Annotated in this window: 58 protein-coding genes, 1 tRNA gene and 1 pseudogene (1 of these 60 cut by a window edge); 40 read left to right on the top strand and 20 right to left on the bottom strand. The window is 66.0% G+C overall.

The window, feature by feature from the left end:
• Nucleotides 1–768, top strand: partial view of a dihydrolipoamide acetyltransferase family protein gene (locus tag ACTICP_RS07305; protein ID WP_441890955.1) — the 3' portion only. The gene continues 615 nt to the left of window position 1, outside the view; 768 of the gene's 1383 nt are visible here — the last part of the coding sequence; its start codon lies beyond the left edge, outside the window; it ends in the stop codon at nucleotides 766–768.
• A gap of 13 nt (nucleotides 769–781) precedes the next feature.
• On the opposite strand, the gene ACTICP_RS07300 is transcribed toward ACTICP_RS07305, so the two are convergent.
• Nucleotides 782–1369, bottom strand: a complete 588-nt coding sequence (locus tag ACTICP_RS07300) for a TetR/AcrR family transcriptional regulator (protein WP_441890953.1) — start codon at nucleotides 1367–1369, stop codon at nucleotides 782–784.
• Between the two features lie 96 nt (nucleotides 1370–1465).
• On the opposite strand from ACTICP_RS07300, the gene ACTICP_RS07295 reads away from it, so the two are divergent.
• Genes ACTICP_RS07295 through ACTICP_RS07285 form a run of 3 tightly spaced genes read left to right on the top strand, consistent with a single transcriptional unit; the run spans nucleotide 1466 to nucleotide 3890 of the window.
• Nucleotides 1466–2614, top strand: coding sequence for an acyl-CoA dehydrogenase family protein (locus tag ACTICP_RS07295; RefSeq protein WP_441890976.1), 1149 nt, complete (start codon nucleotides 1466–1468; stop codon nucleotides 2612–2614).
• A complete protein-coding gene (locus ACTICP_RS07290; protein WP_441890951.1) occupies nucleotides 2611–3084 on the top strand; it encodes a MaoC family dehydratase in 474 nt (157 codons plus the stop codon). Before ACTICP_RS07295 ends, ACTICP_RS07290 begins: the two co-directional genes overlap by 4 nt.
• Complete coding sequence (locus tag ACTICP_RS07285) at nucleotides 3084–3890, top strand: HpcH/HpaI aldolase/citrate lyase family protein (RefSeq protein WP_441890949.1); 807 nt, start codon at nucleotides 3084–3086, stop codon at nucleotides 3888–3890. Before ACTICP_RS07290 ends, ACTICP_RS07285 begins: the two co-directional genes overlap by 1 nt.
• Here the strand turns inward: ACTICP_RS07285 and ACTICP_RS07280 are convergent.
• The gene (locus ACTICP_RS07280) at nucleotides 3887–4471 is read right to left on the bottom strand and encodes a histidine phosphatase family protein (RefSeq protein ID WP_441890947.1); all 585 of its coding nucleotides are present in this window, start codon (nucleotides 4469–4471) and stop codon (nucleotides 3887–3889) included. The two genes, ACTICP_RS07285 and ACTICP_RS07280, sit on opposite strands and share 4 nt — an antisense overlap.
• Complete coding sequence (locus ACTICP_RS07275; protein ID WP_441890945.1) at nucleotides 4471–5307, bottom strand: Sir2 family NAD-dependent protein deacetylase; 837 nt, start codon at nucleotides 5305–5307, stop codon at nucleotides 4471–4473. Before ACTICP_RS07275 ends, ACTICP_RS07280 begins: the two co-directional genes overlap by 1 nt.
• Before the next feature lie 65 nt (nucleotides 5308–5372).
• On the opposite strand from ACTICP_RS07275, the gene ACTICP_RS07270 reads away from it, so the two are divergent.
• A complete protein-coding gene (locus ACTICP_RS07270) occupies nucleotides 5373–6173 on the top strand; it encodes a TrmH family RNA methyltransferase (protein WP_441890943.1) in 801 nt (266 codons plus the stop codon).
• A gap of 10 nt (nucleotides 6174–6183) precedes the next feature.
• Here the strand turns inward: ACTICP_RS07270 and ACTICP_RS07265 are convergent, their stop codons facing one another.
• Nucleotides 6184–7014: an SGNH/GDSL hydrolase family protein gene (locus ACTICP_RS07265; protein ID WP_441890941.1), complete on the bottom strand. Its 831-nt coding sequence runs from the start codon at nucleotides 7012–7014 to the stop codon at nucleotides 6184–6186.
• Nucleotides 7015–7070: 56 nt separating this feature from the next.
• On the opposite strand from ACTICP_RS07265, the gene ACTICP_RS07260 reads away from it, so the two are divergent.
• The 6 genes from ACTICP_RS07260 (at nucleotide 7071) to ACTICP_RS07235 (ending at nucleotide 16916) form a co-directional block, all read left to right on the top strand.
• Nucleotides 7071–8813, top strand: coding sequence for a DEAD/DEAH box helicase (locus tag ACTICP_RS07260; protein WP_441890939.1), 1743 nt, complete (start codon nucleotides 7071–7073; stop codon nucleotides 8811–8813).
• Nucleotides 8814–8947: 134 nt separating this feature from the next.
• Nucleotides 8948–10048, top strand: a complete 1101-nt coding sequence (locus tag ACTICP_RS07255; protein ID WP_441890937.1) for a VIT1/CCC1 transporter family protein — start codon at nucleotides 8948–8950, stop codon at nucleotides 10046–10048.
• Nucleotides 10049–10399: 351 nt separating this feature from the next.
• Nucleotides 10400–11440 carry a hypothetical protein gene (locus tag ACTICP_RS07250; RefSeq protein WP_441881803.1) on the top strand — a complete coding sequence of 347 codons (1041 nt, stop codon included), beginning with the start codon at nucleotides 10400–10402 and terminating at the stop codon, nucleotides 11438–11440.
• A 46-nt stretch (nucleotides 11441–11486) separates the two neighbouring features.
• Nucleotides 11487–11870, top strand: coding sequence for a hypothetical protein (locus ACTICP_RS07245; RefSeq protein WP_441890935.1), 384 nt, complete (start codon nucleotides 11487–11489; stop codon nucleotides 11868–11870).
• Between the two features lie 470 nt (nucleotides 11871–12340).
• The gene (mobF, locus tag ACTICP_RS07240; RefSeq protein ID WP_441890974.1) at nucleotides 12341–15799 is read left to right on the top strand and encodes a MobF family relaxase; all 3459 of its coding nucleotides are present in this window, start codon (nucleotides 12341–12343) and stop codon (nucleotides 15797–15799) included.
• Nucleotides 15800–15920: 121 nt separating this feature from the next.
• On the top strand, nucleotides 15921–16916 hold the full coding sequence (locus ACTICP_RS07235) for an endonuclease/exonuclease/phosphatase family protein (protein ID WP_441881797.1): 996 nt from the start codon (nucleotides 15921–15923) through the stop codon (nucleotides 16914–16916).
• 10 nt (nucleotides 16917–16926) lie between these two features.
• On the opposite strand, the gene ACTICP_RS07230 is transcribed toward ACTICP_RS07235, so the two are convergent.
• Nucleotides 16927–17322, bottom strand: a complete 396-nt coding sequence (locus ACTICP_RS07230) for a hypothetical protein (RefSeq protein ID WP_441890933.1) — start codon at nucleotides 17320–17322, stop codon at nucleotides 16927–16929.
• Nucleotides 17323–17548: 226 nt separating this feature from the next.
• Between ACTICP_RS07230 and ACTICP_RS07225 the strand changes: the two genes are divergently transcribed.
• The 5 genes from ACTICP_RS07225 (at nucleotide 17549) to ACTICP_RS07205 (ending at nucleotide 22358) form a co-directional block, all read left to right on the top strand.
• On the top strand, nucleotides 17549–18652 hold the full coding sequence (locus ACTICP_RS07225) for a tyrosine-type recombinase/integrase (protein WP_259607666.1): 1104 nt from the start codon (nucleotides 17549–17551) through the stop codon (nucleotides 18650–18652).
• Nucleotides 18652–18981, top strand: a complete 330-nt coding sequence (locus tag ACTICP_RS07220; protein WP_441890930.1) for a helix-turn-helix domain-containing protein — start codon at nucleotides 18652–18654, stop codon at nucleotides 18979–18981. The genes ACTICP_RS07225 and ACTICP_RS07220 overlap by 1 nt, the downstream gene beginning before the upstream one ends.
• Nucleotides 18978–20939: a hypothetical protein gene (locus ACTICP_RS07215; RefSeq protein ID WP_441890928.1), complete on the top strand. Its 1962-nt coding sequence runs from the start codon at nucleotides 18978–18980 to the stop codon at nucleotides 20937–20939. Before ACTICP_RS07220 ends, ACTICP_RS07215 begins: the two co-directional genes overlap by 4 nt.
• Before the next feature lie 118 nt (nucleotides 20940–21057).
• The gene (locus ACTICP_RS07210; RefSeq protein WP_394279187.1) at nucleotides 21058–21864 is read left to right on the top strand and encodes a hypothetical protein; all 807 of its coding nucleotides are present in this window, start codon (nucleotides 21058–21060) and stop codon (nucleotides 21862–21864) included.
• Entirely contained in the window at nucleotides 21861–22358 is a 498-nt protein-coding gene (locus ACTICP_RS07205; RefSeq protein ID WP_394279188.1) for a hypothetical protein, read from the top strand. Before ACTICP_RS07210 ends, ACTICP_RS07205 begins: the two co-directional genes overlap by 4 nt.
• 123 nt (nucleotides 22359–22481) lie before the next feature.
• Here ACTICP_RS07205 and ACTICP_RS07200 read toward each other — a convergent pair whose 3' ends face one another.
• The 3 genes from ACTICP_RS07200 to ACTICP_RS07190 all read right to left on the bottom strand — a co-directional run bounded on the left by ACTICP_RS07200 (nucleotide 22482) and on the right by ACTICP_RS07190 (nucleotide 23449).
• Nucleotides 22482–22895 carry a Fic/DOC family protein gene (locus tag ACTICP_RS07200; RefSeq protein WP_441890926.1) on the bottom strand — a complete coding sequence of 138 codons (414 nt, stop codon included), beginning with the start codon at nucleotides 22893–22895 and terminating at the stop codon, nucleotides 22482–22484.
• 21 nt (nucleotides 22896–22916) lie between these two features.
• Nucleotides 22917–23117 (bottom strand): hypothetical protein, encoded by a 201-nt coding sequence (locus ACTICP_RS07195; RefSeq protein WP_441890924.1) that lies wholly within the window; start codon nucleotides 23115–23117, stop codon nucleotides 22917–22919.
• Between the two features lie 104 nt (nucleotides 23118–23221).
• On the bottom strand, nucleotides 23222–23449 hold the full coding sequence (locus ACTICP_RS07190; protein WP_441881791.1) for a helix-turn-helix domain-containing protein: 228 nt from the start codon (nucleotides 23447–23449) through the stop codon (nucleotides 23222–23224).
• Between the two features lie 47 nt (nucleotides 23450–23496).
• Here ACTICP_RS07190 and ACTICP_RS07185 point away from each other — a divergent pair, with 47 nt between their 5' ends.
• Complete coding sequence (locus tag ACTICP_RS07185; protein ID WP_441890922.1) at nucleotides 23497–24102, top strand: helix-turn-helix domain-containing protein; 606 nt, start codon at nucleotides 23497–23499, stop codon at nucleotides 24100–24102.
• A gap of 32 nt (nucleotides 24103–24134) precedes the next feature.
• On the top strand, nucleotides 24135–25409 hold the full coding sequence (locus tag ACTICP_RS07180) for a tyrosine-type recombinase/integrase (protein WP_441890920.1): 1275 nt from the start codon (nucleotides 24135–24137) through the stop codon (nucleotides 25407–25409).
• A 79-nt stretch (nucleotides 25410–25488) separates the two neighbouring features.
• On the opposite strand, the gene ACTICP_RS07175 is transcribed toward ACTICP_RS07180, so the two are convergent.
• Nucleotides 25489–25571, bottom strand: a tRNA-Leu gene (locus ACTICP_RS07175).
• Nucleotides 25572–25682: 111 nt separating this feature from the next.
• On the opposite strand from ACTICP_RS07175, the gene ACTICP_RS07170 reads away from it, so the two are divergent.
• Both ACTICP_RS07170 and ACTICP_RS07165 read left to right on the top strand, forming a co-directional pair.
• Nucleotides 25683–26978, top strand: coding sequence for a M20/M25/M40 family metallo-hydrolase (locus ACTICP_RS07170; RefSeq protein WP_441890918.1), 1296 nt, complete (start codon nucleotides 25683–25685; stop codon nucleotides 26976–26978).
• Nucleotides 26979–27009: 31 nt separating this feature from the next.
• Nucleotides 27010–27837 carry an undecaprenyl-diphosphate phosphatase gene (locus ACTICP_RS07165; RefSeq protein ID WP_441890916.1) on the top strand — a complete coding sequence of 276 codons (828 nt, stop codon included), beginning with the start codon at nucleotides 27010–27012 and terminating at the stop codon, nucleotides 27835–27837.
• Here ACTICP_RS07165 and ACTICP_RS07160 read toward each other — a convergent pair.
• Entirely contained in the window at nucleotides 27834–28688 is an 855-nt protein-coding gene (locus tag ACTICP_RS07160; RefSeq protein WP_441890914.1) for a PAC2 family protein, read from the bottom strand. The genes ACTICP_RS07165 and ACTICP_RS07160 overlap by 4 nt on opposite strands.
• 87 nt (nucleotides 28689–28775) lie before the next feature.
• Between ACTICP_RS07160 and ACTICP_RS07155 the strand changes: the two genes are divergently transcribed.
• The 9 genes from ACTICP_RS07155 (at nucleotide 28776) to lnt (ending at nucleotide 38580) form a co-directional block, all read left to right on the top strand.
• Complete coding sequence (locus ACTICP_RS07155; RefSeq protein WP_441890972.1) at nucleotides 28776–29462, top strand: HAD family hydrolase; 687 nt, start codon at nucleotides 28776–28778, stop codon at nucleotides 29460–29462.
• On the top strand, nucleotides 29459–30475 hold the full coding sequence (locus tag ACTICP_RS07150; protein WP_441890913.1) for a tRNA (adenine-N1)-methyltransferase: 1017 nt from the start codon (nucleotides 29459–29461) through the stop codon (nucleotides 30473–30475). The genes ACTICP_RS07155 and ACTICP_RS07150 overlap by 4 nt, the downstream gene beginning before the upstream one ends.
• 10 nt (nucleotides 30476–30485) lie before the next feature.
• Entirely contained in the window at nucleotides 30486–31460 is a 975-nt protein-coding gene (locus ACTICP_RS07145) for an FKBP-type peptidyl-prolyl cis-trans isomerase (RefSeq protein WP_441890911.1), read from the top strand.
• Nucleotides 31460–32458 (top strand): helix-turn-helix transcriptional regulator, encoded by a 999-nt coding sequence (locus ACTICP_RS07140; RefSeq protein ID WP_441890909.1) that lies wholly within the window; start codon nucleotides 31460–31462, stop codon nucleotides 32456–32458. Before ACTICP_RS07145 ends, ACTICP_RS07140 begins: the two co-directional genes overlap by 1 nt.
• Nucleotides 32458–33429 (top strand): helix-turn-helix transcriptional regulator, encoded by a 972-nt coding sequence (locus tag ACTICP_RS07135; RefSeq protein WP_441890907.1) that lies wholly within the window; start codon nucleotides 32458–32460, stop codon nucleotides 33427–33429. Before ACTICP_RS07140 ends, ACTICP_RS07135 begins: the two co-directional genes overlap by 1 nt.
• A 48-nt stretch (nucleotides 33430–33477) precedes the next feature.
• On the top strand, nucleotides 33478–33738 hold the full coding sequence (gene tatA, locus ACTICP_RS07130) for a Sec-independent protein translocase subunit TatA (RefSeq protein WP_441890970.1): 261 nt from the start codon (nucleotides 33478–33480) through the stop codon (nucleotides 33736–33738).
• A gap of 62 nt (nucleotides 33739–33800) precedes the next feature.
• Complete coding sequence (tatC, locus tag ACTICP_RS07125; protein ID WP_441890969.1) at nucleotides 33801–34562, top strand: twin-arginine translocase subunit TatC; 762 nt, start codon at nucleotides 33801–33803, stop codon at nucleotides 34560–34562.
• Entirely contained in the window at nucleotides 34559–37030 is a 2472-nt protein-coding gene (locus ACTICP_RS07120; protein ID WP_441890905.1) for a DEAD/DEAH box helicase, read from the top strand. The genes tatC and ACTICP_RS07120 overlap by 4 nt, the downstream gene beginning before the upstream one ends.
• Nucleotides 37031–37041: 11 nt before the next feature.
• Nucleotides 37042–38580 (top strand): apolipoprotein N-acyltransferase, encoded by a 1539-nt coding sequence (gene lnt / locus ACTICP_RS07115; protein WP_441890903.1) that lies wholly within the window; start codon nucleotides 37042–37044, stop codon nucleotides 38578–38580.
• On the opposite strand, the gene ACTICP_RS07110 is transcribed toward lnt, so the two are convergent.
• The 4 genes from ACTICP_RS07110 to ACTICP_RS07095 form a co-directional block, all read right to left on the bottom strand.
• Nucleotides 38577–38960 carry an RNA polymerase-binding protein RbpA gene (locus ACTICP_RS07110; protein ID WP_441890901.1) on the bottom strand — a complete coding sequence of 128 codons (384 nt, stop codon included), beginning with the start codon at nucleotides 38958–38960 and terminating at the stop codon, nucleotides 38577–38579. The genes lnt and ACTICP_RS07110 overlap by 4 nt on opposite strands.
• 111 nt (nucleotides 38961–39071) lie before the next feature.
• Complete coding sequence (locus ACTICP_RS07105; RefSeq protein WP_441890899.1) at nucleotides 39072–39842, bottom strand: glycerophosphodiester phosphodiesterase family protein; 771 nt, start codon at nucleotides 39840–39842, stop codon at nucleotides 39072–39074.
• Nucleotides 39839–40768 carry an SPFH domain-containing protein gene (locus ACTICP_RS07100; RefSeq protein WP_441890897.1) on the bottom strand — a complete coding sequence of 310 codons (930 nt, stop codon included), beginning with the start codon at nucleotides 40766–40768 and terminating at the stop codon, nucleotides 39839–39841. Before ACTICP_RS07100 ends, ACTICP_RS07105 begins: the two co-directional genes overlap by 4 nt.
• Before the next feature lie 51 nt (nucleotides 40769–40819).
• A complete protein-coding gene (locus ACTICP_RS07095; protein WP_441890896.1) occupies nucleotides 40820–41293 on the bottom strand; it encodes an NfeD family protein in 474 nt (157 codons plus the stop codon).
• 121 nt (nucleotides 41294–41414) lie between these two features.
• Between ACTICP_RS07095 and ACTICP_RS07090 the strand changes: the two genes are divergently transcribed.
• A complete protein-coding gene (locus tag ACTICP_RS07090) occupies nucleotides 41415–42179 on the top strand; it encodes an SDR family oxidoreductase (RefSeq protein ID WP_441890894.1) in 765 nt (254 codons plus the stop codon).
• 22 nt (nucleotides 42180–42201) lie between these two features.
• Here the strand turns inward: ACTICP_RS07090 and ACTICP_RS07085 are convergent, their stop codons facing one another.
• Nucleotides 42202–42822: an HdeD family acid-resistance protein gene (locus tag ACTICP_RS07085; RefSeq protein ID WP_441890892.1), complete on the bottom strand. Its 621-nt coding sequence runs from the start codon at nucleotides 42820–42822 to the stop codon at nucleotides 42202–42204.
• A gap of 93 nt (nucleotides 42823–42915) precedes the next feature.
• On the opposite strand from ACTICP_RS07085, the gene ACTICP_RS07080 reads away from it, so the two are divergent.
• The 5 genes from ACTICP_RS07080 to ACTICP_RS07060 all read left to right on the top strand — a co-directional run bounded on the left by ACTICP_RS07080 (nucleotide 42916) and on the right by ACTICP_RS07060 (nucleotide 47683).
• Nucleotides 42916–45273, top strand: coding sequence for an ATP-binding cassette domain-containing protein (locus ACTICP_RS07080; RefSeq protein ID WP_441890890.1), 2358 nt, complete (start codon nucleotides 42916–42918; stop codon nucleotides 45271–45273).
• Between the two features lie 68 nt (nucleotides 45274–45341).
• A complete protein-coding gene (locus tag ACTICP_RS07075) occupies nucleotides 45342–45608 on the top strand; it encodes a type II toxin-antitoxin system Phd/YefM family antitoxin (protein ID WP_441890888.1) in 267 nt (88 codons plus the stop codon).
• Nucleotides 45605–46054 (top strand): type II toxin-antitoxin system VapC family toxin, encoded by a 450-nt coding sequence (locus ACTICP_RS07070; RefSeq protein WP_441890886.1) that lies wholly within the window; start codon nucleotides 45605–45607, stop codon nucleotides 46052–46054. The genes ACTICP_RS07075 and ACTICP_RS07070 overlap by 4 nt, the downstream gene beginning before the upstream one ends.
• On the top strand, nucleotides 46051–46506 hold the full coding sequence (locus tag ACTICP_RS07065) for an NUDIX domain-containing protein (protein WP_441890885.1): 456 nt from the start codon (nucleotides 46051–46053) through the stop codon (nucleotides 46504–46506). The genes ACTICP_RS07070 and ACTICP_RS07065 overlap by 4 nt, the downstream gene beginning before the upstream one ends.
• Before the next feature lie 274 nt (nucleotides 46507–46780).
• The gene (locus tag ACTICP_RS07060) at nucleotides 46781–47683 is read left to right on the top strand and encodes a site-specific integrase (protein ID WP_441890883.1); all 903 of its coding nucleotides are present in this window, start codon (nucleotides 46781–46783) and stop codon (nucleotides 47681–47683) included.
• Here the strand turns inward: ACTICP_RS07060 and ACTICP_RS07055 are convergent.
• Nucleotides 47594–48744, bottom strand: a protein-coding gene (locus tag ACTICP_RS07055) for an IS3 family transposase (protein WP_441890881.1) whose coding sequence is annotated in 2 segments (ribosomal slippage) — nucleotides 47594–48474 and nucleotides 48474–48744 — 1152 coding nt in all. Because the reading frame shifts where the segments join, the coding sequence is not laid out codon by codon here. The two genes, ACTICP_RS07060 and ACTICP_RS07055, sit on opposite strands and share 90 nt — an antisense overlap.
• 16 nt (nucleotides 48745–48760) lie before the next feature.
• Here ACTICP_RS07055 and ACTICP_RS07050 point away from each other — a divergent pair.
• From ACTICP_RS07050 to ACTICP_RS07040, 3 genes are all read left to right on the top strand, one after another.
• Entirely contained in the window at nucleotides 48761–49138 is a 378-nt protein-coding gene (locus ACTICP_RS07050) for a tyrosine-type recombinase/integrase (protein ID WP_441890967.1), read from the top strand.
• Between the two features lie 5 nt (nucleotides 49139–49143).
• Nucleotides 49144–49479, top strand: coding sequence for a helix-turn-helix domain-containing protein (locus ACTICP_RS07045; RefSeq protein ID WP_441890879.1), 336 nt, complete (start codon nucleotides 49144–49146; stop codon nucleotides 49477–49479).
• Between the two features lie 191 nt (nucleotides 49480–49670).
• Nucleotides 49671–50942 (top strand): hypothetical protein, encoded by a 1272-nt coding sequence (locus ACTICP_RS07040; protein ID WP_441890877.1) that lies wholly within the window; start codon nucleotides 49671–49673, stop codon nucleotides 50940–50942.
• Nucleotides 50943–51314: 372 nt separating this feature from the next.
• Here the strand turns inward: ACTICP_RS07040 and ACTICP_RS07035 are convergent, their stop codons facing one another.
• From ACTICP_RS07035 to ACTICP_RS07025, 3 genes are all read right to left on the bottom strand, one after another.
• Nucleotides 51315–51974 carry a class I SAM-dependent methyltransferase gene (locus tag ACTICP_RS07035; RefSeq protein WP_441890965.1) on the bottom strand — a complete coding sequence of 220 codons (660 nt, stop codon included), beginning with the start codon at nucleotides 51972–51974 and terminating at the stop codon, nucleotides 51315–51317.
• Nucleotides 51975–52256: 282 nt separating this feature from the next.
• The gene (locus ACTICP_RS07030; RefSeq protein ID WP_441890875.1) at nucleotides 52257–53372 is read right to left on the bottom strand and encodes a hypothetical protein; all 1116 of its coding nucleotides are present in this window, start codon (nucleotides 53370–53372) and stop codon (nucleotides 52257–52259) included.
• A gap of 218 nt (nucleotides 53373–53590) precedes the next feature.
• Complete coding sequence (locus ACTICP_RS07025) at nucleotides 53591–53938, bottom strand: PadR family transcriptional regulator (RefSeq protein ID WP_441890873.1); 348 nt, start codon at nucleotides 53936–53938, stop codon at nucleotides 53591–53593.
• Nucleotides 53939–54267: 329 nt separating this feature from the next.
• Here ACTICP_RS07025 and ACTICP_RS07020 point away from each other — a divergent pair, with 329 nt between their 5' ends.
• Nucleotides 54268–54792, top strand: coding sequence for a helix-turn-helix domain-containing protein (locus ACTICP_RS07020; protein WP_441890871.1), 525 nt, complete (start codon nucleotides 54268–54270; stop codon nucleotides 54790–54792).
• Nucleotides 54789–55016, top strand: a complete 228-nt coding sequence (locus ACTICP_RS07015; RefSeq protein ID WP_282846356.1) for a hypothetical protein — start codon at nucleotides 54789–54791, stop codon at nucleotides 55014–55016. Before ACTICP_RS07020 ends, ACTICP_RS07015 begins: the two co-directional genes overlap by 4 nt.
• 270 nt (nucleotides 55017–55286) lie before the next feature.
• On the opposite strand, the pseudogene ACTICP_RS07010 reads toward ACTICP_RS07015, so the two are convergent.
• Nucleotides 55287–55784 (bottom strand): annotated as a pseudogene (locus ACTICP_RS07010) (transposase); the annotation flags it as partial.
• Between the last annotated feature and the right edge of the window lie 53 nt (nucleotides 55785–55837).

Below are 55837 nucleotides of genomic sequence, written 5' to 3'. Positions count from 1 at the left end.
ACCGAGTCCGCCTCGGCGCCCCGGCGGCCGAAGCCGCTGCAGCCGGGAATCTTCGATGACACTCCCGAGCGAGAGACCCGCATCCCGATCCGGGGGGTGCGCAAGCACACGGCGGCCGCTATGGTGCAGAGTGCCTTCACGGCGCCGCACGTGACGACATTCCACACCGTCGACGTCACCGCGACCATGGACCTCATCGAGAGCCTGCGTGCGGATCGCTCGCTCGCCGATCACCGGATCGGGCCGCTCGTCATCGTCGCGAAGGCTGTCTGCCTGGCACTGAGTCGTACGCCGGGTCTGAACTCCCGATGGGACGAGGAAGCCGGCGAGATCGTCCAGCCGCACTACGTCGACCTCGGCATCGCCGCGGCGACCGAGCGGGGCCTCATCGTGCCGAACATCCGGGACGCGGAGCGGATGACGGTACCGCAGCTCGCGGATGCTGTAACCGCCCTCACGCAGACGGCTCGGTCAGGCAAAACCTCGCCGGCCGAGCTCGCCGGCGGCACGTTCTCGATCACCAACATCGGCGTCTTCGGCATCGATGCCGGTACCCCGATACTGCCGCCCGGGCAATCGGGCATCCTCGCTGTCGGTGCCGTTCGATCGATGCCGTGGGAGCACCGCGGTGAGATCGCGCTGCGCCAGGTGATGACGCTGAGCCTGTCATTCGACCATCGGATCGTCGACGGTGCCGAAGGGGCCCGGTTCGTGAAAGACGTCGCCGACATCCTGGAGGAGCCGGGGAGAGCGATGCTTCTGGGCTGACCGCTGACGACCCTCAGGCGATGAGCGCTGCGTGGGCCATCGCCGTGAGGATCTCGGCGGTGGCTCGCTTCGATCGCGACGCGCTGCGCGTGCTGTGCGGGGTGGAGTTGATGAGGCCGAAGCAGGCTTGCACGCGCAGTCGGAGTTCATCGGCCGGGGCATCGTGCAGCGGTGTGAGCGCGGAGATCCACAGGTCGATGTACGTGCGCTGCAGGTGACGCACCTCGGCGCGGTCCGCATCGGACAGGTGCGCAAGGTCGCGGTCGTGCACGCGGATGACGTCGGCGTTGCCGAGGGCGAAATCCACGTGGAAAGCGATCAGGGCTGCCATCCGCTCGTCCGCGCCGTCGGATTCCCCCGAGACACGTGTGCCGCCGTCGACGAGGTCTTCGCTGACCTTGACGAGCACGGCACCGAGCAGCGCCTGCTTGCCGGCGAAGTGCCGATACACGGCCGGGCCGGAGACCCCGACCGCCGCGCCGATCTCCTCCAGGCTCACACCCGGGTATCCACGCTCCGCGAACAGTCTAGCGGCCTCAGCGAGGAGGGCGTCCGCGCGCTCAGCCTTGGCGCGATCCCGCGCGGTGAGGGGGCTTGTCATTTCAGTTAACGCTCGCTAACCTAAATTGTCGGGTTAGTGAACAGTAACCGAAAACATGCGCTGGGTGCCACCGCGTGGATCGAGGAGGACGACGTCATGGCCGCAGAACTCACCGAAGAGGAACTCGAACTCAGCGCCATGGTGCGCGACTTCGCCGACACGGTCGTGGCCCCGCAGGCCTACGAGGCCGACCGGACGCACACGCTATCGATGGATGTCGTCGCTCGGATGGGGGAACTCGGACTGTTCGGCCTGCCCTTCCCGGAGCAGTACGGCGGACAGGGCGGCGACTACATGGCGCTCGGCCTCGCGATCGAAGCTCTGGGCCGCGTCGACCAATCGATCGCCATCACCCTCGAGGCGGGCGTGAGTCTGGGAGCCATGCCGATCTTCCGGTTCGGAAACGATGCGCAGCGCGAGGAGCTCCTGCCGGATCTCCTCTCCGGGCGCGCCCTGGCCGGATTCGGCCTCACTGAGCCGGAGGCCGGTAGCGACGCCGGTGCGACACGTACGAACGCGCGCCTCGACGGCGACGAATGGGTGATCGACGGCGCCAAACAGTTCATCACGAACTCCGGGACGCCGATCACCCGTTTCATCACGGTCACCGCTGTCACTGGGGAGAGCGAGGGCCGCAAGGAGATCTCGACGATCATCGTGCCGAACGGAACACCGGGCTTCACCGTTGAGGCGCCGTATGACAAGGTCGGGTGGCGCGCGTCGGACACGCACCCGCTCACCTTCGACGGCGTGCGCGTGCCGGCGGCCAACCTGCTCGGAGAGCGCGGAACGGGCTTCCGGAGCTTCCTCAGCATCCTCGATGAGGGGCGCATCGCGATCGCTGCGCTCGCAACCGGTGCCGCGGAGGGATGCCTCGAAGAGGCTGTGCAGTACGCGAAGAGCCGCACGGTTTTCGGGGCGGCCCTGAGCACCCGGCAGAACGCGCAGTTCACGCTTGCTCGCATGCGCGCCCGCGTGCACACCGCCCGACTCGCCTGGCACCATGCCGCCCGGCTGCGTGATGCGGGCAAACCGTTCGCCGAGGCCGCGGCGATCGCCAAACTCGTCGCCGGAGATGCGGCGATGGACAACGCCCGCGACGCCACCCAAATCTTCGGGGGCAACGGATTCATGAACGAGTTCGCGGTGGGACGGCACTATCGTGATTCGAAGATCCTCGAGATCGGCGAAGGCACGACCGAGGTGCAGTTGCTGGTGATCGCTCGTGGATTGGGACTGATGTGACGGATATCGTGCAGCGGGGGCTGTACTTCGAAGAGTTCGAGATCGGCGACCGATACCTGCATCGCCCCGGGCGCACGGCGACAGAGGCCGACAACGTGCTCTTCACGGCCCTCACCATGAACACGCAGGCTCTCCACCTGGATGCCGCATTCGCGCAGACCCAGGAATTCGGCCAGCGGCTGATGAACTCGATGTGGACTCTGTCGACGCTGGTGGGCGCCTCGGTCGCGCAGCTCACACAGGGCACGCTCGTCGCGCAGCTCGGCCTCAGCGACATCGCATTCCCGCATCCGCTTTTCGCCGGTGACACGCTCTACAGCGAGAGCGTGGTGACCGAGAAGCGCCTGTCGCACTCGCGCCCGGGTCAGGGTATTTGCACGGTTTCGCACACGGGGCGCAATCAGGATGACGTCGTCGTCGCGACGGCGACCCGCACAGTTCTCGTCCACTGCGCACCGAAGGAGAGCTGATGGTGTTCGACCTCGGTCCCGCGTTGCTGTTCTGCCCCGGCGACCGCCCGGAGCGCTTCGCCAAGGCGGCTGAGCGGGCCGATGCCGTGATCCTCGATCTCGAGGATGCGGTCGCCCCTGATGCGAAATCCGCCGCGCGGGCGCACGTCGCGGCATCCGACCTCGACCCGGCCCGCGTGATCGTTCGCGTCAATGCGCCGGACACGGCCGATTTCGCAGATGACCTCGCCATGCTCGCCGAATCGCCGTTCCGCACCGTGATGGTCGCGAAGGCGGAGGACACCGCTGCCCTCGACCGCTTCGACGAGTCCTACTCGCTGATCGCCCTGTGCGAGACGGCCCGCGGCGTGAGCGAAGCGGCCCGGATCGCCGCGCACGACCGTGTCGTCGCGCTGATGTGGGGTGCAGAGGACCTCGTCGCATCCCTCGGCGGCACCGCCAGCCGCCATGCCGACGGTCGCTATCGCGACGTGGCCCGTCTTGCGCGCTCGCGGGTGCTGCTCGAAGCGGCAGCGCACGGCAAGGCCGCCATCGATGCCGTCCACATCGACATCGAAGACACTTTGGGGCTCGCTGCGGAGGCCGAGGATGCTGCGGCATCCGGGTTCCGTGCGACGGCGTGCATTCATCCGGGACAGGTGGCGACGATCCGCGCGGCTTACGCACCGGACGCCGAGACGCTGGCCTGGGCTCGTGACGTGCTGGCCGCAGCAGAGGGGGAGCGGGGCGTTTTCCGGTTCTGCGGACAAATGGTCGATGAGCCGGTGCTGCGGCACGCGCGAGCGGTGGCGGAGCGCGGCGCTTAGGGGGCCACGGGCTCCAGAAGCCGGAGCAAGCCAGGTCCGGCCTCGAACCGGTGCAGGGAGCCGTTGCGCAGCACGTCGCCCTCACGGGGCAGCGAGCCGCTGGAGGCGTGGTGCAGCAGAGAGCGGATGACGCCGCCGTGCGTGACGACGATCACGGACTCGGCGGCCGGGGCTGAGCGGCGCCGCGACTCCCGGGCGATCTGGTCGAGCGCGCTCAGCGCGCGGTCGCGGACGACGTCGAGCGATTCCGCGCCGGTCGGGGCCGCATGCCAGTTCTCGAACTGCTGGAGATAGTCCTCGACCAGCATCCCCTCGCCCTCGCCGAACTCGCGCTCGCGCATGTCAGGGGCTGTCGCCGGGGCCGCGAGTCCGAGTCGGTCAGCGATGATTCGCGCCGTCTCGTGCGCGCGGACCAACGGGCTGGCGTAGATCGCGTGATGCGATCCTCCGCTGAGGAGCTCGCCTGCGGCCAGCGCATCCGCGCGTCCGGTCTCGTTCAGCGGAATGTCGGTGGAGCCCTGGATGCGGCGATCGAGGTTCCAGTCGGTTTGGCCGTGACGGACGAGGGTGATGAGGGGCACTACAGCAGCTCCTTGAGGGTCGGGAGCACATCGCCGGTGCCGCCGGTGAGCACGGCATGCGCCCACGGGTCGGCGCGCGTCGGCTCGCGATTGACGATGATCAGGGGGATGCCGCGGCGCCGGGCTCGCTCGACGAGGCGAACGCCCGAGTTCACGACAAGAGAAGAGCCGGCGACGATGAGAGCGTCGCTGCCGCGCAGCATCGACTCCGCCGCGCGGAAGCGGTCGGCCGGGACGAATTCGCCGAAGAAGACGACGTCGGGCTTGAGCATGCCCCCGCAGATCGTGCACGTGGGGACGATGAAGCCGTCGCTGCTTTCCGGGGCGACGTCGCCGTCCGGGTTCAGAACGATGTTCTCGGGGACAGTGATCCACGGATTGAGCTCTTCGATCTGCACGGCGATGTCACGACGGTCGAATACCTGACCGCAGTTCAAGCACAGCACGCGGCGCATGGTGCCGTGCACCTCGACGACGCGGGCGCTGCCGGCTCGCAGGTGCAGTCCATCCACGTTCTGGGTGATGACGCCGGAAACGACCCCGTCGCGTTCCATCTCGGCCAGCGCGAGGTGCGCAGAGTTCGGCTGGGCGGAGGCGAAGGCGCGCCAACCGAGGTGTCCGCCGATCCAATAGCGGCGCCGCGCCGTCTCATCGGCCAGGTATCGCTGACCGGTCATCGGGTCGGCGCGGGTCCGTGCCCCCTCGCCGCGGTAAGCGGGGATGCCGGAATCCGTCGAGATGCCGGCACCGGTGAGGACGGCGATGCTGCGGCCGCGGAGGAGATCTGCGGATCTCTCGATGCCAGCAGCCAGCTCGGCATTGATCGTCACGCTCACGGAACCTCCCCGACGAGTCTACGGTGCGTCGTGGCAGCGCGGGGTGTGGTGGCAGAGTTGTCGGCATGCACATCGAGCACGTCGACGACGCATCGGACCCGCGGCTCGCGGACTATCGGAACCTGACCGACACGGCGCTCCGCCGCGTGCAGGAGCCGCGGGGCGGGCTCTACATAGCCGAATCCTCGAAGGTGATCGAGCGTGCCGTCGCGGCGGGGCACGTACCGCGGTCGGTGCTCGCGCAGGAACGATGGGTACCCGGCCTCGAGAGAGTTCTCGAAGATCGCGACGCACCGATCTACGTCGTGTCCGACAGCGTTGCCGAACAGGTGACAGGCTACGCCGTGCATCGCGGAGCGCTGGCGTCGATGCACCGGCCGGAGCTTCCGGTGCTGGGCGCGGTGCTGCGTGAGGCACGGCTGGTGCTCGTGCTGGAAGATCTCATCGAGCACACGAATGTGGGCGCAGCGTTCCGCGCGGCGGCGGGACTCGGCGCCGATGCCGTGCTGGTCACCTCACGGTGCGCCGATCCGCTGTACCGCCGCAGCGTGAAGGTCAGTATGGGCACGGTCTTTCAGGTGCCCTGGACACGCATCGACAACTGGGGAACGGGTGTCGAAGAGGTGCGGGCCGCGGGATTCGAACTGACGGCGCTGGCACTGAGCGACGACGCCGTCCCGCTCGACGTATACGCAGCGGCGCGGCCGGAGAAGGTCGCGCTCCTGCTCGGCACAGAGGGCGGAGGGCTCTCCGACACAGCGCTGGATGCTGCGGATGCCGTCGTCACGATCCCGATGCGCGGGGGAGTGGACTCCCTCAATGTCGCCTCCGCGGCGGCCGTGGCGCTCTGGGCGCTGTCGACCTGACGATCCGCCGTCAGTCGTCGTCGGAGACGAGGATCACCGGTGCGGCGTCGGGACGTTTGGCTGAGACGAGGTCACCCGACGACTGGTGTCGCAGCCGCCGCAGCACCCAGGGCACGAGATGCTCACGGGCCCACCCGAGGTCTTCGGATCGCGCTTCGCGCCAACTGCGTACCGGCAACGGATCCGGCTGCATGGCCTGCAGATCATTCGGCACGTTGAGGGCGCGCAGCACCATACGTGCGACCTCGTGGTGGCCCAGAGCGTTGTAGTGCAGCCGGTCATCATCGAAGAAGCGAGGATCCTGGACGGTCTTCAGAGCCCACTGGTCAGCCACGATGCAGTCGTGACGGTCGGCGATGGCCCGCACGTTCTCGTTGTAGATGGCGACTTTGCCGCGGAACGGGCGGAACACGGGCGTGAACCCCGTATCGATGCCGGTGAACAGGATGATCGCGGCACCCGTGGACGCCAGGCGCGACACGGCGTCTTCGAGCATCGCCGCAATGGCGTCGGGGTCGGTCCCCGGCCGGATCACATCGTTGCCGCCGGCACAGAGTGAGATCAGATCGGGGCGCAGCGCGACGGCGGGCTCGATCTGATCAGCGACGATCTGCGCGATGAGTTTGCCGCGCACCGCGAGGTTCGCGTAGGCGAACTCGTCGACCTGTGAGGCGAGGACCTCTGCCACGCGGTCTGCCCACCCGCGGTGCCCGCCCGGCGCTTCGGGATCCGGGTCGCCGATGCCCTCCGTGAAGGAATCGCCGACGGTCACGAAACGATGCCACGGGTGCGGGCCCTCGTTGGATACGTACGGCGTTCGGGAGGATTCCGGATCGGTCATCGTGCTCTCCTTCGACAGGGATCGAGCTTACATCCGCAGCTATTACCCTGGAGTCGATGCTCTCTCCGTCCTTCCCTCAGCGCGCCCCATGGGGGACGGCGGACAAGCTGCGCGCCTGGCAGCACGAGGCACTCGACCTGTATTTCGCGCGTGATCAGCGGGACTTCCTCGTCGCTGCGACCCCCGGAGCCGGAAAGACCACGTTCGCGCTGACCCTCGCCGTCGAACTGCTGCGCATGGGCGAGGTGAATCGGGTCATCGTCGTCGCCCCGACGGAGCACTTGAAGACGCAGTGGGCGGATGCCGCGGCCCGGGTGAGCGTCCGGCTCGATCCGCGATTCCGCAACAGCCACTGGGCACCGTCCCGGCAGTACCACGGGGTCGTCGTCACGTACGCCCAGGTGGCCGCCAGGCCCTCTCTGCACCGCCACCTCACCGCGGATGCCGACACCCTGGTGATCCTCGACGAGGTGCACCACGGTGGTGACGCGCTCAGCTGGGGCGACGGCATCCGCGACGCGTACGAGCCCGCGAAGCGCAGACTCTCGCTCTCTGGCACCCCGTTCCGCAGCGACACCGCGCCGATCCCGTTCGTCACCTACGCGCCCGACGAATCCGGGGCGCGCATCTCGACCACCGACTACGCCTACGGCTACGGCCGTGCCCTCGCCGACGGCGTCGTGCGACCGGTGCTGTTCCACATGTACTCGGGCAAGATGCGATGGCGCACCAGCGCCGGTGACGAGCTCGAGGCCCACCTCGGGCAGGACAACACCAAGGACGTCACTTCCCAGGCATGGCGCACGGCACTCGACCCGGAGGGCGAGTGGATCCCGGCGGTGCTGTCGGCCGCCGACCGGCGGCTCACCGAGATCCGCCATCATCTGCCGGATGCCGGCGGTCTGGTGCTCGCGACCGATCAGACCGTCGCCAGGGCGTACGCCAAGATCTTGCACAGCATCACCGGGCAGCGACCGACGCTCGTGCTCTCCGACGACGCCACGGCATCCGAGCGGATCGAGCGGTTCAGCGCCGACGGCAGCCGCTGGATGGTCGCAGTGCGCATGGTGTCCGAGGGGGTCGACGTCCCACGGCTCGCCGTCGGCGTGTACGCAACGTCGTCGTCGACGCCGCTGTTCTTCGCTCAGGCAGTAGGCCGATTCGTGCGCGCGCGTCGCCGCGGTGAGGCAGCCAGCATCTTCCTGCCCAACGTCCCGGTGCTGATGGGGCTCGCGAACGAGCTCGAGAAGCAGCGCGACCATGCGTTGGATCGGCAGAGCGCGGATGACGACGGGCTCGACGACTCGCTGCTGGACAGCGCGAATCGCGAAGAGGAAGCATCGGATGCCCTGACGCAGGAGTTCACCTATCAGGCGATCTCCTCGCTCGCCCACTTCGATCGGGTCGTCTTCGAAGGCAGTGAGTTCGGTCAGCTCGCCGAACCCGGCAGCCCGGAGGAGGAGGAGTTCATCGGCATTCCCGGGCTCCTCGAACCCGAGCACGTGCACGAGCTGCTCATGCAGCGTCAGACCCGCCAATCGAAGCTACGCGCTGCGCGCGAGGCCAACGAGGGGCCGGAACCCACCACGACACTGCCGCCGCCGCTGCACCGCACGCTTCGAGAGCAGCGACAGCTGCTGAACAGTCTCGTCGGCCTCTACGCCCGACAGGCCGGTGAGCCGCACGGCGCCGTGCACGCAGAGCTCCGCCGGCTCTGCGGTGGTCCGGCCGTGGCACAGGCCACTGTGGCGCAGCTGCAGCAGCGGATCGATCTGCTCCGCAAGCGCGTTCGTTCGTAGCATCCTGCCCGCGCCGCGGCCCCTTAGGAGCCCCGAAATGCTGGCAATCCGGGCTTTTCGGGACTGCCGCCGCTGGCGCGCCGATAGCGTTGAGGACGCCCGAACGCATCCCGCCGCCCCGATCCGGAGGACATATGAGCGCGCCCTCAGCCGCAGAGCCGACCGAGGCCGACCGTCGCCGGTGGGCGCGGTATCTCGTCGAGGAGCGCGCGGAGGGGCTCGTCTATCAGAAGCTTGCAGATCGCAAGACCGGTGAAGAGCGCGAGATCCTGCAGAGCCTCGCGGACGCGGAACGCCGTCATGAGGAGCACTGGCTGGATCTGCTCGGTGGAGAGCCCGATCGGCTTCCACGCGCAGGCCTGCGGTCTCGGCTGCTCGGGTGGGCGGCCGGGCGATTCGGATCGATCTTCGTGCTCGTGCTCGCGCAGAGTGCAGAGGCGCGATCGCCCTACGACACGGAGTTGTACGCCACTCCGGCGATGCGTGCTGACGAGAAGATCCACTACGAGGTGGTCCGCGGCCTCGCCGCACGCGGCAGGCGCCGGCTCTCGGGCTCCTTCCGGGCGGCTGTCTTCGGCGCCAACGACGGACTCGTCAGCAACCTCGCGCTGGTGCTCGGGATCGGAGCGACGGGGGTGGCCCCGAGCTTCGTGCTGTTCAGCGGGATCGCCGGACTCCTTGCCGGTGCCCTCTCAATGGGGGCGGGGGAGTTCGTGTCTGTCCGTTCGCAGCGCGAGCTGCTCGCCTCGACCGAGGCCAATGAAGATGCCGCGCAGTCGGCGGGCGACCTCGACATAGACGAGAACGAACTCGCCCTCGTCTATCGCGCGCGCGGCATCGACCAGTCCGAAGCCCTCGCACGCTCCCGCCGCATCATCGCCGCCGCGCAGGAGGGCGTGCGGCGATCCGCCACGGGGCCGATCCACGCCCATGGTGCATCGAGCGACCACGACATCGTCGGCAGCGACTGGACCGCGGCGATCTCGAGCTTCCTGCTGTTCGCCTCCGGTGCGATCATCCCCGTCCTGCCGTGGATCTTCGGATTGCAGGGCTTGAGCGCCATCCTCGTCGCCCTGCTGCTGGTGGGCGTCGCGCTTCTTGCGACGGGGGCGACTGTCGGCATCCTCTCGGGAGGGCCGCCGCTGCGCCGGGCTCTCCGCCAGCTTGCGATCGGGTTCGGCGCCGCCGCTGTGACGTACGCGCTCGGGCTCGTGTTCGGCGTCGGCGCGGTCTGATCCGGAAATGAGAAAAGCCCCCATGACGGGGGCTTTTCTTGCTGTGCGCGGAGGGGGACTTGAACTGACCAGTTCCCCCTCGCGTGCAGGATCGTGGATCGGCGTTCTGCCGCATGATTCCGCGGTTGTAGCGAGACCCACCTGTGGATTACTCCACCGCGATACGCATGCCTACGCGGTCGGTAGCACATGAGTTAGCACATGGCAGAGGTCAATGCTGCCCAGCTACTGCGACCTTCAGTTCCTCTATCGGAGTGATCATGCGACGCGAACTCGCCCTTTCGAAATCCATCAGACCGGGGCATGATGAGAGCGAGAATCATTCTCATTACATTGATCGGAGGAAGAACAGTGAAGACGACAACCGGAGGCAGAAGAAAGGTCACGGTAGCGGCGGCGACGCTCGCCGCCGTGCTGGCGGCCGTCATGGTTCCCGCAGGTGCGCATGCCGAGGAAGGAGAGCCTGATCCGCTACAGGCGTTGGAGACGGTTACGGTTCAAGATCACGCTCAGATAGGAGAAGCGTCGGACGTTCTGGAAAACGTCAGTTCGGCGACGCGTCTGACCAGCGATGGCGCTGTCCAGGCCACGGAAGGCGATGTTCAGGTAACCGTTCCCGCCGAGTCGGGGACGCCGCTGCAGATCGGTGGCGCAGACGTGCTGTTGCCCTTCTCTGATGTCAAAGCAAAGGCAGAAGTGCTTGAGCCTGGGGTTGTGGCGTTTAACAATGGCAACGGCACGACCACAGTGCCGGTCGTCAAGAACGATGGCAGCGTGCAGGTGACCACCATCATCGCGTCGGCGGCTGCGCCGCAAGAGTTCTCTTACGGCCTGAGTCTCCCGGACGACGCTGCGATCTCAATCGATGACTCGGGGGTAGTTCTCGTGACCAGCGGAGAGACGCTGGTTCTGGGTGTTGCGCCGCCGTGGGCCGTTGACGCGACGGGCGCTCAGGTTCCGACACACTATGACTTGCGAGGGAACACTTTGGTGCAAGTCGTCGACCACACGTCGGCGAGCTTTGAGTATCCAGTCGTTGCGGACCCCTGGCTTGGCGCCGCGTTGTTCGGTCCGGTTTATCAGAACAGCAGCACGCAGAAGATCACAGGAACCCCGACCGCATGGGGAACGGCCGTTCAGTCCGGTGTTGCGGTTGGTGGTTGGGCGATCGGCCAGACCATCATGAAGACAGCCGGGTGGGACGAATGGGCGAACAAGGCTCCGCTCTCTCGAACAAAAGCCACGTATCACCAGCAGTTCGAATGCCACGTTGTCGGCGCCTACACGCCTGTGACCGGCGGACCAACCTGGGATCTCGAAGGTACGCGAGCCAACCGCCCGAACTGGCTTGTAGATGGCGGGGCTTACCCCTACAAGTGCAACTGGCCGTAAAGTGCAGGAGGTGAGTGCAGCTAAGCGATCCAGACGTCTAGGATGGGTGATCGCAGCCTCGCTCGCGGGCGTTGCGTTGCTGATCTTCATAGTCGTCGCCGTCGTCACGCTGGTGTCACGAGATACCCGTCAGGACATCAATCTGGCCGATCTCACACACAGTGGGACGGAGATAGTGGCGCTTGAGGGTATGCGCGAGGACACGACTCGACTGTGCGCAGACAAGTCTGGCTGCGTTCAGGCCTACAGTGCCGATCACGCCGAGATCCTCAAGTTCTCGACACGCGCGGATGCCCATGGCTTTGCCGAAAGTGCACCTGGCGCATACCAGTCGAATTGGATCGTGGTTAGCTTCACTGACGACTCCCTGACCAGCAGTGAACGACGAGAGGTGCAAAACTACCTCGACTCACTCGCGACGTCGCATTGAAATCAGCGGTGTGAGGGGCGCCCTATCAACGGGTGACCCTCACACCGCTTCTTCTTGCACTTCCACCTGAACCCACATATGCACCCCGTGGACCGGGGTTTACACCCGCTATCCGAGCATGTGACGACGCTCAACCCTACGAGCGTTGCTGCGGCTGGTCTCAGCCGCCCGTCGAAGCCGCGGTTCTGTGCCCGCTATATGAGGTAATACCGATACCACCGGATGCCGCTCACGACGCCTCGTCATAGTCTCCAGGCCGTTCCTTGACGGCTGACTCATCGACGCGTTCGTCATCCTTCGACAGCCACAGCACTCATCCGCAACCACACCGTGACCAGAGCCAACAACCACGATCCCCATTGGCCCTCGCGTCGTTCCACGTCAGCCTTCGACTGTTCTAAAGAATGGACGTATGCTACCGTGATAGGTAGCTCGTGTTTCGATTGTAGGAACAGTTGGTGGTGAGTCTCATGCATGGCGGTGTGATCTTGTTCCGAGGAGCCGGGGCCGATGCGCGCCGTTATGTCGAGGCCGACCGCTCTCGCGCGGATGACTACTACCTCGGCGCTGACACGTCCGTGGCGCAGTTCACCGCGCTTGACGGTGATGGGAACGTGACCGCCGCGCTGGGGCTCGACCCGGAGGCGTACGCGGGCTGGGTGGACTGGATCAATCCGCTCACGGGTGAGTCGATGGGCAGGCCGCGCCTGCCGGGCGAGGGGAGGCAGGGGTCGCCGAGGTTCGCGGAGATGGTCGTGAACGCCCCGAAGTCGTTGTCGATCGCCGCCGCGCTCCACCCCGAAGTCTCGGATGCTCTCGACCGGGCGCAGCAGGACGCCGTGAGTGAGATTCAACGTTGGCTCGCTCAGCACTCCGTGACCCGTGTGGGGCCGCGTGGGAAGCAGGAGGTGGTGCCCGTCTCGCAGTTGCAGACGGTCGCGGTGCCGCATCGCACCAGCCGCGCGGGTGATCCACATCGGCATATCCACTTCCAGATCGGCACCCGCGTATGGGCGGCCGGGAAGTGGCGGGCGCTGGACACCGCGGCGCTGTTCAAGCAGCAGGGCGCGATCCGCGCCCTCGGTACGGCTGTGATCGCCGCGCACCCGGAGCTTGCGGAGGTGCTGGATCGGCACGGCCTGACTCTCGATCCGGTATCGGGCGAGGTGGTCGAGCTTGAGCGGTTCAACGGCGTGATGAGCAAGCGTGGCGAGCAAGTACGCCGACACCTCGAACGGCTCGAAGCGGAATGGGAGGCGGCGCATCCGGGCGAGACTGTGGGGCCGGTCGTCTCCGCGCGTCTCGCGGCGAAAGCGTGGGCGCATGAGCGGCTCGCGAAGAAGCCCACCACGCTCAATGAAGAACAGGCCTGGGTGACCGAGTTGCGCGACGCCGGCTACGACCCGGCCACGTTGCGCCGGCCCGCGCACCGTGCGACGGCGTCGCTGGATGACCTCTCCGTGCAGACTGTTGCGAACCGGGCGCTGGATCGGTGCGCTGCTGGTGGTTCGGCGTGGACGCGGCACACGGTGCAGGAGCACGTCACCCGGATTATGACCGAGTACGGCGTGCAAGCCGTATCGGCCGAGATACGCGAATTCGTGAACATCGCCACCGCGTTGGCGATGGAGGATTGCTTCTCGATTCTCCCGCACGGCGCGGCCGCCCCGGAGCATGTCGCGCATCTCACGTCGCTCAGGGTGGTGCAGGCGGAGACGGAGCTGCGCGACCTCATCGCCGCGCGCATCCCGCAGCAAGGCCCTGGGCACCCGGACGTGCGCCGGGCGGCGCGCAGGCTCGGCCTGGATGCTGGGCAGGAGCGCGCCGCGGCCGCGGTCGCATCGACCGACTCGCTCGTGGTTGTAGAAGGTGCAGCAGGGAGCGGAAAGACGACGATGCTCGCCGTTGCAATCGAAGTCGCCGCACGACACGGGCGGGCGTCGCGGGTGGTTGCGCCGACGTTGCGCGCGGCGCAGGTCGCACACGGTGAACTCGGCGTGCCCGCAACGAGTGTTGCGGCGCTCATGCACGCGCATGGGTGGCGATGGAATAGCGACGGCGTATGGACGCGCCTCGCACCCGGCGACATCGACCCCGGGACCGGGCGCAGCTATCGCGGTCCGGCAGAGGGCGCACGGCTGGCGCGGGGTGAGCGGGTGATCGTGGACGAGGCCGGGATGCTCGACCAAGACACCGCAATCGCCCTCCTGACCGTCACCGCCGAGGCGGGCGCGACGGTCGCGCTCGTCGGGGATCGGGCGCAGCTCGCGGCTGTTGGTCGCGGCGGTGTGCTCGATACGGCCGCGCAGCTCCGGGGGCGCACGTTCGACATGGCCGAGGTGCATCGCTTCACCGACGCCGCCTACGCCGAGGTCACGGTGCGGATGCGCGACGGCGACAAGCCTGGCGCGGTGTTCGACCGGCTTACCGCGCTCGGACTCATCCGCCTGCACGCCAGCGACGAGGACGTGCGCGAGCACATTGCCGGTCAGCGCCGGGAGGGAGAAGCTGTCACGGTTACGTCCAACGACGAGGCCCGGACTGTGAACGCGCGTATCCGTGAGGAACGAGTGTCGCGCGGCGAGGTCGACGACCACCGCACCGCAACCGGAAGCGACGGCCTCCCCATTGGTGCCGGGGACGTGATCCAGACACGCAAGAACAACACCAGCATTGGTGTCGCGAACCGGCAGAACTGGATCGTGCAACGCGTCGAGCAGGACGGCACGCTCAGAGTGCGCGAGGCGGGGAGCGGGCGGAAGCGGCAGCGCACCATGCGCCTGCCCGCCGAGTATGTGGCCGAGCACGCGCACCTGTCGTATGCAGCGACCGCCTACGGAGTCCAGGGCGCGACCGTGGCGGGATCGCACACGATCCTCACCGATACCACCAGCGCCGCGAGCGTGTATGTCGGCATGACTCGCGGCCGGGAACAGAACCTGTTGCACGTCGTCGCCGAAAGCCAAGAACAGGCCAAGGAACAGTTCATCGCTGCGATGGAACGCGACCGCGCCGACCACGGCCTCGCCGACGCCACCGAACGCGCGGCAGAGGCCGTGCGCGGGCTCGTGGAGGACGGGCCGGTGCGTCTCGTGCAGACCGAGCGTGCACGCCTCACCCAGGTCATCGAACGCGCAGAGCAGCACGCGGCCCTGTTCGAGGAAGCCGCCGCCCGATTCGCCGCACAGAAGCAGGCGCATCAGGTCGAAGCCGAGAAGCACGCCGAGCGTGTGACCCACGCGAAGGAGCTTGCGGAACGCACTCGTCAGACGGTCACCACGGGAGTGGAGACTCGGGCGCGGGCGGACGGGCAAGAACTCGTGCACGCTCGCGCGCATCTCCATGCCGCCCGAGCGGAGGCGAGGGCGGTGAGGTTCGGGCGCAAGCGCGCCGCCGCCCGGAACATCGACACCGCGGCGGAATCAGTCGAGAAGATCGAGCAGCGTGTCACTCAGACCTGGGGCACCGCACCGTCTCTCTTGCGACCCTTCACCGAGTGGGCGCAGACGATCGCCGTAGGACAGGCCGACGCTCACTACGAGGTCCGGGCGGTTGAACAGGCCCTCAGCGAAGCGGAAACCGCAAAGCAACAGACGGCCCAGCGGCAGGCCGTCGAGCGGGATCGCCTCACCGTCGACGTGTACGGCGCGGAACAGGCACGACTGATGCGGGGCACATTCCGCATCCCCAACCCCAGAACCGACGCCGAACACGCCAGGAAGCAGGTAGCCGAAGCAAGGGACATCATTGCGGAGCTGGACGCCCGCCCTGTCGCGGAGGCCGCCAAATGGCTCACCCAGCGACGCGAGCAGCAACGAGCCGAGCGCGAAGCTCTGCAAGCCCGTCAGGAAGCCCTCACGCGCCGCAACGTCGGACCGACGAGGACCGGCCCGGATCAGCAGCGAGAAGGGCCGGAGCGCAGCCTGTGACTAGCATGACTCGGACTCCCAGGTCCGCGATCTCGGATCGAAACTCAGTGCCCCCTCGACGTTCAGCGCGAATCCCGAAGCTGATAGTCGGTGCTGAGACCAAACTGGCAGGATGAAGACGATGAGCAGCCAACGCGTGGGCATGTCACGGCGGAGAACGCGGCGACAGGTGGTCTTCTGGACATCTGTCGCGGCGGTGATCTCGGTCTGCGCCGCAGTGCTGCCCTATCTTGAGATCCGCGGTGTTGCCGCGATTCCCGTGGCTCAAGCGCTCGTGCCCCTCGGATCCCTCATCCTCCTCCTGCTCGCGATCGCCTCGTTGATCTTTCGGGTGTGGGCCGCAGCGTTGGTGTTGATCATCGGCGCCGTGATCAGCGGGGTCCCGGCCCTCACCCCGGTTCACGTTGGAGAGACCTGTGAGAGCGACGCACGAGTGACGGTGCTGTCGTTCAACGCCAAGCTTGCCGGTGCTGACCCTGTTGCTCTAGCGGCACTCATCCGCACGACTGAGCCCGATGCCGTCATGTTGCTCGAGGCGGACGAGACACTCATCGACGCCGTGCTCACCGAAGAAGAACTCGCCGACGTCCTGCCCTACCGCACTCGCGAGGTCACCCCCGGACCGGCTAATGGAAGCGTGATCCTTTCCGCATACCCCCTGTCGATGGAAGAGAATATCCCCGGGAGCGAGTTCGACCAGGTCAGCGCCGTTGCCACCCTGCCAGGGGCAGGCGCTGTCCGGCTCGCCGCCGTCCACCCGCCCCCGCCAGTGTGGCAACCCAACGGCTGGCGTTCCGGTATCGACGACATCGCCACGTGGGTACAGCAGACCCGGGACGACCGCCTCATCATCGCGGGCGACTTCAACGCCTCGTTCGCGCACCCTGTGCTTCGACGGTTGGCGTCAGATTTGCGCAGCGCTGCCGAAGCGGCAGGTCCCATCCCTTGGCCCACCTGGCCCGAAGAAAAGCCCATCCCAGCTTTCACCGCGATCGATCACATCTTCGCGAGAGGCGCCACCCCGACCCACTGGGAAAGCTTCCACGTCACTGGCAGCGATCACCGTGCCGTCATCGCCACATGGAATCTCTGCGCCACGGCTAAGCCTGTGACGTGACCTGGTTGAATTACAGAGACCGTCCGGCGTGGGGCGCTAGCGGTTCCGGGCGGCGCGTCCCCGTTTCGAACGGCCGCGGCGCCAGGTGAGAACGGCGGCGGGCCGCGTCGAGTTCGCGATCCAGCACGTCCGGCGTCCGCGAGACACCCCTCGCTTGAAAGCTGCGCACCTGCTCCACCGTTAGTGCCTCCCCAGGTCGCGCACCTGCGTCGAGCTGGTGGAGGTTCGGCCGTATCAGCGCCTCGACGCCTGTGTGGTCTTCCACGATGGCGAGGGTGTGGGCGTGGGCGAACACGTCGCCGGGAATCTGCGACCAGTCGATGACCCATCCGGCGTCGCGGGCAAGCTGATTGAACAGAATGTGCTGGCTGCGCGTGTTCACGTCGCGGAACGGATGGATCGCCAACCGAGAACTTTTCGAGCTGATGCAACATCCCGCGATTCCGCGTGTTTCCGCGCCTTCGGGTCGCCATGATCGCGCCTGCTTGTCAGCGTAGCCCTGGAGTGGGGGAGCGCCGATGCCCCCGGATGGGTGCTCGGCCCCACGATTCCGGGCGGTTTCGCAAGGGCGCGATCCGCGTTGTGAGCCATGTCACCCATCATAACGTTGCATTAGATGCAATAATGATGGGGTGAGTGATGATGCGGAGGTGCTGCTGCTTCGGCAGCCGGGCGTCGTGCCGTTGCATGAGGACGCGGCCGTGTTCAGCGGAATGCTCGATGGGTTTTCCCGCCAGCAGACGAGCCGTGGCCTGGCGACGCAGACTATTCAGATGCGCCGCTGGCAGGTGGAGCGGTTCCAGCGGTTCGCGGACTCATACCCGTGGGAGTGGCTGCCGGGTGACGTCGAGGACTTTACGACGAGCCTGTTCAGCGGCCCACGCCCGTTGGCGCGGTCGACAGTGCGGATCTATCACCTGACGTTGCGCGCGTTCTGCGACTTCATCACCGACCAGCGCTACGGCTGGGTCGCGGAGTGCCGGTCTCGGTTCGGGTCGGTGCCGACACAGGTATGCTTCGAGTGGAACACGGTCGCGCACACCGTCGATTTCGAGGGCACGCCGGGCCGTCGCCCGCTGGACTATGACGAGCTGGAGGCACTGTTCGCCGTCGCGGACGCCCGAGTGGAGACGCTGCGACAGCAGGGCCGCAAGGGCGCGCTGGCCGCGCTGCGGGACGCGCAGTTGCTGAAGACGATCTACGCGTGGGGGCTACGCCGCCGCGAGGCGCTGGGTCTGGATGTGGTCGATCTGCGCACGAACGCGAAGACACCGCAATGGGGCCGGTTCGGGCTGCTACACGTGCGGCACGGGAAGTCCTCGAAAGGCTCGATCCCCAAGCGTCGCTCGGTACTGTCGCTACCGGAGTTCGACTGGGCCATCGACGGGCTGCGCGTCTACGTCGAGCAGGTTCGGGAGAAGTTCAACCCCGGCAACCATCCGGGACTATGGCCGACCGAGCGCGGCACGCGCGTCGGTGACCGCTACCTCGACCGCCGGTTCGCACAGCTGCGCGACGAGGCCGGGCTGCCCGGCGCGTTGACCCTGCACAGCCTGCGCCACTCCTACGTGACGCATCTGATCGAGCTCGGTTACGCGGAGCAGTTCGTGCAGACCCAAGTCGGTCACGCCTACGCCTCGACGACGGCGATCTACACCTCGGTGACCGATGACTACCGCAATCGTGTCCTGGCTGCGGCGATCGACAAGTTCTACTTCCCGGAAGGAAGCACCTGATGACAACGAAGACGATCACCTGGCGGCTGCGAACGCTGATGGCCGAGCGCGGCATGTTCAAGACCACCGACCTCCTCGAACCGTTGAAAGCCGAAGGCGTCGCGCTCTCCCGCGAGCAGGTCTTCCGGCTGGTGACGCAGACCCCGCAACGTCTCAACGTCGAGGTCCTTGCCGCGCTCTGCACGATCCTGGACTGCACGCCCAGCGACCTGCTCGTCCTCGATCAAGCTGCCGTGCGGTCGGTGGAGGCGACGGGCACGAGCGGGAGGATCGAGGACATCGGTGACCTGCGCCCCGTCCCCGCGCGCATCCAGCGACCGAAGCCGTGACGATCCCACGCGGCACCCCGCAGCCGGACGGGGCTTTCGGGCTGCGCGTCGCGGCGGCGCTGGCCAACAAAGGCGTGACCGCGCTGGAACAGGCCATCGTCGACGCGGCAGAGCGGATCATCGCACCGTCGCGACGGAACGGAGTGCTCCGCCTGCTGTCGAGCGAAGAGTTCGATCCCGCTGACGTGCACGCTGAGACCACCGTCATCGTCCAGGTTCTTCTTGCGAATCTCGCACGCGAAGGCGTGACGGGCGTCCGGCTCCCGCTCTGCCCGACGTGTCGCACCCGGAAGGTCGTCAAGAAGCGCAACGAGCAAGGACAGCGCGAGTGCTTCCGCTGCGCGCAGAGCCGATCGCGTGGCGAGTGCCCCCAGTGCTTGCGGATGAAGAAGCTCACCGCCACCAACGCCGATGGGCAGCGCGTCTGCCAGCGCTGCGGAACGGACGGCATGCCGACGTTCGCGTGCGAGAACTGCGGGAAGATCGTTACCACTGTCGGGCGCATCGACGGGAGAAGAGTCTGCCTGAACTGCTATCCCCGGCGACTGCGGCGTTGCGTCTCGTGCGGGCAACAAAAGAAGATCGCCGCGACCATCCTGCACGGCCCGCACTGCTTCGCCTGCCACAACCGCATCTTGCGCAACGCCGCCCCTTGCCCCGGGTGCGGCGAGAAACGCATCCTCGCGTTCCTCAGTGACGACGACCGCCCATGCTGCGCGGGATGCGCGGGGCAGCCCGCCCGCTACGCCTGCCGCCGCTGCGGGAGCGAAGAACACAACTACGGTCGCCTCTGCGGGAAGTGCGTTCTCAGCGACCGCTGCAACGACATCCTCGCCGGCCCGGACGGGGCCTTCCTTCCTCCGATGCGGGCACTGCGCGACTACCTGCTCGTCCAGCCTCGCCCAGCACAGGTCATCAAGTGGTTGCGCATGGGGCCGAGCACCGACGTTCTCCGCGACATCGCCTCTGGGCGGGTGCCGGTCGAGTCGATCCTCGACGCCCCGCGGCCGGGCAAGCCGTTGATCTACCTGCGCACGCTCCTCCTCGACGCCGGTGCCCTACCGCGCGACGCGGCGGCCACGCGGCAGCTGATGGCCTGGGCCACGCAGACCATCGGCGGAGCCGCCACCGATCACCACCAGATGCTGCGCACCTACACCCGATGGGTGCTGCTACGCCGAGCCAGCCGAGATGCCGAAGGCGACATCGCTATCGGCGCAGCTCGGCACGTCAAAGCATCGCTGCGGGGCCTCGTCACCTTCCTCACCTGGGCTGAGGAACAACAGACGCCCCTGCGCGCTCTCACTCAGGCACAGATCGAGGAGTTCATCACCCTCCACACCGCACGACGATGGCTCCCACAGTTCCTCACCTGGGCCGCCGAACGCGACATCACACCCGACCTCGACATCTCCACGCTTCCGCGCCGAGAACCCGCGATCAGCACGTCCGAGGCACACCTTGAAAACGTCATCCGCACCCTCGCCACGGATCGCGGTATCGCGCTCGATGCGCGCCTTGCGGCGCTGCTGATCGCGGTCTACGGACTGCCCGCAACCAAGACGCTCGCGCTGCATCGCCGCCAGCTCCGCGACGAGAACGACGGCCTCGACCTCCGCATCGGAGACCGTCCGCTCACGTTGCCCGCGCCGATCACCCTGCTCGCCCGGGAGCAACTCGACCTCCGACCCGACGCAGACGATGACGCATGGCTGTTCCCTGGCCGTCTCCCTGGGCAGCCTCTCGACCCGCAATACCTTTCACTACGCCTGCGCCCTCTCGGCACCAGCATCTCCGCGCTACAGAACGCCGCCCGGTTCCGGCTCGCCGGAGCCGTCCCCGCCAAAGTCCTCGCAGACATACTCGATTTCAGCGTCGCCACCTTCGAGAACTACGCCCGCCTCTCAGGTAGCACCCGCGGCGACTACCCGGCGCTGCGAGAAAACAGCAGTCGATAGGCCACCACCGCTGAACTGACAGTTCCCTCCCCGCGCGACAGCGGCAGTGAACCTGCGGCGGTTCACATGAACGGTCATCTGTACATATGCTCTGGCGTGGCCAGCCACTGCGCTCTCGATGGGGCTGCTCTTCAAGCTCAGGCCGACGTCAGGCTTCCCCGCCCGCTCCCTCGACGGGCTCACTTACTTAGGATACCCTAATCAGAGAGTTCTTCTGCTGTCGCCCGATGGCAGAATCGACTTCAACTCGTGGAAGGTAGCATTGTCAATGCATCTGACGAAGGCCACCAGCAGGACTGTGCTCTCCTTCTTCGCGATCGCTACAGCATTCACCTTAGCGACCGCTACCCCTGCGACCGCATCCGGGTTCGATACGTCGGCTAACCCGACCGCCGAAACTGATGAGGGCGTCATATTCTCGGTTCTCGGTGACGTCGGAGACGGTGTCGGCTCGATTGTTTCAGACGAAGAGCTCGCTCAGCTCGGGATCGAGGTGACCCCCGGTACAGCCTCAAGCGCGCCGACAGTTCAGGCTGAGCCCGCGCCCACCGCGCGAGCAGCCGCGACCAACAACGTACTCTTCCGGTGGAATGACTTCGGTGGTCGGCAAGTTGTGCTGCGGTCCCAGCCGTACGACAAGATCCTCAACAAGCACAACCTGACATACCGCACACCACGCGTAGTCACCCAGAAAGCTACAACACGAACCCCCGACGGCGGCACATCATGGCGCTACCGACTGGCCGCCAACGAGGTCAAGTGCGACTTCTGGGGGAACAACTGCAAGGTCGTTCGTACGGTCTGGGTGCGCACCATCGTGGATTTCCGTTCATATCAGGGTGACAAGTACGGAGTGGTGACCGCCTACTGCGAGGGCATCGACGGCAAATGCCCCGATTTCGTGAAGAACGCGCTGAACCAATGACCAGGACAGACCGAGACCCCGCTGACGCCGCGCTCTGGCGCGACGCCATCCGGGAAGCTTCCACCTTGGAGAACCTCCGCCCGCACGATGGTCTCATCCGGCAGATCCTGCTCGGCCCGGACACGCTCGAGTTCACCCTCATCGGCGGTGAGGTATTCACCACTCCGGCCTCAGCAGATCGGAACGTGATCGCGTCCGCAGCTTCCAAGGCACTAGGTCGCAAGATCACCGCCAACCAGGCCGCGGAGTGGGAGCCCCCGGAGCAGACAGCGAACTACTGGTGGGCAGAGACTCTATACAACTTCGGGCTCCTCGCCCCCGAAGGAACCGTCATGAATCCCACAGTCGTGTTCACCCGGATCTGGCGTGAAGGAACGATCGCGAAGATCGAGGCCTACGACGCACGTCGGACGGCTGTTGCAGAGTTCGATCTCCGTGCAGATCACCCGCCGGCGGACACAGTCACCGACGTGCTCGAGGCTCTCCGCGTATAGACCTGAGAATACCTCCACCGGAACCGCCTGCGGCCATCTGACGCGCGACCGCCGCATGTCACAACCCTGCATGTTGGCGAGCCGCCAGAGCGCGTCAGTCGCTCGGAAGCCTCGGGATAGTTCTCACCCGGATAATGCACTTACACCGGTAGTCGTCTCACCCCACACCCATGCGAGACCGTCAGAGAACGCATCCGCGTCCAGGCCGCGGAAGTGGTCGCGGGCGGCGAGTTCACCGAAGACGCGCTCGGCCTCGGGCACGATGAACGGCGGGCGGCAATGCGCAATGCCCGTGCCGCCAGGGTGCGTGTCGGTGTCGCGGATGTCGCCGCCCCAGACATACAGGTCGTGCGTCAGATGCCGGTGGATAGCCTGCAAGTGTGGGAGGTCGTATCGGCCGGGGATCGGGTGCTCGGTGAGTTCGACCATGCGCTGATGGATCGCGGCCGTCTCGACGGCTTTCCAGCGGTCGTAGTCGGTGATGCCGAGCTTGTTGATCAGAACCAGGCTGTCCGGGTAGCTGTAGCGGTCGGGCACTCGCGCTCCTGCCCGGACGGCTTACTTCTCGCGGAAGCGGTCAAGCGCCGCAGCGATCGCCTCGCGCACCGCTTCATCCGCGGACAGCTCACCGCGCACCTGACGGCGGGCGATCTCCCGATCTGCGTCAGTGACGACCGCACCGGCCGTGACCTGCCCGGCCTCGACCTCCGCGAGCACGCGCCGGACATGGGCCTCGGATACCGGAGTCTTGAGAGCCATGCGGATGCCTCCTCGTGGTTGGCGTTCTCAGGTCAGTTTACGTCGCACCGCCGACATCTACCGGAAACCGGGGCGCTGGGGTGCCGATTCGGCGCCCAGCGGAATCAGTACGAGCCGCTGCCCTCGGAGGCGGTGTCTGCGAAGAGGTGCAGGAACTTCTCGCGCGGGATGACCACCCGCCGCCCGAGCCTAACGGACGGGATAGTGCCATTGTCGATGCTCGCGGTGATCGTGCGCGGATCGACGCCGAGCGCGGCGGCGGCCTCGGTGCGCGTGATGACGGCGTTGCGGGAATTGCGGAGGTCATCGAGTGTGACAGTCACGGCGCGCATCGCCAGCCTCCTGTTTCCAAAACGGTGTGAACAGTTCCTAAAGATACATGACGGGGCTTGACGTGTCAATAGTGGGCTTGTATGTTCCTACTATGGAAACAGAACGGGTGCGGGGTAATCCCGCTGGCGTCACACATGAACACGTCGCCGCGAATCTGCGGGCTGCGCGGCAGGCGATCGGGATGGACGTGCGTACCGCCGCGCGCCTTATGACCGACGCGGGCCGGAAGCTCTCGGCGTCGGGGATCAGCAAGATCGAGAACGGGGATCGCCGCGTAGACGTGGACGACCTCACCGCCCTCGCCTACGTCTTCCGCACGACCCCGGCAGCGATCCTCACCCCGCCTGCTGACGCGGTGACCCTGACGGGGGTGCCGGAGTCGTATCTGCCAGAGGAGGTGCAGGCGTGGATCGCGGGGACGGTGAAGCTGACCACGGAAGACCTCGTGCGGTATTGGCGGGAGCAGCGGTTGCATGCGATCAACGCGAAGCGCTGGGCCGAGGAAATGATGGGCAGCTACGACCGAGGCCAGGTCGGGGTCACCCCGCGCGAGGTCTACCAGGAACGCTACGACGACCAGGCTGCGCGCGAAGCCCACACGACCGGGCGACTCCTGCAACTGGACCCCAAGGCCTCCCTGTTTACCGAATAGGGCAGCACGACAGTGAGAGAAAGGAAGACAGCATGACCGAGCACGACACCCCGCCCAGCGGGGCGGCAGGCGCACCAGAGGGGGTGAAGAAGCAGCGACGCTCCCGATCCCGTCACCAAGGCTCCCTGGGCAACTACATGACGCGGAAGGGGAAGCGGTGGAAGTTCCAGATCTACGTCCTCAAAGACCCCGAGAAGCCCGAACTCGGCGAAACACGGGTCACGCGGGGAGGGTTCACCGACCTGGAAGAAGCCCAAGCCGCCCTCACCGAGGCGCTGCAGAAAAAGGCACGGAACGAGAAGTTCCAGGGCAAGACGCCCACCGTGGGCGTGTATGCGGAGCACTGGGTGTCGTCGCTGCGGCTGGCGGCATCGACGATCAAGGGGTATCGGAAGATCATCCGTAACCACATCACCCCCGACCTGGGGAAGATCAGGATCGACAAGCTCACCGCCACCCGCATCGGCTCCCATTACCGCGAACTCGAAAAGAGCGGCCGGAAAGACACCTACGGGAAAGGACAGCCGCTGTCCGCGAACAGCATCCACAAGGTGCACGTCGTCCTCGGCGCACTCCTCGACGCAGCCATCGATGACGGGCTGATCGCGGTCAACCCGTCGAAGAAGAAGCGCACGGTCAACGCCCCGAAATCAGCGCAGGTCCGGGCGCAGAAACCCGAGATCGTCACCTGGACGGGAGAACAACTCGCCACGTTCCTCACCTGGGACCACGACGAACGCGGCGACGAACTCTTCCCCCTGTGGCGACTCATCGCCTACACCGGCATGCGCCGAAGCGAAGCCCTCGCCCTGAAATGGTCCGACATCAACACGACCGGGGAACGCATCAGCATCCGCCGCGCCGTGGACACCGACGACTGGACGAAGACGAAGACCCCGAAGACCGGCAACGCCCGCGTCATCGACGTTGACCCCGACACCCTCGCCGTCCTGAAAACCCACAAGGCGGCACGGGCCACGGTCACGTTCGAGTTCGGGAAAGCCAACGCCTACGTCTTTGGCGACGACGAGGGCAAGCTACGCTCACCCGACGCCATGACAAGCCGCTGGGATCGACGCCTGAACTGGCTCGCCCAGAAGCACCCGAGCCTGCCACGAGTCACGATCAAAGGCCTCCGGCACACGCACGCCACACTCCTACTGGAAATGGGCGTGCACCCCAAAGTGGTTCAGGAGCGCCTGGGGCACTCCACCATCACCACCACGATGAACATCTACAGCCACGTCACCCCGACGATGCAGAAAGCCGCAGTCAGCCTCTTCGCGGCCCATCTCGGTGGCGCTTAGCACATATCTCAGCACATGAAGCGAAAATGACCCCCAACCCGGAGAACCAAACCCCAGGCCAGGAGCCATTTTCATACTGTGCGCGAGGGGGGACTTGAACCCCCACGCCCTTGCGGGCACTGCGACCTCAACGCAGCGCGTCTACCATTCCGCCACCCGCGCAGGTGGTGAAGATCGTTGCCGACCGAAGAGAAACGTTACCAGGTTTCGCGAACGACGACGAACCGGCAGACCGACCCGGGCGTGCCGCAGAGGCTTCGATAGCCTGGGACCATGTCCGAACCCCAGCATCCGGAAGTCGTGCGCATCGCGCGGGATCTCATCCGCATCGACACCTCTAACTACGGCGGCGGCAGGGCGAACGGAGAACGCGAAGCTGCCGAGTACGTCGGCGCCCATCTCGAGGGTCTGGAGTTGGAGACGGCGTACTACGAACCGATCCCGCGCCGCACGAACGTGATGGCCCGCGTGCCGGGGCGCGACCCCGACAAGCCCGCCCTGGTCGTGCACGGACACCTCGATGTCGTCCCCGCGATGGCCGAGGACTGGACGGTCGATCCCTTCGCCGGCGAGGTTCGCGACGGGATGCTGTGGGGCCGTGGCGCCGTCGACATGAAGAACATGGATGCCATGATCCTCACCGCCGTCGGTGACATCCTCAGAGCGGGGGAGCAACCAGAGCGCGACCTCGTGCTGGCGTTCTTCGCCGACGAGGAGAACGGCGGTGTCGAGGGCTCGGCACTGGTGGTGAAGGAGCGCCCGGAGTGGTTCGCCGGCGCCACCGAGGCGATCAGCGAGGTCGGCGGGTACTCGATCACCGTCGACGAACGCCGTGCGTACCTGCTGCAGGTGGGGGAGAAGGCGCTGATCTGGATCCGCCTGGTCGCCAAGGGGCGTGCCGGTCACGGCAGCCGGCTCCACGAGGACAACGCCGTCGTGCGGCTCGCCGAGGCCGTCGCGGCGATCGGACGCACTCGCTGGCCGATCCGACTGACTCCGACCACGCGGGCGCTGCTGCAGGGCCTGAGCGATCTCACCGGGCGCTCGACCGACGACCCGGATGAGCTGGCCGCAGCATCCGGGCCCGCCGAAGCCTTCCTGCGGTCGACGTTCCGCACGACGGCCAACCCGACCGCTCTGAGCGCGGGCTACAAGCACAATGTGATCCCCGAGCGCGCTGAGGCGCTTATCGACGTGCGCGTGATCCCCGGCACCGAGGACGATGTGCTCGCCGAATTGCAGCGGATCGTCGGGGACGACATCGTCATCGAGACGGTCGTCCGCGACATCGGCATGGAGACGCCCTTCGAGGGTGAGCTCGTCGAGGCGATGGTCGGCGCACTGGGGCGCCATGATCCCGGCGTCCCGGTGATCCCGTATCTGCTCGGGGCCGGCACCGATAATAAGGCGCTCACGACGCTCGGCATCACCGGGTACGGTTTCGCGCCGCTGCGTCTTCCGGCGGATCTGGACTTCACGGGGATGTTCCACGGGGTCGACGAGCGCGTGCCCGTAGAATCGCTTGTCTTCGGCCAGCAGGTGCTGGCCGATCTGCTGCGCTCGTACTGACGCGCTTTTCGCACTATCAGAAGGCCCCGCCATGCATCTGCTCGAAGCGCTGTTCCTGGGCATCGTCCAGGGACTGACCGAGTTCCTCCCCATCTCCTCGAGCGCACACCTGCGCATCGTGGGCACCTTCACCGGCTCGGGCGAGGATCCGGGCGCCGCGTTCACCGCGATCACCCAGATCGGAACCGAAGCCGCGGTCGTGGTCTTCTTCTGGAAGGACATCACGCGGATCATCGGCCGATGGTGCCGAGCGCTGGTGGGGAAGCTGCCGCGCAACGATCCGGACGCGCGGATGGGCTGGCTGATCATCATCGGCAGCATCCCGATCGTCGTCCTCGGTCTGCTGTTCCAGGATCAGATCGAGACCGTGCTGCGGTCGATGTGGCTCGTGGCGATCATGCTGATCGCCTTCGGCATCCTGCTCGGCGTGGCCGACTACGTGGGCGCGAAGCGCCGCACTCTCGACCAGATCACCTACCCGCACGGCATCCTCTACGGATTGGCACAGGCGCTCGCACTGATCCCCGGGGTGTCCCGCTCCGGCGGCACGATCACCATGGGGCTGTTCCTCGGGTACGAGCGGGCAGCGGCCGCTCGCTACGCGTTCCTGCTCGCCATCCCCGCGGTCTTCGGCAGCGGCTTCTTCCAACTGTTCAAGAGCTGGGATGCGCCGAATCAGTACTTCTCGCTCGGTGAGACGGTCGCGGCCACCGGCATCGCCTTCGTCGTCGCCCTGGGCGTCATCGCGTTCTTCATGAAGTGGATCTCCACGCACAGCTTCCTGCCGTTCGTGATCTACCGGATTCTGCTCGGCGTCGCACTGCTGGTGCTGCTCAGCACCGGATTGATCGCCGCTTAGCGCTTGCGGTCGCCGGGCCCGTCGTCACGGCGGCGCAGATAGCGCTCGAACGCCTGGGCGATTGCGTCGCCCGATGCCTCGGGCGAGTCCCACGTGTCGCGCGTGCGCTCGAGCTGGTGGATGTACTCGGTCATCTCCTCGTCATCCGCCGCGGCGGCGTCGATCGATGCCTCCCAGGTCGCGGCATCCGTGCGCAGACCTTCACGGGGGAAATCGACCCCCGTGAGCTCTTCGAGCCGGTCGAGCAGCGCGAGCGTCGCCTTCGGTGACGGGGCAGCGGATGCGACGTAGTGCGGCACGCTCGCCCACAGTGTCGCGCTCGGGATGCCGGCGGTCTCGGCGAAGTGCTCGATGACGCTGAGGATGCCGACCGGCCCCTCGTACAGTGAGCGTTCGAGGTCGAGAGCGTCGCGCACCTGGTCGTTGGAGCTCGCTGCGAAGACCGAGATCGGGCGGGTGTGGGGAACATCTGAGAGCATCGCGCCGAGCAGGATGACACCGGAGATGTCGTCGCGCAGGGCGATGTCGATGAACTCGTTCGCGAATGCCTGCCAGGTGCGGGCGGGTTCGGCTCCGGTGAGCAGCCAGAACTCCGGCTCACCCTCGGCGCGCTCGGTTCGCGGACGCCACAGCCCGGCCTCGGGCCAGTGCAGTTCGCGCTTGCCCGTGGAATCCATCCGAGACGAGGGCCGGGTGTACTGATAGTCGAAGTACAGCTCGGGATCGACGGAGTGGACGAGTTCGTAGTCGACGTTCTCGCGGAACACGTCGATTGCGCCGCTGGCGGCTTCTCCTGCATCGTTCCAGCCGTCGAAGGCGACCACGACGATGCGATCTCCGAGTGCATCCATCCGTTCTCCCTTCTCCGACGGAATGCGGCTATCCCTCCAGGCTAGTGCGCGCTCGGCTGACGTGGTGCATCACCCGGATAGCATGGTCTGGTGAGTCATACGCCGCAGGCAGTCCTCTGGGACATGGATGGAACGCTGGTCGACACGGAGCCCTACTGGATGGCTGCCGAGACCGCGCTGGTCGAATCGTTCGGTGGCGTCTGGACCCACGAGCAGGCGATGCAGCTGGTCGGAAACGGGCTGATCGACAGCGCACGCATTCTGCGGGATGCGGGTGTGGATATGGATCCGGACGCGATCGTCGCGCGGCTGACGGACGAGGTGCGAAATGCCCTTGCCACGCAGGGCGTGCCGTTCCGGCCGGGCGCGCGCGAGCTGCTGCGCGATCTGCACGCCGCCGGCATCCGCACCGCGCTGGTGACGATGTCTCTGGGGCGGATGGCGCACAGCGTCGTAGACCTCATCGGCTTCGACGCCTTCGAATACGTCGTCGCGGGTGACGACGTCGAACGTCCGAAGCCGCACCCCGAGCCCTATCTCCGGGCCGCCGAGTTGCTCGACATCGACATCATCGATGCTTTGGTGATCGAGGATTCGCCCACGGGTGTGCGCGCCGGCGTCGCCTCCGGGGCCGTCGCGGTGGGCGTGCCGCACATGGTCCCGCTCGACGACGCCGGAGCGCACGCGCTCTGGCCGACACTGGAGGGGCGGACGGCGGCGGATGTCACCCGGGTGTTCTCCTCGGTGCGCGCGTATCAGGAAGCGAATCGGTGAACGCCGCCCCGTCTCGGCCGAGCGGACTGTTCCGCGCAGGCGATCGCGTGCAGCTCACCGGCCCCAAGAACCGGCTGCACACCATCACGCTCGCTCCGGACGGTGAGATGCACACCCACCACGGGGTGCTCTTCCACCGCGATCTGATCGGGTTGCCCGATGGCTCAGTGGTCGCGAACAGCTCGGGCCACGAGTACCTCGCGATGCGTCCGCTGCTGCGCGATTTCGCGATGTCGATGCCGCGCGGCGCAGCGATCGTCTACCCGAAGGACGCCGCGCAGATCGTCATGCAGGCCGATATCTTCCCCGGTGCCACCGTCGTCGAGGCCGGGGTCGGATCCGGTGCGCTTTCGCTGTCCCTCTTGCGCGCCATCGGGCCGGCGGGCCGGCTGCTCTCCTTCGAACGCCGTGAGGATTTCGCCGAGGTCGCGCGGTCGAACGTCGAGACGTTCTTCGGCGGGGCCCCGGACACCTGGGGAATAGTCGTCGGCGACCTGCTCGACGCGCTGCCGTCCGCGCTTCCGGCGGGGAGCGTCGACCGGGTCGTGCTCGACATGCTCGCCCCGTGGGAGGTCATGGATGTCGTGGCCGACGCGCTGACGCCCGGAGGTGTCGTGCTCTGCTACGTGGCCACGGCGACGCAGCTGTCACGCGTGGCCGAGTACATCCGCGGCATCGGCTGCTTCACGGACCCCGACGCGTCGGAGACCATGGTGCGCGGCTGGCACGTTGAGGGACTCGCCGTGCGTCCCGATCACCGGATGGTCGCCCACACCGGGTTCCTGCTCACGGCACGCCGGCTCGCACCGGGCACGACAGCGCCGGAGGCGAAGCGTCGGGCCTCGAAGTCCAGCTACGGCGATGAGGATGTCGAAGTGTGGACCCCCGGAGCCGTCGGCGACAGGGACATCACGGACAAGAACCTGCGCAAGCGCGCCCGCGAGGCCGCCAAGGCCGCGGAAGGAGCACGCGCGGCCGCCGCGTCGCGCGACGCGGATGGGTCTGCGCAATAGACTGGAGCGCGTGCGTAAAACCTCTGCCGCTCTGGCCACTCTCGCCCTCGCCGTCGTCGCGCTGACAGGCTGCTCGACCGGCCCCTCGTACGACGGCGCCGCCTGCGATCGCAGTGCCTCCACGAGCGGCATCGAGGACCTCGCCGACATCACGGGTGACGTCGGCGAACAGCCGGAAGTCGAGCTGTTCACGCCCATCGGCGCGGAGAAGAGCTCGTTCGGCGATGTGGTGACCGGTACGGGACCAGCACTCACCGGTGCGAACCAGAGCGCCGTGTTCGAGTTCTCGCTGTTCTCCGGACGCACCGGCGAACCGGTGGCGGCGACCGCCTACGACGAGGACGCCGCGCAGCTGGCGAGCGTCGGGTACTGGGCGCAGACCGTTCCGGCCTTCGGAGCGTCACTCGAGTGCGCGACGGAGGGCTCGCGCGTTCTCTCCGTCATCTCGCCCGAAGACTTCGGTGCGCAGAACCTCGCGGGCTTCGGTCTCGAGGCCGACGAACCGGTCGTCGCGGTGTTCGACGTCGTCAAGGTCTTCCCCGGCAAGGCTGAGGGCGCTCTGCAGTACAACGATGCATCGGGCATGCCCACCGTCGTCCGCGCCGCTGACGGCCGACCGGGCATCATCGTGCCCGACAGCGCAGCACCGACCGAGCTCGAGGTCCAGACACTCATCAAGGGCGACGGCGAGAAGGTCGCCGAGGATGACACGCTGTTGGTCAACTATACCGGCGTCACTTGGGACGAGCGCACGGTGTTCGACTCTTCGTGGGATCGCGGTGCGGCGACGTTCGACATGGCGAACCTCATCCCCGGATTCACCCAGGGCCTCACTGGCCAGACCGTCGGCTCGCAGGTACTGATCGTCGTGCCTCCCGAGCTCGGGTACGGAGACCAGGGGAGCGGAGCGGTCCCTGCGGGCGCCACGCTCGTCTTCGTCGTCGACATCCTCGGCATCGACCCGCCGGCCGCAGCGCAGCAGTGATGGCCGCCCGCATCCCGCCGGAGGAGCGTCAGACGAACCTCGTCGTGGCGCTGATGGCCACGGAGATCGGGCTCACGAAACAGCAGATCCTCGACAGCGTCTCCGGGTACCGTCAACGTGCCGAGACCGGCACCAGGGTCGATGCCCTCGAGAAGATGTTCGAGCGCGATAAGGATGAACTGCGCACGCTCGGGGTGCCGATCGAGACGATCGGCGACTCCAGCGATCCGAACGATCTGCGCGAGGCGCGCTACCGGATCCCGAAGGCCGAGTACGACCTCCCCGCGGATATCTCGTTCAGCCCGGCCGAGCTCGCCGTCCTGCAGCTCGCCGGCAGCGTGTGGAGCGCCGAGTCGGCATCCGCCGATGCACAGGCCGGCGTCCGCAAGATCCGCGCATTGGGTATCGACGGCGACGAGCCGATCATCGGCTTCGCTCCGCGGATCACGACACGCGAGAGCAGTTTCGCCCCGTTGCAGACGGCGATCGAGGCGCACCGCATTGCCATTTTCGACTACCTCAAACCGGGTGAGGAGTCTCCGCGCAGGCGCACGATCAGACCGCTCGCTCTGCTCGATTTCGAAGCGCGCTGGCACGTGTACGGGATCGACGTGGATGCCGACGGCGAACGCACCTTCCTACTGAGCCGGATCGTCGGCGACGTGGTCCTCACCCGCAAGAGCTTCGCACCTGAGCTCCGCGATGACGCAGGCGATCGGGCACTGGCGGGGCTCCGGGCGGTCGCCGAACGCAATTCGGCGCTGCTGGAGATCACCCCCGGCACTGAGGCCGCGCTGCGGCTCGGGCGCCGAGCCACCGCTCAGATTCAGGGATTCAGCGTGCCCTTCGTGGACGTGCACATCTTCGCCGACGAACTCGCCTCGTACGGACCCGAGGTGCGCGTTGTCGAACCGCCCGCACTGCGCGATGCGGTCGTCACACGTCTGCGCGGCATCATCGCTGCCCACGAGAGTGAGCAGGGCGGGGGAGAGGCATGATGACCGACAAGCCGAAGCCACTGCTCGCGGTCGACCGCGTTCGCGCCTACCTGACGCTGGTGCCGTATCTGCTCGAGCGCGGACAGGTCTCGCTCGACGAGGCGGCCGCCGAGTTCGAGGTGTCTGCGGAAGAGATGCGCGGGATGATCGAGAAGCTCACCGTGATCGGTCTGCCGGGAGACAGCGGATACTGGCAGCAGCCGCACGAGTTGTTCGACATCAACTGGGACCTGCTCGACGAAGAGGACATCATCGAGATCACCAATGACGTCGGGTTGCGCCGCGTGCCACGATTCACCGCCCGTGAGGCGGCGGCGCTGCTGGCGGGACTGCAGATGGTGGCGGCCGTGCCCGCCGTCTCGGACTCCGGGCTGGTCGCCGAGCTCCTCGCCAAGCTCGCCAGAGCGGCCGCCGAGGCCCCCGCTGACGTCGTGATCGCGCCGAGCGCGGTGGACGAGGTGCGCGACGCCGTCGCCGCAGCGCTCCGACAGGGGGTCGCCGTCTCGTTCCGATATCAGGCGCCGGATGCCGCGCCCACGACGCGAACGGTCGACCCCGTGCAGGTGCTGATCACCAACGGCCAGTGGTATCTGCAGGGTTGGTGCCATCTGCGGCTCGCTATGCGCACGTTCCACCTGGACAGGGTCAGTGAGCTCGAGCTCACCGACATCCCGATCACCCATGCCGACGCGCCCGTTCCCGAGGGGTTCGGCGCCGGAAGCGTCGACACCGAGGTCACCGTTCGCATTCCGCGCCGGCTGGTGCCGCTGCTGGGCGAATACGCGCGCCCCGAGAATACTCGTGATGACGGGGACGATGCGCTGATCAGCATCCGTCTGTCCGACCCGCGCGGAATCAAGCGCGTGGCCGCGCGTTTCGGCGGCGATCTCGAGGTGCGCGAACCCGCCGCGGCGCGGTCGGCGACGCGTGAATGGGCGACTGCCGGACTCGCACTGTACGAACACCCGTGATGGAGGTTCCGCAGGTAGACTGCGTAGAGATTTCGAACCCGGGAGGAAATCATGGCTGGATTGACCGGTTGGCACCTGCTCGTCCTCGTCCTCATCATCCTGCTGCTTTTCGGCGCGGCAAAGCTGCCGGCGCTGGCGAAGAGCATGGGTCAGTCCGCTCGCGTCTTCAAGGGCGAGATGAAAGCGATGAAGGACGACGACACATCGGCGCCGCAGAACACCGCTGATTCGACGGTCACATCGACCGCGACGGAGACCACCGCAGCGCCCACACGCGACGGCGGCAGTAGCAACCCTCCGACGACCTGACTACGGTGACCGCGATCGACAAGAAGTCGGCCGCGGGGGACACACCACGCAATGAACGCCGGATGTCGCTCGGCGCGCATCTCGTGGAGTTGCGCCGCCGGCTGATGATATCTGCGGCGGCGCTCGTCGTCGCGATGATCATCTCGTTCTTCGTGACCGAGCCGATCATCGAGTTCATCACCGCTCCCATCGACCGTATCGCCGACGAGCACCCGGAAGTGGTCGTCGGACTCACGTTCTCCACAGTGACAGCACCGTTCGATCTGCGCATGCGGATGGCGCTCTCCATCGGTATCTTCCTCGCGGCTCCGGTGTGGCTCTGGCAGATCTGGGCCTTCATCATGCCGGGCCTCACCCGCAAAGAGGTCAAGTACACGATCGGTTTCGTGGCAGCAGCGATCCCGCTCTTCTTCGGCGGATGCTACGTCGGATCGCTGGTCGTCCCGCACGTCATCGAGCTCATGGCGACCTTCACCCCGGAAGGCGCGAACAACCTCTACGAGGGCAAGCTGTTCTACGACTTCACGCTGAAGCTGATGCTCGTCGTCGGCGTCTCGTTCGTGCTCCCGGTCTTCCTGGTGGCCCTCAATCTCGCAGGAGTCATGACGGGCCGCGCCATTCTCAAGGGCTGGCGGGTCGCAGTGCTCATCGCGTCGGTGTTCGCCGCTCTTGCGACCCCGGCTGCCGACGTCGTCAGCATGCTGCTGCTCGCCGGAATCCTCGTGGTGCTGTTCTTCGCGGCCGCGGGGGTGTCCATGCTGTTCGACCGACGAAAGAAGAAGCAGCTGAAAAACGAAGGCCTGCTCCCGGATGCCGAGGCATGACCTCACCCGCAGAGCGCTACGCATCCGCGCGCGACTCGGCCGCGCACCCGCAGACGGCTGTCTTCGCCGAACAGCAGAAGTTCGAACTCGACCCGTTCCAGCTCGAGGGGTGCCACGCCCTCGAACGCGGCCACAGCGCGCTCGTCGCAGCGCCCACCGGTGCGGGAAAGACGATCGTCGGAGAGTTCGCGATCCACCTCGCGATGCAGACGCCTTCGGACAGAGCCTTCTACACGACACCGATGAAGGCGCTGTCGAACCAGAAGTTCCGCGAACTCACCGAGGTCTACGGGGCTGAGAACGTCGGGCTGCTGACCGGCGACACGAACATCAACGGCAATGCCCGGATCGTCGTGATGACGACCGAGGTGCTGCGCAACATGATCTACGCCGACTCGGCGGCGCTGAGCGACCTGCGATACGTCGTCATGGATGAGGTGCACTACCTTGCGGACCGGTTCCGCGGTGCGGTGTGGGAAGAGGTGATCATCCACCTGCCGTCGTGGGTTCGTCTGGTATCGCTGAGCGCGACCGTGTCCAATGCCGAGGAGTTCGGCGACTGGCTCGATACGGTCCGCGGCGACACCGAGGTGATCGTCTCGGAGATCCGCCCGGTCCCCCTCGAGCAGCATGTGCTCGTGCGCGACGACCTGCTGCCGCTGTTCGACGATCGGGCTGGTGTCGCTACAGCGACGGTGAACCAAGAGCTCATGCGCATCCGCTCCTTCACCGGATCGCGGTACGACAGCAACAAGCGCGCGCAGTCGTACAACAGTGCACGGCATGCTGGCCGGCAGAGCCCGCGCCCACCACGAGGCGGTCGGCGGCCGGTCCGCTCCGCGAACGCACAGCGGGTCGAGCGGATGGACCGGCCAGACGTCGTGCAGCTTCTCGAACGAACGAACCTGCTGCCGGCAATCTTCTTCATTTTCAGCCGCGTCGGCTGCGACGCCGCCGTCCAGCAGGTTCGTCGCTCCGGCATCCGTCTGACGACTCCGGAGGAGCGGCGCGAGATCCGCGAGTTCGTCGAAGAGAGCACGCGGACGCTGCAGGACGAAGATCTCGGCGTTCTCGGCTACTTCGAATGGTTGGACAACCTCGAACGGGGAGTGGCATCCCACCACGCCGGGCTTCTGCCCGCGTTCAAAGAGGTCGTCGAGGAGCTCTTCCGCCGCAAGCTCGTCAAGGTCGTCTTCGCGACCGAGACCCTCGCCCTCGGCATCAACATGCCCGCGCGCACGGTCGTGCTCGAGAAGATGGAGAAGTTCAACGGCGAGGCCCGGGTGGCGATCACATCGGGGGAGTACACCCAGCTCACCGGTCGTGCCGGCCGTCGCGGCATCGACGTCGAGGGGCACGCCGTCGTGCAGTGGACCGAGGGGATGGACCCGCAGGCGGTCGCGGCCCTGGCCTCGCGGCGCACGTATCCGCTGAACTCCAGCTTCCGCCCCACCTACAACATGGCCGTCAACCTCATCGATCTGTTCGGGCGCCCGCGCGCCAGGCAGATCCTCGAATCGTCGTTCGCCCAGTTCCAGGCCGACCGCGCCGTCGTCGGACTCGCACGGCAGGTGCGCGAGGCTGACGAGTCGCTGGACGGCTACCTGAAGGCCATGCAGTGCGACCACGGTGACTTCTTCGACTACGCGGGAATCCGGCGCGAGCTCAGCGATCTCGAGAAGAAGAACCGGCAGTCCCATGGGCCCCGTGCGGCGCGCGACAAGCGTCTGAAGCGGATCCAGTCGCTGCGCACGCGCATGCAGCGCCACGGATGCCACGGCTGCCCCGACCGCGAGGCGCACGCCCGCTGGGCAGAGCGGTATTGGAAGCTCAAGCGGCACACCGATCGGATCCGCAAGCAGATCGCGAACCGCACGGGAACGGTGGCACGCGTGTTCGACCGGGTTGTCGAGGTGCTGGCGACCCTGGACTACGTCACCGGAACCGGCGACGAGACCGCACTCACCGATGCCGGCCGTACGATGCGTCGGATCTACGGGGAGCGCGATCTGCTCGTCGCCGAGTCCCTGCGGCAGGGTCTGTGGCAGGGGCTGGATGCCCCGTCGCTCGCCGCTATGGCGTGCTGCCTCGTCTATGAGCCGCGGCGCGATGAGGCGAACGCGGGGGAGCGGGGGATGCCCCGCGGAGCGTTCCGCGCTGCGTACGAGAAGACCACGACGCTCTGGGCCGAGCTCGACGACCTCGAACAGGCGCATGACCTGCCCGGGTCGGAGCCGCCCGCTGCGGGCCTCGCCGGAGCGATGCACGCCTGGGCGCGCGGCGGTCTGCTCGACCGGGTGCTCGTCGATGCCGATATGGCCGCAGGAGATTTCGTCCGGTGGGCGAAGCAGACGATCGACCTGCTCGATCAGCTCTCGATCGTCGCCGAGGATCTGACGCTCGCGCGCACCGCCCGTCAGGCCCTCGACGGGGTGCGTCGCGGCATCGTCGCCTACTCGGCAGTGTGAGGATGGAACGGATGTCCTCTTCCTCTGCCGCGCCCCGGCGCCGCACCCGCGCGATGCTGCCGCTGTGGGGCGCGGTGCCGGTGGCAGCCCTCGCGGGCTGGCTCATGGATCTCTCCTACCCGTCGGTGAGCGCGTGGATCCTCGCCTTCCCCGCTGTCGCACTCCTGCTTCTCGCGCTGATCGGGCGCCGCGCCGGCGGCGCGCTTCTGGTCGGGTTCGTGTACGGAGCCGTGTTCTTCTTTCTGCTGGTGTCGTGGACGTCGCGTTATCTCGGCGTCATTCCGTGGGCGGCACTGGCCCTGCTGGAAGCAGCGTTGACCGCGCTGGCCGTCATCCTCATCACGCTGGCGTACCGCTGGCTGCCGCGGGCTGTTCCCGGTGCCGTAGGACGCCTTGGGCTGCTTCCTGCGGTCGTCGGATCCCTCTGGGTGGGTAGGGAGCTCTTGCTCGGTTCCTTCCCCTACACGGGCTTTCCCTGGGCTCGTCTGGGCATGACCCAGTCCGAGAGCCCCTGGGCGACGCTGTCATCATGGGTCGGCGTCAGCGGATTGAGCTTTTTGATGGTTTTCGCCGTCGCAATGCTCATCGAGAGCGTTCGCCTGCGGCTGTGGCGGCGTCCGCTGCTGCTGATCGCGCCTGCAGCGACCGTGATCGTGCTGCTGGTGACGCCCGCGTTCCCCACCACGGACGCCGGGACGATGCGCATCGGGGCGGTGCAGGGAAACGGGCCCACCGGCTACTTCGATGAGCGTGAGCCGTACGCGATCGTCGACGCTCAGACGAAAGCGACTGAGCCGCTGTACGGCCAGGACATGGATCTGCTCGTCTGGCCCGAGGGCGGCCTCGGCGGAGATCCCTTCCAAGACCAAAGCCTGGCTCGCCGTATGACGCTGATAGCCAACAGGGCGGATGCGCCGCTGTTGGCCAATGCTGCAACAGCGCGCGGCGACGAGTTCTTCAACACGTCGATGGTCTGGATGCCGGACGGCAGCGCAGATCAGACCCACGACAAGCGCTATCCGGTGCCGTTCGGCGAGTACGTCCCCAACCGAGACTTCTACTTCGCGATCGTGCCCGACCTGATCGGCCTGATCGGGCGCGAATACAGTCACGGCACGAACGCGCCGCTGGTGGACGTCGACGGCGTGAAGGTCGGCCTTGCCATCTGTTTCGACGTGATCTACGACGACGTCATCTCTGAGGGGGTCCATGGCGGCGCGCAGGTGCTGGTGTTCCAGACGAACAATGCCGACTTCCGCGGCACCGACGAGAATCTGCAGCAACTGGCGTTCGCGCGCATGCGCGCCATCGAAACCGGGCGCAGCGTGGTCAACGTCTCGACCGTCGGCACCAGCCAGACGATCGCCCCGAACGGTCAGACGCCGGCAGCACTGACCGCAGATGAGGCCGGACCAAGGCTCTATGATGTCGAGCTGCGCTCCGGCCTCACCGCTGGTGTGGTCGTCGGCCCCTGGGTTCAGCAGATTCTGCTGTGGGGCGGGCTGGGCGCGCTTCTGTTCGGGTGGTGGCGCGCCCGTCGTGCCGGTTAGGCGCCGATCTTCTCGCGGGTCGGGTCCTCACCGGCGCCGCGGCGCGCGCGGATGAAGGCAAGCCGCTCTTCGAGCAGCTCTTCGAGCTCGGCGCGGGTGCGGCGCTCCATGAGCATGTCCCAGTGAGTGCGGGCGGTCTTCTCGTCGGCGGCATCGGGGGTGATGGTCTCTCCGTCGACGCTCAGCACGGCCGCTGCACCGCACGTGCGGCACTCCCAGACCTGCGGAGGCTCTGCGTCTGCAGCAAACATCAGCGACGTGGTGTTGCCGCACGTCTCACACTTGTAGATGGTCTCGCGGCGTTCCATGAAAACGACGCCCTCTTCGCTCTGTAGGCTCTGGGCGCCGAGTCGGATGCCGCGCAGGCTGCGATCTGCCATTTTGTGGTCCTCTCGTCGCCCTCAGGTATACCGGTCGCGCCTGTGTGCAGGCTCAATAGGACAGCGATCGCGCGGGATTCACAGTCGAATCCCAGCCCTCGTTCTCGTGCGTCAGCCCAGAGCGCTCAGAGCGATATCGGCGCGGTCTGTGACGATGCCGTCCACGCCCGCGGAGATCAGCCGTCGCATGTCGTCCGGATCGTTGACCGTCCACACGTGAACTTCCACGTCGTGGCGGTGCGCAGCGCGCAGCAGGGCCGGCGTCAGCACCTGCACCGGGCCGTACCGTTCGGGGATCTGGAGTGCGTCGAGGTCACGCAGCACGCGTGCGGGGGAGAGGCGGAGCGCGGACAGCATCCGCACCTGGATCATGCTCGACTGTCCCGCCGAAGCGGCGGGGCGTTGGGCGGCCCCGGCAGCAGTGACAGCGGCGACGGCGCGGCGCCTGCGGGCATCGGAGAAGCTCGTCAGCAGCACGCGGTGGGCATGCGGGGCGACGATGGGGCCGAGCGGAGCGGCCGCGGCATCCGATTTCACATCGATGTTGAACCGCGTCTCGGGGAACATCTCCAGCATCTCGCCGACGGTGAGCAGACCGCCGTACGGGGCGAACAGCTCGACGAGGTCCTTCGTACGCACCTGGTCGACCCGCCGATCATCGCGGAACAGGCGCGTGAGCGTCTCGTCATGGAAGAGCACGATATCGTCGTCGGCGGTGACCCGGCAGTCCGTCTCGATGTATTCGGCGCCGGCCGCATGCGCTGCGGCGAACGCAGCCGCCGTGTTCTCACCGACGACGGGACTCGTGCCCTCACCGGTCAGCAGACCGCGGTGGGCGAGAACCCGAGGATGCCGTGTCTTCGCGAAGTACGGGTGCTTCACGCGCCGGGGCCACCAGCCGGCGACTGACCGCCCGCCCGCGGGGTGAACGCGCTGCCGATACCCTTGAGCGCCTCGGTGAGCTCGCTGGGGATGATCCACAGCTTGCTCGACTCGCTGTCGGCGATCTTCGGCAGCATCTGCAGGTACTGGTACGCCAGCAACTTGTCGTCCGGCGCACCCTGGTGGATGGACGCGAAGACGTTCTGGATCGCCTCGGCCTCACCCTGCGCACGGAGCACCGCGGCCTGCTTGTCACCCTCGGCACGCAGGATCTCGGCTTGGCGGGACCCCTCGGCCTCGAGGATCGCGGACTGCTTCGTTCCCTCTGCTGTCAGGATCGCAGCGCGACGGTCGCGCTCGGCGCGCATCTGCTTCTCCATCGAGTCCTGGATCGACAGCGGTGGATCGATCGCCTTCAGCTCGACACGCCCGACGCGGATACCCCACTTGCCGGTGGCTTCATCGAGGACGACGCGCAGCTGCCCGTTGATGTTGTCGCGGCTGGTGAGCGCTTCTTCGAGGTTCAGACCGCCGACGACGTTTCGGAGGGTGGTCGTCGTCAATTGCTCGACGGCACCCAGATAGTTGGCGATCTCATAGGTGGCCGCCCGGGCGTCGGTGACCTGGAAGTAGACGACCGTGTCGATCGAGACGACGAGGTTGTCTTCGGTGATCACCGGCTGGGGCGGGAAGGAGACGACCTGCTCGCGCATGTCGATGAGCGGACGGAGGCGGTCGATGAACGGTACGAGGATGTTCAGACCCGGTGTGAGCGTCTTGTGATAACGGCCGAGGCGCTCGACCACGCCAGCGGTCGCCTGCGGGATGATGCGGATCGAGCGCGCAACGGTCACCACCACGAAGATGATGACGGCGATCGCGAGGATCCAGCCGATCGCGGTTGGGATGAACGAGGAATCGTCCATGGGGTCTCCTAGTCGTCGGGGTAGTCGAGGTCGCCGGATCAGTCTGCCGGATCAGTCGCTCGCCGGTCGGACCATCGCGGTGGCGCCGTCGATGGAGGCGATGAGAACGGGGGCGCCGAGCGGGATAGCGACCGCGGTTTCGGTCCGTGCCGTCCAGGTATCGCCATTGCTGACCTTCACCTGGCCGCTGATCTGGGTGATCTCGGCGAGGGCGGTGGCCCGCAGGCCGATCAGAGCGTCGACGTTGGATTTGGTCGGATCTTCACCGCGTCGGAGGCGCCTGAGCAGGGGCGGGCGGATGAAGAGGATGAACAGCGCCGCTGCGGCCGCCGCGACGATCAGCTGCGCCCACAGCGGGACGCCGATCAGGCCGGTGATGAGCCCGACCGCGCTACCGAGCGCGAGCATCAGGAACGTGAAATCAAGAGTGAGCATCTCGATGACGAGAAACACCGCGATGAGGACCAGCCAGCCGATCCACGCCCACTCGGTGACGAGTTCGAAGAAGACGGATACGTCGTCCATGGCGCCCTCCTTTGCGGTCAACCTATCACGCGGCGCGGACGCATCGGACGAGCGGCGGCGGCGTTGGTAAAGTGTTCTGGCCGCGTGATTCGTGGCGCCTCACGCACAGCAAGGAGCCCCCGTGACCGACGTTCTGCCCGCAGGTTCACTCGCCGGAAAGGTCGCGCTGGTCACCGGCTCGTCCCGTGGCATCGGAGCGGACACCGTCCGCTATTTCGCCGAGGCCGGCGCGGACGTCGTGATCAACTTCCGGAACAAGGCACCGCGGGCGGAGAAGCTCGCCGCGCAGCTTCGTGAGCTCGGGCGGCGTGCGCTCGTGGTCGGAGCGGATCTGACCGATCCGGCATCCGTCTCGACGATGCTCGAGCAGGTGCGCGCTGAGTACGGCCGACTCGACGTCCTCGTGCTCAATGCGTCCGGCGGCATGGAGTCCGGCATGGGCGCGGACTACGCCCTGACCTTGAACCGCGACGCCCAGCTGAATGTTCTGAACGCCGCGCTGCCTCTGCTCGGCCAGGGGTCACGCGTCGTGTTCGTGACGAGCCACCAGGCCCACTTCATTCGCGCGACCCCGACGATGCCCGAGTACGAACCCGTTGCTCTCTCCAAGCGTGCCGGCGAAGATGCGCTGCGCGAGCTCATCCCGGCGCTTGAGGAGAAGGGCGTCGGATTCACCGTCGTCTCGGGGGACATGATCGAAGGCACCATCACGGCGACGCTGCTCGAACGCGCCAACCCCGGGGCGATCTCGGCACGCCGAGAAGACGCAGGGCGTCTCTACAACGTGTCGGAGTTCGCCGCGGAGGTGGCGCAGGCAGCGGTCGACCCGGTTCCCGCGGACAATACCCGGCTGGTCGGCGATACGAGCGGCTTCGTCGCCGAGTGATGCGCGCCTGAGCGGAGCCCGATCAGACGGCGGCGCTGTCTCCGACATCGGTCGGGGTCACCCCGGCTGCCGGAGCGGTGGCGGCCTTCGCATCCCGACCGAGCGTGATGGCACGCACGATCTGGATGATTCCGAGGACCACGAGCGTGATCCCGAGGACCCACCACAGTGCGACGGCCGCGAGCAGCGGCGAGAAGAGCACGATGATACCAGCCGCGATGCTCAGGATCGCGTAGATGATCGTCCAGGCCTTCGAGCCGTCCTTGTTGAGCAGGGTCAGCGCGACGATGCCGTCGACGATCCAGCTCACGCCGAGGAAGATCGCCGTGATCAGCGCGAGCGTGATGGTCGCAGCGTTGAGGTTGAGGAAGGCGATGACACCGGCGACGATGTACAGGAGGCCGAGGACGATGTGTCCGGCACGCGCCCACCCGCCCTTACGTCCCGAGAAGATGCCGAGTCCGACGTAGACGAGTCCGGCGATGACGAGGTAGGCGGCGATGATGCCCGTGACGATCACGGCCGTCTTCAGCGGCCAGACGAGCAGGACGATGCCGGCGATGAGCGCAATCACGCCGGAAATCGCGAGGGTGACCCGGATCGACGTGAACAGCGACTTCGCTTCGGTGAGCGATTCAGACATGGGCATGCCTTTCTGTGAAGGTCCTGGGAGGACGTGCTCATCGTAGCGCGCAAGAGGTTTCCGATGTCGGAGGTGCGTGGCAGGATTCTTCTCATGGCTGATGCTATCCGTCCCGCTGATTCGCACGATCTGATCCGAGTTCAGAGGGCTCGGGAGAACAATCTGAAAGACGTCAGCGTCGATATCCCCAAGCGACGCCTCACCGTGTTCACCGGCGTGTCCGGCTCCGGCAAGAGCTCGCTAGTGTTCGACACGATCGCCGCCGAGTCGCGCCGCATGATCGATGAGACCTACAGCGCGTTCGTGCAGGGATTCATGCCGTCTGTTCCCCGCCCCGACGTTGATGTGCTCGAGGGCCTCACCACGGCGATCATCGTGGATCAGGAGCGACTCGGGGCGAACCCGCGGTCCACCGTCGGAACGGTGACCGATGCGAACGCGATGCTGCGCATCCTGTTCTCGAAGCTCGGCGATCCCTATATCGGTGGGCCGACGGCGTTCTCGTTCAACATCCCGACGCAGAAGGCGAGCGGTGTGATGACCGGGCCGGGCGGCGAGAAGAAGATCGTCAAGGACGCGATCTACCTCGGCGGCATGTGTCCGCGGTGCGAGGGGAGGGGAGCGGTCTCTGATCTTGACCTCGCTCAGATCGTCGATGAGTCGAAATCGCTGGACGAGGGCGCGATCATGGTGCCGGGCTACACGGCTGACGGTTGGATGGTGAAGGGTTTCTCCCAGTCTGGCTTTTACCCGGCTGACAAGCCCATCGAGCAGTTCACCGAGAAGCAGCGGCACCTCTTCCTCTACGGCGAGGTGACGAAGGTCAAGATCAGCGGCATCAATATGACCTATGAGGGGTTGATCCCGAAGATCACGAAGTCGATGCTCTCGAAGGACATCGACGCCCTGCAGCCCCACATCCGTGCGTTCGTGGAACGGGTGGCGTCCTTCGCGACCTGCCCCGAGTGCGACGGCACGCGCCTGACCGAGGGAGCGCGGTCCTCGAAGATCTCCGGCATCAGCATTGCAGACGCGTGCCGGATGCAGGTCACCGACCTCGCCGACTGGGTGAACGCGCTCGACCTGCCAGGGGCGGGACCGCTGCTGGGCGCCCTGAAGGCGAACCTCGGCGCCTTCGTGACGCTCGGCCTGGGCTATCTGAGCCTCGATCGCCCGTCCGGGACTTTGAGCGGGGGAGAGGCGCAGCGCATCAAGATGCTGCGGCACCTCGGTTCGTCGCTCACCGACGTCACCTATGTATTCGACGAGCCGACGATCGGTCTGCATCCGCACGACATCAGGCGGATGAACTCACTGCTGCTGAAGCTGCGAGATAAGGGCAACACGGTGCTCGTGGTCGAGCACAAGCCCGAAACGATCGCGATTGGAGATCACGTCGTCGATCTCGGCCCGGCGGCGGGCAGCGGGGGAGGGGAGGTCTGCTTCGAGGGCACGGTCGACGGCCTCCGAGCGAGCGACACGATCACCGGTCGTCACCTTGACGACCGCGCATCCCTGAAGCCGACTGTTCGTGAGGGGAACGGCGCAATCGAGGTGCGCGGCGCAGCCACGAACAACCTGCAGAACGTCGACGTCGACATCCCGATGGGCGTGCTGACGGTCGTCACGGGGGTCGCTGGCTCCGGGAAGAGCTCGCTCATCCATGGGTCGGTATCAAAGCGCGATGGCGTCGTCGCGATCGATCAGGGTGCGATCAAGGGGGCCCGTCGCAGCAACCCGGCGACATACACCGGCATGCTGGAACCGATCCGCAAGGCATTCGCGAAGGCGAACGGTGTGAAGCCGGCTCTGTTCAGCGCCAACTCCGAGGGTGCTTGTCCGTCGTGCAAGGGTTCCGGTGTGATCGTCACCGAGCTCGGATTCATGGACACGATCGAGACACCCTGCGAGGACTGCGGCGGCAAGCGATTCCAGGCTGCGGTGCTGGAGTACAAACTGGGCGGCAAGGACATCACCGAAGTGCTCGGCCTGCCGGTCTCGGAGGCTCGCGAGTTCTTCTCGCAGACCGAGTCGAAGATCCCCGCCGCTGTCGCGATCCTGCAGCGTCTCGACGATGTCGGGCTCGGGTATCTCGCGCTGGGCCAGCCGTTGTCGACGCTTTCCGGAGGCGAGCGCCAGCGCGTCAAGCTGGCGATCCAGATGGGGGAGAAGGGCGACATCTACGTGCTCGACGAGCCGACGTCCGGTCTGCATCTCGCGGACGTCGACAAGATCCTCGGTCTGCTGGACAAGCTGGTGGATGCCGAGAAGACCGTCATCGTCATCGAACACCACCAGGCCGTTATGGCGCACGGCGATTGGATCATCGATGTCGGTCCTGGCGCCGGTCACGACGGCGGACAGGTGGTGTTCGAGGGAGTCCCGGCGGATCTCGTCGCGGCGAAATCGACGCTGACAGGGGAGCACCTCGCCGAGTACGTCGGGGCCTGAGCCTTCCGTCGAGAACCCTTTGTGGCTATATTTGAGTAAATAAAACGCCACAAATAGGGGAGTGCGTGATGAATGTCGGTGTCAGGGAGCTGCGTGACGGCCTCAGCCGTTACCTCGCGGATGTGCGCGCCGGGGAGGAAGTCATCGTGACCGACCACGGAAAACCTGTGGCGAAGCTCGTCCCTATCAATCAGGAGAGCCCGTTGGAACGGCTCGTCGCGGAGGGTGTCGTCACGCGGCCAGCGGACATGTCCCGGCGCAGCAGGCTGCCTGAGTCGATTGACGCCGGTCCTGGTGTGAGGCTCAGCGAGCTCGTCATCGAGATGCGCAGGTGATCGGGTACTTCGACTCCTCGAGTATCGCGCCCATACTGATCCACGAGGCAAGTGAGCAGCGTTGCCGTGCGCTCTGGCAAGACGCCTCGCAGATCGTGACCTCACGTGTTACATATGTCGAAGCACAGTCGGCTATTGCTGCGGCGGTGCGTTCCTCGCGCATTGATCTCGCACAGGCCAGCTCTGCCCGCACCTTGCTCGACGACATGTGGCGAGAGGTGCACGTGATGGAGCTGACCCCCGACCTCATGTACGGCGCCGTTGCGTGCGCTCATGAGTACGCGCTGCGTGGATTCGACGCGATCCACTGCGCCAGCGCAATGACTCTTGGCGGCGTTGATGTGCTGGCGGTGAGCGGAGACAAACACCTGCTGCGTGCATGGCTGCGTGGCGGGCTCGCGGTGTCCGACATGTCGACGGTGTACGGCGGAGGGGATCAGTCGTGACTGTTGATCGTTCGTACATCCGCGTGAAGGCGATGCTCATCACTCCGAACACAGATGGCACCCGTCATCTGGTCAGTGCGCATGCGCCGACACGAGAGAACCCGTCAGGATTCCATCGTTTGATCGGCGGCGGAGTTGAACTGGGCGAGACCCACCGAGACGCGATTATTCGAGAAATCGATGAAGAACTCGGTTCTGGCATCGTCGACCTCACGCATCTGGGGATGATCGAGAACATCTTCCGATACAACGGTGAGCTTGGCCATGAGATTGTCGCGCTGTACACGGGACGGATGGTTCACGTGCCCAGCGAAGACGGCGGAACGCTCACCGAATCCGACGGCTCCATCGTTCCGGTCGTGTGGCGACCAATGGATGACGCAGGCGTGGCGCAGCCACTTTACCCAGCAGCCGCGCGGGTGTGGCTCCGTGAGTGGCCACCATCGGAGTAACGCCGATAATGCCCATTATGTCAGTTAGAAGACGACATGTTCTCGGTAGATGCGAATACGCCGGTTGCCACGACTCTCCTGGGTTAGCTTGCCCACGACCTCGCATGGATGCCGCTCCATCCTCGCTTCATTCGCCCGGATGGCAGTGAGAAGGTGATCGCAAATTGCATCTGGCCTGGTATTTTGTCCGGGCTTTTGACGCCAGTTCGCAGATGATGCGATCCTTTCGCACATAATGCGAACTCAATCCCCCCGCTCTCCGGACGCTGCGACCGTGCGTGCGTTGCTGACCCCGGGGGTCGCGATCCTGAACGAGCCGGAGACAGTGTGGGCGGCAATGCTAGACGGATGGTCGGCTCAACAGCTCGCGAGGAACCTGTCGCTATCGACGATCGTTAGTCGACGTCGCCTCGCTGAGCGGTTTCGTGACTTCGCTGAGGAGTATCTGTGGGCGTGGACTGTAGAGCAGGTCGATCATTTCTTCATGGAGCTGCGTGCACTCAGAGGCGGGTCGCGATCGACGGTGCTCGGCTACCAGAATGCGTTGCGCATGTTTCTTGGATATCTCACAGACCCCACGTATGGATGGGGAGAGCTGTGCTGGGAACGCTTCGGCACTCACCCCGCTCAGGTCTTCCATGAGTGGAACACTGCCCGTCATGTGCAGGACGCAATCGGCGAACCGGGCAAACGCCCCTACACCCGCAATGAGCTGGAAGACCTGTTTGACTGCGCGGATGAACGAGTCGTGCGTATCCGACGCGCTGGGTCAAAAGGCTGGATCCCGGCGTTCCGTATTGCCACACTCATGAAGACCGCCTACGCGTGGGGGTTGCGCCGCAACGAAGTGCGAATGCTCGATCTCGTCGATCTCGCCTCCAACCCACAGGCGCGTCAGTTCAACGACCTGGGCATCGTTTATGTCCGACACGGCAAGGCGATGCGTGGGTCTCCCCCGAAACGCCGCGCGGTGCTCACACTCCCAGAGTTCGCCTGGGCCGTCGAATGTATCGAAGAATGGCTGACAGAGGTGTGTCCCCTCTTCGTCGCGCCGCTGGCGACCATGCTGTGGCCTGGGCCGCCCCCTTCATTCGGTCCGGTCGCTGTGCGAGTCGTCGGTTTCCAATTGATGGGTGCATTGCCGAGCGTAGTCGACGGGCGCGAGGTACCCGAGTGATGAGTGTCGGCGGTCGTGGTTGTACTCGGTCTTCCAGTCGCCGATCACGACTTGGGCGTGTAGCAGCGAGTAGAAGCTGTTGATGTTCAGGCACTCGTCGCGGAGGCGGCTGTTGAACGACTCGACGTACCCGTTGCACCAGGGCGACCCGGGCGGAATGTAGAACAGGCCGGTGCGGGTGCCGGCCCAGTCGGCCATCGCGTCGCTGATGAACTCTGGGCCGTTGTCGGATCTGAGCACTGCTGGGGCGCCGCGGACGGCGACGAGGTCCTCGAGGTGGGCGGTGAGCCGGCCGGCGGTGATCGAGCGTTCGACCAGCCCGCCGATGCATTCACGGGTGTGCTCGTCGACGATGGAGCAGATCTTGACCGGCCGGCCGCGTTCGTCGACATCGAACTGGAAGCCCACCGCCCACACCACGTTCGGCGCGACCGCGGCGGGCGCATCAACGGTGGAGGACCCGACGCGTTTGCGGCGACGCCGCTGCGGGACCCGGAGCCCCTCCTCACGCCACAGCCGCTGGATCTTCTTGTGGTTCACCGCCCACCCCTCACCGCGAGCGTCATGGTACGCCCGGCGATATCCCCACCGGGGGTGTTTCTTCGCGTACCCGCGCAGCCAGTCCCGCAACGCCCGGTCCGGGTCGGCGGTGGTGTCACCCTTGAGCGGGCGGCGGTACGCGGACCTGCTCAGCCCGGCCAGACGGCACGCCATCCGTTCACTCACCTGCAGTGTTCTGATCAGGTGCGAGACGGCGGCACGGCGCCTGCCCGGGCTTAGAAGTTTCCCTCAGCCAACTCCTTCAGCGCGGCCTTCTCCAGCTCCGCTTCGGCCAGCAGCCGCTTCAACGTGGCGTTCTGCTTCTCGAGTTCCTTGAGGCGCTTCGCGTCGTCGGCCTTGAGACCGCCGTACTGGTTACGCCACCGGTAGTACGTCTGCTCGGACACCCCGAGCTCCCGACACACCCCGGCGACATCCGCGCCGTCGGCGAGCATCCTGTCGGCCTGCCCGAGCTTGCGGACGACCTGCTCGGGGGTGTGCCGCTTCCTGCGGTTCGTCATGATCTGACCAGTCTCCCTGCCCGACCCCTCGGGCGACAGGACGACTCACACAATCACCGGACCTAAGAAATGGGGTCAGCCCAGGCCGAGTGAACGCGGCCACGGGGCGTCGCCGATCGCGGCGGACTCGGTGTCACGCGCATTCAACGAGGTCAAGCGCGAAGCTGGCCTCGACGACACGCTCGACTTCCATTCCCTGCGCCGTTCCTACGTCACGCACCTGGTGGAGATCGGATACGACGCCTTCTTCATCCAGCAGCAGGTCGGCCGCGAACACGCATCGACAACCTCTATCTACACCGGCCTCTCCCCCGACTACCGCGCCCGCGTCGTCAACGACGCAATCGCCCGCATGGCTCACGCCACGACCACCGACAGCCCGAAGGAGAACTGAACAACGTGCAAAGACGTATCGAGTACACCTGGCGGCTGCGCGAACTGATGGCCGCTGGCGGCATGCACAATATCTCCGACCTCATCCCTCAGTTGAAGGACCGTGGCATCGAGCTTTCGGCGTCGCAGATCTACAGGCTCGTCGGTGCAAAACCTGAGCGAATGAACATCGCGCTCTTAGGGGCACTGCTTGACGTGCTCGACTGCACGTTCGAAGAACTCTGCCCCGTCGCCGTCGTCGCAACACCTGCAAGGCTCGCCGCGAACGGCACGAACGGCGGGTCCAGCGACCGGAAGGACGCGATGCGCCCGCGACGCGCCCGCATCCACCGCCCCGAATGAACATTCCACCAGACAAACCCCACGCTGTCTGCGCCCGCTGCCAGCAGTCCGGCGTGAAGTTCGCCACGACGTGGCCGGAAGGACGCATCTGTCGCCGCTGCTACCAGCGAGCCACGCGTATCCACGGTGCGTGCATCTCCTGCGGCACCACGCGCCTCTTGCCCGGACTCATCGACGGCGAACCAGCATGCGTGGACTGCGCCGACATCCCAAAAGACTTCCGCTGCACTCGCTGCGGCCGCGAGGACGAACCGGTACGACGAGGGCTCTGCGCGCACTGCTGCCTCACCGACGATCTCAGCGGGCTCCTCGCCGGGGACGATGGCGACATCTCCCCCATCGTCCGACCACTCTTCGACGCTCTCTCAACGCAGACTCTCACTCGAAGCGCCACGATATGGCTCACCGTCAATCCCGCTGCGAAGCAGCTCCTGCGTGACCTCGCGACCGGAGCTGCGCCGCTCACGCATGACACGTTCACGACGCACCCCTCCCCCGAAAAAGTCTTGTTCCTCCGCCAGCTCTGCATCGAACACGGACTCCTCGAACGTGTGAACTTCGACATCGAACGATTCCAAGCCTGGGTCGATCAAATGACCGCGGCTGAGCCCGCAAGCGAGGCGCGACTGATTCGACAGTTCGCCCGCTGGGTGCATCTACAACGAATGCACGCCCTCGACGCCGCAGGAAAAATGCGCAAAGGGACGTTCCTATCGGCCAAACAGAGCACGTCCACCGCGATCGGATTCCTCCGTCATCTGCGTGAACGCGGACACACGCCGTCGGAATGCGTGCAAGCAGATGTAGACGATTGGCTGACTGGAGGTCCCACCACGCGAAGTCTCGCCCGTACATTCGTGCGCTGGGGCGTCAAGAACGGTCACATCGCATCGGTCGAGTTCCCGTACCGCGTAGCGAAGACGCAGCCGATCATCACGCAGCAGCAGCGCGTGCAGCATCTTCGAACGCTCCTCAACACGCACGTCGAGTCCGAAACGGCCGAGCAAGTCGCAGGCATGCTCTTTCTCGTCTACGCGCAGCCGCTCACTCGAATCGCGCGCATGCGTCTCTCGCAAGTTGCTGATGCTGGTGACCGTCTGACGGTTGCTATCACCGCCGATGAACTCGTCGTGCCCACGCCATTCGACGAGATTGTACGAGCCCATCTGAGAGATCTGCCGAACACGAATACCTCGGCGCATCGCAACAGTCAGTGGTTGTTCCCTGGGGCCAGGCCGGGTGAACCTATGCACCAGTCGACGATGATGAACAAGCTCCGAGATCGCGGAATCGACCTGCGCGGTGCGCGTAACGCCGCCCTACGGACACTCGTTCTCGAGATGCCAGCACCGATCGTCGCCGACAGCCTCGGCTATAGCTACAACGTCACAGACCGACACCGCGCGGCCGCCGGTGCGATCCACACCGACTATGTCGGCCGTCGGGCGACGTCTCGGAAGTAGCCTCGCTTCTAGCCGCGACTCGGCGTAGAGTATCCCTCTTATGCCAAACGCGAATCGGGCCCGTCCCTACGTTGTCACCGTCCATCCCGACGGGCGGTGGTAGCACATCAGAGTTCCAGAACTCAACACCGTCTCGCAGGCGCTGACGCTGCAAGAAGTGCCGAGTCAAGCTCGCGATCTCATCAGCGTCTGGCTCGATACCCGCCCGGACACGGTGCGTTTCATCGTGAAGCGAAGGAGTGGCCTACGTCCGGGATGGGCTGCATCGTGAACCAACGCCGAACTCACGCGCGGAGTGCACGCGACGGCCCAGCCGAAAACGATCGTTTGCGGTGGCGGTACTAGGGGTTGCGGGAGGAGTCACCTCAATCCTCACCCGATACCGTTGACCCACACGGCCGTGTAGCGCCAGAACAGGCCACGACGCATCTTCACCCCAGGCAGAGCCTCGCGGGCGACCTGTGCTATCTGATCGAACGTTTCCGTTGCCTCCGAGGTGGGAGCCGTCATGCTCGCCGGAACCTCGGATGCGCGATGCGGGTGACGGATCAATCCGACTATGGGATTGAGAAGCATCGATGTCACGGACCACGGAAGGTCAGCCGAAACCTCGCGGGCGAGACCAACGACAACCAGGCGTCCGCCCGGCCGGAGTAAGCTTCGCGCAGCCTCCAACGATTGCCCGAGCGGCAAATGATGGAGTACCGCTACGAACGTCACGAGATCGAAACTCTCCTGATCGAACGCAGCGGGATCGAAAGGTGCTTCGACCACCGTGGCGTTATCCACCTTGGCGACCGTGACACGCGCTCGTGCAGCGGTCCGGTCGTCCGGTTCTATCCCCACGACCTCCGGCATGATCCTCGCCAGTCGCTTAAGCAGGATCCCAGTTCCGCAACCCACGTCGAGAGCCCGAGTGCCACCCCGTCGACGCACCACGCGCGCTTGCCAAAGAATCCATGGGGAATAAGCCGCGTTGTGCGACCAAGGGTGGGCCTCACTGAACTGGCTCAACTTGCCAAGCAGCCGCATCGTCACCCGGTTCACACGCAGGAGTCTAGGTGGGCCCCGCGACCAACGCCGAACTCATGCGCGGAGTGCACGCGACGGCCCAGCCGAAAACGATCGTTTACGGCGAGTTCCGGAGGCAGGGCACGGAATGCCTGCCGCAAACGCTCGTCGTAACCACCAAACAGCAAGGGTTTTCGGCTGGCCTGCCAACCATCATGCGCGCACGGACGGCTCAGAAGAACCCGGAGGTCTTCACGCTTGGCATCATTGGCAGACCCTTCTTACGAACGTAGGGCGTCTCGGTTACGCGACTGCGGGCGTAGGCGCGCCGGCGCGCCGTCTAGGGGTGGCGACAAGCACGAGCCCGAGAAGTGGCGTTACAAAGGTGAGCATGGGCGTGAGTGTGATGCCGATCAGCACGGTGTAGGTCGCCGCCGTCGCCGCCCCGATAGCTACGCGCAGCATGAGGGCAACCGGCGTTGGCGCGGCCACTGCCCATCCCAGAGCGATTCCGATGGAGGCGACGGCTGCCACCCAGATGGGGCCGAGATCGCCTGACCCAGCGGAGATGACGTAGTCGAGGGCGAGGAGGCAGAACCCGACGCTGGCAGCGCAGACCGGGATCCAGATATCGCGTTGTCCGGTTCGGGAGCGCGAGCTTGCAACCAGTCCCACGCCAATGAGGGCAGGGATCGTGCTGATGCTCAAGATGATGATGCCGTGCCGCATCGCGGTTGTTGAGTCCCCACCAAGGGGTGACCACGCCTCCCCGGTGAAGGCCCACGCCACCCCCAACGACCCGGCCAGCAAAGCCGCAAGGCCCGCGACGCGAACGGCAAGCGGACGCGGGCGGCCGGGCTGCCACCGAGCTGTAGGAGGAGCAGCAGGTGTCGATGGTGCGCGGCGGGACAGTGCGGCGATGATCAGTCCGACCAGAGCGATGAGGCCGCTCACGAGTGGTGACATGAACGTCATCAGCCCAAGAATGGGCGCTGCGACAACACCGCATGCGGCACTGATGATGATCCGTGCCGCAATCGGTAAGCGCGATCGGGAGAGGATCGCGGACAGCACCAGACCCAACCCGATTGCGGATAGCAGGAGGCCGGAAGCAGCCAGAGGCAGGAATGCAGCGGCGAGCCCTGTCTGGGGCAAGCCCGCGTCGGCATTATCGAAGCCGCGACTCCACGACACCGCCGCAAGACCCCCGCAGGCACCCGCCAGCACCGCAACGAGAACCGTGAGCAAGGAGCGCATGTCCCCCAGAACACCCGCGGAGCGCAAGAGTGCAACAAGAGAGACCGCTGTGGCGGCAGGTGCGACGCCCGCAGAAAGCATCAATGCCACCTCGTGCTGCAGCTCTGCACCCGGTTTTACCAGCCAGATCAGACCGATCGAGGCGGCGACTGCCGCGAGCATCCCAGCCGTCGCCGAGATCAGCGCAGTGCGGGGGTTCAAGCGCGCCGCGAGCCCGTGGATCATGGCAGCACGGGTGTCAACAGCTGTGGGGCGTTGCCGCCCATGATGGTCGGCGTCTTCCAACAGCATCCCGATCAGCGCCTGCCCGTGCTCGTTCCGCCACGCACGCGGATACCATCGGAGCAACCTGCGGAACGCCCGCTCGCTTTCTGGCGCGTTCATGCCATCGCCGTTCGCGCGGTCACCGGCCGGAACGAACCGAGACGTTCGCGGGCAACTCCCGCTCTTCGCTCCAGCACATCGACCTCGACCTTCAACGCCTCAGCGCCCGAGTCATCGAGAACGAAGTATCGACGAACGCGCCCGCTTACCACTTCTTCCCCGTCCGAGCGGATCAACCCGTCCCGCTCAAGTCGCTCGAGTGTGGCGTAGAAGGTTGTCACCTTCAGCGCCTCCCGGCCCTCCGACGCGCTCTCCACCTCACGCAGGATGTCGTACCCATGACGACGGGCGGAGGCTAGTGCCGTCAGGATCCAGAAGCTCGCCGAGCTGAATTGAGTAGCCATGACGCGATACTACCGCTACAGGAGTATTCCCACCTGCGAAACTGCTGCCGACATTGATCTGCGCTGGGACGCTGCACTTTCGCGAGCGACATACTCGACCCCGCCGAAAACGATCGTTTTCGGCGCAGCCAGCGAAAGTACGCCGGAGCGCCCTTCACAAACGGTGGCCGTAAGTGGGTTTCGGCAGAGACTTCTGGCGGAGGCGACCGAGCCACTTGAACCGCGAATCGCGAATCGATCGCGGTGGCGGCCGCGCGGCGGGAGCTTGGCGGCTTGCTGGCGGGCCCGTGACGTGGTGAAGGCGGGAGCGAACGGCGAGTATGAGTTCCATGAACACAACACGAATCGCGGACCTTCGGCAGACCGCCGGTTGGACTCAGGAGCGGCTCGCCACCGAGAGTGGCGTCGGGTTGCGGACAATTCAGCGCTTAGAAGCGGGCAATGAAGCGAGCCTCGAGACTTTGTCTCTCGTTGCCGATGCCCTGCGCGTTTCGGTGAGTGAGCTCTTCACCAGCATCGACGACGAGGACTTCGGCACTCGTGTGGAAGCGCTTGATTCGCGCACTACCGAACAGCAGAGTGCGCGCGACCGCACGATCGCGGCGTGGAGGTGGCTCTATGTCGGGATCGGAGTAGTTCTGACCGTTTTGAGCTTCACGATGGGTGCATCAGGGCTTGTGCTTTTCCTCGTGTATTGGACGGGCGGACTACTGATCGTCATCGCCCTCGGCCGGCTTTTCCTCGAACCCCGCCTTGACGCCCGCTATCCGCTCTCCCGTAGCAAGCGGAATCTTCGGGAGCAACGGCGAGCACCCTTGGACAAGATGACCGCGAATGCCGAGCGGGTATCGTGACGGCGCTGGACGGGTTCACACTCGCGGAGTTATCCGTCACGGTGTTTGCACCTCCTGAGACGTTCACGGCGCTGTACGACGACATCATCGAGCTTCTCGAAACGAAGTATGAGCAAAGCACGTGGGAAGTTCTCTCGCAGGACGATGTGACTGAGGACTCCGAGTACCGCGACGCACTCGATCGGCTTCGGCAAGAGGCGGAAGTCGCGAGTCGCTTTCGTTGACGGCTCTGCCGTCCAAGCGTCGTGCCTCGCTGTCCTGCGATCGTCCGCCGAAAACGATCGTTTACGGCGGACGCCCGTCCGCCGCTTGTGCCTCGCTAGGCTCTGCTCATGAGCGCGAAAGTGGAGCAGATGGACGCCAAGGTTCGCGGTCGTGCTGTCTCGACAACGGCGACTAGCGCGGTGCTGCTTGGGTGCATCGTCGCAACGATTCACCTCGTTCTTGGCGGGACCTGAGTCGCCCCGGCGTGTCCGGAGGGCTGGTTTCTGGTGTCAGCCCGCTCGTTCGAGGGGTTCGGTCAGAGCGTAGCTGAACTGCTCGGCCTCGAGCGGGGTGAGGTCGTCGATCGAGCCGTGGATTCGGTCGGTGTTGAACCACTGCACCCAGCCGGCGGTCGCGACCTCGACCTGATCGACGTCGCGCCACGGGCCTTCGTGGTGGATGAGTTCGGACTTGTAGAGCCCGATCTGGGACTCCGCGAGGGCGTTATCGTACGCATCACCGACGGACCCGACGGACGGGTCGATGCCCTCGTCGATGAGCCGGTCGGTGAACGAAATCGATGTGTAGACCGACCCGGCATCGGTGTGATGCGTGAGTCCGGCGAAGCCGGTGGCGCCTTCGCGCCGCCGAGTCCAGAGCGCCATCTCGAGGCAGTCCAGCACCAACGGGGTCGTCATGCTCGTCGCGGCCCGCCAGCCGAGGATGCGACGGGAGTGCGCGTCGAACACGAACGCGACGTACACCCACCCTGCCCATGTTCTGACGTAGACATCCCACGTGGGGGTCAGTTGTCAAGCGGCGGCAGGCAGCTCGGTGGCGT

Source organism: Microbacterium sp., assembly GCF_052102115.1.
Classification (GTDB): domain Bacteria; phylum Actinomycetota; class Actinomycetes; order Actinomycetales; family Microbacteriaceae; genus Microbacterium.
Note: the sequence above shows the minus strand (reverse complement) of the source record. Positions and strands in the feature narration are given on the sequence as shown.

Bases quoted from the DNA above. Each gene is read 5' to 3' on its own strand.
- ACTICP_RS07140 (WP_441890909.1), top strand. From the start codon at position 31,460: ATGGCCGCCCGCATCCCGCCGGAGGAGCGTCAGACGAACCTCGTCGTG.
- ACTICP_RS07110 (WP_441890901.1), bottom strand. From the start codon at position 38,960: ATGGCAGATCGCAGCCTGCGCGGCATCCGACTCGGCGCCCAGAGCCTA.
- ACTICP_RS07255 (WP_441890937.1), top strand. From the start codon at position 8,948: ATGAGCGCGCCCTCAGCCGCAGAGCCGACCGAGGCCGACCGTCGCCGG.
- ACTICP_RS07260 (WP_441890939.1), top strand. From the start codon at position 7,071: ATGCTCTCTCCGTCCTTCCCTCAGCGCGCCCCATGGGGGACGGCGGAC.
- ACTICP_RS07035 (WP_441890965.1), bottom strand. From the start codon at position 51,974: ATGCGGCTGCTTGGCAAGTTGAGCCAGTTCAGTGAGGCCCACCCTTGG.
- ACTICP_RS07165 (WP_441890916.1), top strand. From the start codon at position 27,010: ATGCATCTGCTCGAAGCGCTGTTCCTGGGCATCGTCCAGGGACTGACC.
- ACTICP_RS07265 (WP_441890941.1), bottom strand. From the start codon at position 7,014: ATGACCGATCCGGAATCCTCCCGAACGCCGTACGTATCCAACGAGGGC.
- ACTICP_RS07285 (WP_441890949.1), top strand. From the start codon at position 3,084: ATGGTGTTCGACCTCGGTCCCGCGTTGCTGTTCTGCCCCGGCGACCGC.
- ACTICP_RS07120 (WP_441890905.1), top strand. From the start codon at position 34,559: ATGACCTCACCCGCAGAGCGCTACGCATCCGCGCGCGACTCGGCCGCG.
- ACTICP_RS07075 (WP_441890888.1), top strand. From the start codon at position 45,342: ATGAATGTCGGTGTCAGGGAGCTGCGTGACGGCCTCAGCCGTTACCTC.
- ACTICP_RS07160 (WP_441890914.1), bottom strand. From the start codon at position 28,688: ATGGATGCACTCGGAGATCGCATCGTCGTGGTCGCCTTCGACGGCTGG.
- ACTICP_RS07300 (WP_441890953.1), bottom strand. From the start codon at position 1,369: ATGACAAGCCCCCTCACCGCGCGGGATCGCGCCAAGGCTGAGCGCGCG.
- ACTICP_RS07270 (WP_441890943.1), top strand. From the start codon at position 5,373: ATGCACATCGAGCACGTCGACGACGCATCGGACCCGCGGCTCGCGGAC.
- ACTICP_RS07025 (WP_441890873.1), bottom strand. From the start codon at position 53,938: ATGGCTACTCAATTCAGCTCGGCGAGCTTCTGGATCCTGACGGCACTA.
- ACTICP_RS07205 (WP_394279188.1), top strand. From the start codon at position 21,861: ATGACCAGGACAGACCGAGACCCCGCTGACGCCGCGCTCTGGCGCGAC.
- ACTICP_RS07185 (WP_441890922.1), top strand. From the start codon at position 23,497: ATGACGGGGCTTGACGTGTCAATAGTGGGCTTGTATGTTCCTACTATG.
- ACTICP_RS07195 (WP_441890924.1), bottom strand. From the start codon at position 23,117: ATGGCTCTCAAGACTCCGGTATCCGAGGCCCATGTCCGGCGCGTGCTC.
- ACTICP_RS07080 (WP_441890890.1), top strand. From the start codon at position 42,916: ATGGCTGATGCTATCCGTCCCGCTGATTCGCACGATCTGATCCGAGTT.
- ACTICP_RS07100 (WP_441890897.1), bottom strand. From the start codon at position 40,768: ATGGACGATTCCTCGTTCATCCCAACCGCGATCGGCTGGATCCTCGCG.
- ACTICP_RS07020 (WP_441890871.1), top strand. From the start codon at position 54,268: ATGAACACAACACGAATCGCGGACCTTCGGCAGACCGCCGGTTGGACT.
- ACTICP_RS07220 (WP_441890930.1), top strand. From the start codon at position 18,652: ATGACAACGAAGACGATCACCTGGCGGCTGCGAACGCTGATGGCCGAG.
- ACTICP_RS07095 (WP_441890896.1), bottom strand. From the start codon at position 41,293: ATGGACGACGTATCCGTCTTCTTCGAACTCGTCACCGAGTGGGCGTGG.
- mobF (WP_441890974.1), top strand. From the start codon at position 12,341: ATGCATGGCGGTGTGATCTTGTTCCGAGGAGCCGGGGCCGATGCGCGC.
- ACTICP_RS07190 (WP_441881791.1), bottom strand. From the start codon at position 23,449: ATGCGCGCCGTGACTGTCACACTCGATGACCTCCGCAATTCCCGCAAC.
- ACTICP_RS07170 (WP_441890918.1), top strand. From the start codon at position 25,683: ATGTCCGAACCCCAGCATCCGGAAGTCGTGCGCATCGCGCGGGATCTC.
- tatC (WP_441890969.1), top strand. From the start codon at position 33,801: ATGTCGCTCGGCGCGCATCTCGTGGAGTTGCGCCGCCGGCTGATGATA.
- ACTICP_RS07295 (WP_441890976.1), top strand. From the start codon at position 1,466: ATGGCCGCAGAACTCACCGAAGAGGAACTCGAACTCAGCGCCATGGTG.
- ACTICP_RS07235 (WP_441881797.1), top strand. From the start codon at position 15,921: ATGAGCAGCCAACGCGTGGGCATGTCACGGCGGAGAACGCGGCGACAG.
- ACTICP_RS07180 (WP_441890920.1), top strand. From the start codon at position 24,135: ATGACCGAGCACGACACCCCGCCCAGCGGGGCGGCAGGCGCACCAGAG.
- ACTICP_RS07030 (WP_441890875.1), bottom strand. From the start codon at position 53,372: ATGCTCGCGGCAGTCGCCGCCTCGATCGGTCTGATCTGGCTGGTAAAA.
- ACTICP_RS07085 (WP_441890892.1), bottom strand. From the start codon at position 42,822: ATGTCTGAATCGCTCACCGAAGCGAAGTCGCTGTTCACGTCGATCCGG.
- lnt (WP_441890903.1), top strand. From the start codon at position 37,042: ATGTCCTCTTCCTCTGCCGCGCCCCGGCGCCGCACCCGCGCGATGCTG.
- ACTICP_RS07135 (WP_441890907.1), top strand. From the start codon at position 32,458: ATGACCGACAAGCCGAAGCCACTGCTCGCGGTCGACCGCGTTCGCGCC.
- ACTICP_RS07210 (WP_394279187.1), top strand. From the start codon at position 21,058: ATGGGGCTGCTCTTCAAGCTCAGGCCGACGTCAGGCTTCCCCGCCCGC.